Raw genomic sequence first — 57,671 nt, 5'->3', positions numbered from 1 at the left:
CTTCTTTCGCAAGCACCAGTTGTTTCGCTGTTGGCTTGAAGTTTAAAGGTTTAACCGTCAGAATACCACTGCTGGTATGTACAGTATCACCCGGCTTAACACTTAAAATTCGTGGGGCCTTGTAGTTTTCTTCCGGAGAGTGACCTTCATGATCTTCATGCTCTTCTTTCTCTGCCGGAGCGCTGGTGATGTGGGTGTAAATATCAGTGGTCAGGTAGTGCTTCGTATCCGGCGAAGCGATCAATCCCATCGTCTCATTTGATTGTACGTGCGGGTTTAAGTCGAAGTCTTCTTTAATCGCTCCGGATTTCGAATCTATAACTTTGAAGTTTAATTTATAATAGGTGTTTGGCGCAATGGTCGTATCGTTTACATAAGTAACCGTGTATTTACCCATGGTTTTTGGCTCGTTCTTATAAAGCACCATGTTTTCTCCAGGCTTTTCTGCTTTTTCAAAATCCTTTACAGGGATGAAATTACTCGCGTTTAGGGAAATTGGCTGGCTCGTTGCCGCAGCAACCAATGCACCTACAAGCAACAATGCAAATCCCATGTGGGCAACAGCAGCACCGACCAGTTTACCTTTTCCACCAAAGCCTTGTACCAGCACCTTCGCATTCGCCATTATGGCAAACACACAGCTAAAGGTTAATAGCATGTACATCAGGTTGGTGTAAATGTGCGTGATGTATACAAATACAGCGGTGATGACGATTGCAAATACAACACTACCAACAAGATTACTGTAGAACTTCCTTGCATTGGTGCGCTTGTATTTAAGGAACTGTGAGAATCCTGAAATTGCGGTTACCAAAATGGCAAAAGGTGCCTGCCACTGGTTGTAATACTTAATTGGATCTATTGGAGGCGCGAAGTTGGTACCGAACACTGCATTAAATACAGGTACTGATGTAGTAAAGATCACCTGAATACAGGCAACAGTAACTACTAGCGAACCAATAAACATCCAGAATTCTCTGGAATAAGTTTCCTCATCTTTATTGGTGATCGGTAATTCCTTCCATCTTATAACTAAGAAGACTATTGGGATGATTAAGAACACCACGTTATATAAGATCAGGTGGCCAAACATACCCAGATCGGTAAAGGAGTGTACAGACGTATCTCCCAGAATACCGCTTCGTGTTAGGAATGAAGCATATAGTACCAGTATGAAGCTCAATACGATTAACAAATATGCCGTAAAGAAAGCATGTCCTGTGTTTTTAAAAGCGATGAGTACATGGACACCGGCGATAAGCATCAGCCATGGAATGATGGAAGCATTTTCCACTGGATCCCATGCCCAGAATCCGCCAAAGTTCAGCGCCTCGTAGGCCCAGAAACTACCCATGATGATACCAGCGCCTAAAACCATTACAGCAAAAAGCGCCCAAGGCAATGCAGGTTTAACCCAGTCCTTGTATCTGCGCTGCCATAAACCGGCAACAGCATACGCAAAAGGCACAACCATACTGGCAAAGCCAAGAAATAAGGTTGGTGGGTGAATAACCATCCAGTAGTTTTGAAGCAGTGGATTCAACCCGCGGCCATCCGTAATGAATTTAAGATAGTTCTTGAAGTTTTCCGGATCGGCAAAAACCACCGGCGCCATTGCTTTTAAATCAACCGCATCCCTTAAAAGAATGAATGGTGAACTACCAACGCGTGTACCAAGGATATCAACGCCAATGAGCATGGAAGTTAAAAACACCTGGGAGAACGCAACGATCGTCATTACGCCATTTTCCCAGCTCTTCGCTTTCCAGATCAGGATTAACCCCAGCAGCGACTGCCAGAAAGCCCATAACCAGAAACTACCCTCCTGACCTTCCCAGAATGCAGACACAATGTAATACACTGGCAGTGACTTGGAAGAGTGGCTATAAACATATTGGTACTCGTAATGGTGATTTAGGATCAGGTAAAACAAAGTAGATCCAATTGCCAAAACACTTACAGCGTTGGTGATAAAACCAAGGCGGCCCAGTTTGGTCCAGGAGTTATCGTCTACCTGTTTGTTGTTGGTGGCAAAGAAATAAGAGATGGTAGAAAGTAAAGAAGCGGCGAAGGCAAGAACAATAAAAAACTGACCGACTTTACCGGGGAGGAGGGTTTCTCCAATAAATTGTGTATCCATTAAGGCTTTAGTATTTAAACTATTTAGGGTTGTATGACTGATCCATCTTGCTTCACTTCAACAAGATCATCATTATATTTAGATGGACATTTCATCAGGATTTTGGAAGCATAGAAGGTGTCCTTCTCCATTTGCCCGATGAGGACTAGTTTTTCAGAACGTTCAAAGTCCTGCGGCTTAGTGCCATTATAAACCACTTTATTTACAGCACCTTTTTCATCTTTCATATAGAAAGCAAAATGATTGGCGTCTTTCTCGGCATCATAATACATGCCTTTCTCTTTTTCCCAATATCCCATTACATGGAATTCCCGGGACTCTTTAGATGCTTCCTGAAATGTAGAGTAGTTGCTTGTATCAGCATTTAAACTCACCAAGAAACATACACACAAAGCAATTGTTATTAAACCTATAATTGCACTTTTCTTCATGGTATAAATAAGATTTAAAGGGAATCACAAAGATAAAAATTAAACCCACCTATTAGGATGCAGGCCGCTCCTATTCAAGTTCTTGACGTTATATTGATAGTTCTCTGACAAAGGAATCCGCTTTTCAGAAGCATTCCGCAAACCGTAAAACCTATTCCACATAGTCGTTTTTTATCCATTGAGACATAGCTTTCTGCACCTTCAGCACCTTTGGCTTCGACACTTTACGGATGTAAAGATCCCATCCATTTCGTTTATAGTAATCCTGATGTTCAATCTCCGCAGGATAGAACGTCTTTATCTCCCGCAGTTCCGTAACGGGGATACCTTTGTAAACTCCGGATTGCTGAAGCGCATCCATCGCCTTAACCAGCTCCCGGTATTCCCCATTATTCCGGTAAAAGGCAATGGAACGGTAATCGGTACCGACATCCGGACCTTGCCGGTTCAGCTGCGTCGGATCGTGTGCGTAAAAGAAGGCTTGTGTGAGCTGTGCAAAGCTGATGACCTTTGGATCGTAGTAAATCTGTACGGCTTCCGCATGACCTGTTGTGCCAGACAGCACCGTATTGTAGTCGGGGTCAGCCGTTTCACCACCTGCATACCCACTAATTACCTTATGAACCCCCTTGAGCTGTATAAAGCACTCCTGCGTAGCCCAGAAGCAGCCACCGGCAAAAATCGCTACTCGCTCATCCGCCGCTGGCGCAGGCAGCACAGCAAAGCCGTTCGAGTCCTGAATGTCCTGCAGTTTCGTCTTTGAACAGCCGGCAAGCAGTCCCGAAAGTAACAGGCAATAAACGAAGTATATGTATTTAGTTGACAGCATCTGATGTATATACGTTCCTAAGGCTGAAAACGTATGTTTCTGATCTTCAACGTAAAGTCATATAAATCAAAAAGCCGCAGAAAGGTTTAACTTCTGCGGCTTTCCAAATTCATTATGATGATTATGGCCAAATACCAAGGTTCATGTAAGAAACAGCGATTTTGTCAATTGAGCCAACAAAAGCAGCCATTCTCAAGGTGTCTACACCTGGTTTAGCTTTCAATGTTTCTCTGATTTCATGGTAAGAGTGAATCATGGTGTCTTCAAGTCCTGAATTTACAAGTTCCATCTCAGAAGCACCTTTTACCAACATCGATCGGTGTTCCGCAGGGATGCTTTTACCAGTCAAACTCTCTAGCGTGTTGATCAGGTTGGCATTCGAGTTCTCTGCGTAACGGTTCTCCATACGTCCAAAAGCAACGTGCGAAAGGTTTTTCAACCACTCAAAATAAGAAACGGTTACACCACCAGCATTACAGTACATATCTGGAATAATGATACCACCCATAGCAGTGAAGATTTCTTCTGCACCTGGTGTAGTAGGTCCGTTTGCACCTTCAGCGATGATTTTAGCCTGAATATTTCTGATGTTCGCTTCTGTAATCTGGTTCTCAAGCGCTGCTGGAACAAGAATGTCGCATGGCTGCTCCAATCCTTCCATAGAGTTTTTAAACTCTGTAGCACCTTTAAAGCCAAGGATTGAACCCGTTAATTTACGGTGAGCAAAAACCTCATCGATGTTGAGTCCTTTCTCATTGTAGATCGCACCTTCAAATTCACAAAGGCCTACAATGGTAGCACCCATTTCAGAAAGGAACTTCGCAGAGTGGTAACCTACGTTACCTAAACCTTGAACGATAACGCGTTTATCGCCTAAACCAGCTTTTAAGCCAATTTTAGCCATATCCTCGCCTACGCTCACACATTCTCTGATCGCGAAAGCAACACCACGACCGGTCGCTTCTTTACGACCACGGATACCGTGTAATGCAATTGGCTTTCCAGTTACGCAACCCAGGGCATCTAGTGAACCCGGGTTCATAGTCATATAAGTATCGGCGATCCAGCTCATTTCACGCTCACCTGTTCCATAATCCGGAGCAGGTACGTCAATACCAGGACCAATAAAGTTCTTTTTAATCAATTCTGTGGTGTAGCGACGGGTTATGTTTTCAAGCTCACCTACGGTATAGTTTTTCGGATTAATCCGAATACCACCTTTAGCACCGCCAAATGGAACGTTTACAATGGCACACTTGTAAGTCATCAATGCAGCTAAAGCCATCACCTCATCCTCATTCACCATTTCACTGTAACGGATACCACCTTTAGTTGGACTCATGTGGTGAGAGTGTTCCACACGCCAGGCATCAATAACTTCAAAACCATTTCCTCTTCTAATTGGGAATTGGAAACGATATACACTGTTGCAAGCTTTAATTTGAGTCAATAGACCTTCCGGATGGGAGGTGAATTTTGCGGCGTTGTCAAAATTCGCACATACGTCTGTAAAGAAGTTTGTTTCGTTTGCTAGATTAGCCATTATTTGTTTTTTATGTTTTTCGTTAGTTTACCTAATTAAGGGTGCAAAATTGCATTAAAAAATATCATTAATGCAAATGGCCAACAACTTAGTGTATGCGTCACACCTAAGGTTTAAGTCGGCAAAAACAAGGATTAAAGGGAATAGAATTAGTTTTTCGGATCAGAATATTTTTCTAACTTTTTTAATCTTCTATCAATAGAAAATAGAAATAGGATTAATCCGAGCAGAATTATGGCCGCACAGGCTACTACAACATAGATTTTGCCCGATGCATAAACGCTTTGTTCGATAGAAGGAGAAGCATTTTGCGCGAAGATCTGAAGGCTGATAGCCAGTAATAACAGCGTACTGAAGAATTTTTTCATGATTATAGCGTCGTATATTTATCCAAGGCGCGTACCCGGAATTTAAGGGTGTAAATCCAATACCCAATCAGGATCCAACCAAGACAGGCCGGGTAGAAAACCATTCGCATGCGACTATCCAGGTCATAAGAGTTGAAGCCTGGATTTCCACCATTACCCGGATGCAGCGAGTCGGACAACCTAGGCAGTACAAAAAGCAGCACCACCATCATTGGAAAGGCGAATATATTATAGATGGCCGAGATCTTCGCCCGTTTTTGTTCTTCATCAATTGCATTCCGGAGCACCAGATATGCAAAATAAAGCAGCAATGCAATTGCCGCAAAGTTTTGCTTGACGTCAAAACTCCAGGCCTGGCCCCAGGTGAACTTCGCCCAAACGGCACCGGTTACAATCCCCAGCACACCAAAAACAACACCGACATTCACGCTTTCCACAGCCTTCAGGTCGTGAGTAGCGTTATTAGTTAGCAGGTATTTTATGCTGTGGAACACTGAAATCGCAAACAGGATGATCATGCTGAACCACATGGGTACATGAAAATACAAGTTCCTGATGCTTTCATGGAGAATCGGCAACTTAGGTACACTATGTAAGAAACCCGCTATGGTTGCATACATAACCAATAAAGCACCCAGAATTTTCCACCAGTTTTTATACATTGATCTTTAATTTAATCGCGCCAAAGGTAAGGAAATAACAATAAAGAAACCGCGAAGACCAGGACATTAATAACCAGCAACATCCCGATTTCATCTAAGCTCACGCTACGATCAAGGCCGTCTATGGCATTCTTGGTAAGTTTTATCAGTACAATCAGCACCGGAATGATCACCGGAAAACTGAGGATCGCCATGAGCATCCCGCCGTTCCCCGCCTTTGAAGATATCGCAGAGATCATCGTGAAGATACTCGAGAAACTCAGACTTCCAAGTATCGTTGCAACGAGGTACAATCCAAGATCTGCAGGTACAATACCAAATACCATGATGTAAAAGCCCAACGCTATGACCGTGAGCAACATCATCAGCAAAATGTTGTAAATCGTTTTTGAGATAATTAGCGCATGCGGACTGGCGATGGTGTAGATATACAGCTGCCTACCTTTACTTTCCTGAAGGAAACTTTTGGAAACAGCATTAATCGAGGCAAAGAGCATGATGATCCAAAACAAGGCATTCCAGGTAACTGGATTTGCGCTTACGCGTGATAAAAAGCACACAAAGATGGTGGAGACGACATACAACAGAACGCCATTTAAGGCATACTTTGACCGCCATTCCAACAGCAACTCCTTCTTCACTAAAAACTTTACCTGATTAAGCAGCGTCATACCTCAATAATCTAAATTGAACCGGTACTGGTTGGCTGCAAAATAACCTTATCCCTGCTAACAGTTGTTAAGGCTAAGGCGCCTGCAACAATTACAAACCAGCCCCACTTGTATTTCACTAATCCTGAAGCAAAGTTTACAGCCTTTTTAAAATGAAGAAAGCTGAAAGCATCATGTGACTTGAAGTAAACACCAGCCAGCGTTACCAGCACAAGTGCAATGGCAATCCACCCGCAGCTGCGAATGACTTTCGTCTTTCCCAAAAGTGATGCAATCATGGCGATTACCACAACCACGTAAAATACTGTGGCGATAGATACATCCAGATCGAAATAATTCCAGTTCCCAAGAACCGGAACCCGTATCAGCGGACATAAACCGCCTACGGCCAGAATTGCAGCGCCAATAACGCCCTGAACTTTCATACTAGCTTTGTGTGTTGATACCCATTTTATCTGCGAAGTGTGCACAGTAGTCGCGCAAATCTTCAACGATCAATTTCTCACCTGTTGCTTTCAGGAATGTGTCGCCCATAGTTTGAAGGGTTTCATAGAAGAATCTCTTCATCTCATCAACCGGCATATCCTTTGTCCAAAGATCAATACGTAAAGAATTCTTATAGTTATGATCCCATAGTGCCAGCATCATCGATTTAACGGCCATTTGTTCTTTATTCTCCGCATCTGTAGATTCCCACATCAGGTTCTCAGGTACGTTATTATCATCTAATTCTACGGTAATTTTAATTTCAGCTGTTTTCATTGATTATATAATTGTCGGGCAATCTCTATCCGCTGCCCATGTTAATAATTTTCTAATTAGCTACTCAGTACACTCAACTTCAAAATAAAGACGAAGACCAGGGTGAAAATGATAAAAGCACATTCTATCACCCAAAGGTTGCGGGTAGAAGGAATGAATTTGCGGAAGATTTGATCTGAAAGGAAGGATATCACAACAGCTAAAAAGCACACCGCCAGCCAAAGGCCATTTACCTGATGATCTATACCATTGGTAACTTCTGCCTTGTTAAAAATCAGCAAGCCGGCCATCACCAGACTGATTGCCGAAACAATGTTGAGGGGTGTCAGTTTAAGCTTCAAGGGCACTATCTTTTAGTTGTTTTCTTACGCTTCCATGCAGGTGTTTTATCCGTTTTCTTCTTCACTTCAAATACCCTTTTCTTTTCGTGGAAGGCACCTTTAAAATCAGGATCATCCTTGCGCTTTTGTGCATCTATCTCACGGGCCATCGCCTGGCGTTCCTCGTATGGCGTCTCTTCTATAAACACCTCTGCTGGTATTGGCATCACCGGAATCGTCTGGCGGATCAGCTTTTCAATCTGCTTGATGTAGTATTTTTCAGATTCAGTATAAAAGGTCAAGGCCTCACCTGTGGCAAGTGCCCTACCCGTACGCCCAATCCGGTGTACATAATCTTCAATGATGATCGGCACGTCGAAGTTGATGACATGGCTTACGTCAGACACGTCTATCCCTCTTGAGGCCACATCTGTAGCAACCAGCACCCGGATGCTTCCCTCTTTGAATGCATTAATGGAATTAATTCTGGTATTCTGCCCTTTGTTCGCGTGAATTACGCGCACGTTCTCCGCACCGAAACGACGGCTGATGAAAGCGAAGATGGAGTCTGCAACAACCTTCGTTTTACAGAAGATGATCAATCGCTTTACGGCGTCATCATTCTTTAACAGGTGTTGGAGTAAGTTTATCTTGGCTTTAAAGTTTGGAACTTCGTAAAAGGTCTGCGTAATGGTTGAAGCTGGTGTCGCACGTTCAGCGGCTTCAATGACGGTCGGGTTCTTCAGAAAATCGCCGGCAATCTTTTGTACAAGGTCGCTCATCGTTGCTGAGAAAAGCAGGTTCTGGCGTTTCCTTGGTACAATTTCCAGAATCCGGTGAATGGAACCGATAAAGCCCATATCCATCATCTTGTCTGCCTCATCCAGCACCAGGAAGCGCAAGCTTTGAGTATTGATGTGCCCGGCAAGATAAATATCCAGGAAACGACCCGGTGTTGCAATGATGATGTCCACCCCTGCTTTAACTTGCTCGATCTGGGTCTTAGGACCGATACCGCCGTAAACGACCACAGAACGCAGGTCTGTATATTTCGCAAACATCTTCACGTGGTCAGCAATCTGCATTGCCAGTTCCCTTGTAGGCGAAAGAATCAAGGCACGTGGATTTTCACCCTGTGCGTATTTCAGTTGCATAAGCATCGGCAGCAGATAAGCAGCAGTTTTACCCGTGCCTGTTTCAGCAATACCGAAGATATCCTGTCCGGATAAAACCGGAGCAATAGCCTGTTCTTGAATCGGCGTAGCTACGGTAAAACCGGCATCTTCTACAGCATTTAAAATCTGTCGGTTGAGTTTAAACTCTTCGAATTTTTTGGACATTCCGCAAATATAGGCATTAAAACAGGTGTGCAGTACTTTGCACCAACTATTATGCATTTTGACGCCCTAAAGACGCAGCTTGTTGCTAAGCCTTTTTCTCCAGGAAAGGAAGGCCCAGGAGCATGGTTTCTTCAGCGGAATGCGCAAAGTCCTGTATTTTGTTTATCGTCTGGTCTATTGCCAGATGCTGGTTATAATAATCCAGAACTTCTGATTTCATTTGCTGCACTTGTGCCTCATCCATTGTTAATGCCGTTTGAATCGCTTCATCCAAAGAGGCAAAATCCCTATAGCTGATGCAGTTCTTCAGGTGTTCTAAAGGTGGATAAAACAGCGCGTCATACTGTAGAATCGGGATGGTACCCACGGCCATGGCTTCAATCGCGTTGTGCGACCAAGGCATCCTTACACCTGGTAAGCATAGGTAAAAATCGCCTTTACTTAATATGGTTAACCAGTCTTCATCCGGTGTCCTGGCTTCGCTGATGATGAACTGCTGCTCCGCAGGCTTCAGCTCCAACCGCCGGTATAGATCTTCCTTAGTTGTGGAGCGCACAATCCTGGGATCAGATGCATGCCCGGATAAGATGTGATCCAGTGCCTCCACCCTTGAAATCGTACCCGGAAATCGTTCCTTTAGCAGCGGCTTACTATAGAGCTTTCGATCGAAATTACCCGAAAATATAATCCTGGTGGTTCTTTGCTGCTCCTGAAATTTATCAAAGTATGATGGTTTGAGATGTTCCTGATAAAACCTGGGATGTAAAGGATATGGCAGCGGATAAACCGCAGCCTGCTGTGATGCGTGATTACCATAAACTAAACTCAATACCTTTTTCTTGCGCTTTTGTACTTGAAAAGAGATGGAGTCGGGCTTCAGCCCTGTACTGCGGACCAGTTTAAAGCCCTGGTTGCTTAACATGCGCTTATAAGGCGTCTTCCCTGCAAAGAAATCAGGATCAACTTTCACAATCAACTGAAAACCAGAAAACTTTAACAACTGGCAAATCACGAAAGCATATCGTCCCATATCCTTGTTCAGCAGACTGCCCGATAGATTTACCACGGCGGTCTGCCCATGCGGATCATGAATCTCATGATGTTTGGTGTAGTAGAAGTATTTTAGAAGCTTTCTAATCTTTTTTGAGAGGTTTTTAAGTTTTCTATCAATGTACATTCTTTGCTTTAATTTGTCCACCGTGGTCATAAGGTAGAAATATTCTTTTGAATTCGACCAGCAGCGTACGCTGTTACCAACAGTACACAATCCGTGTCCTGGGATGCAACCTGCGGGCATCAGGCCGGAAAAGGTTTGCCTGCAATAACATAAACGATGATCATCCAAAAAATGATACAAACGGGCGTGGTCAAGTGGTCATAAAATTGTGCAGCAATTTGAGTAGCCCCAATTTCCTGCTTTTTGCCGCCTGCATGAACAATTCCCGAAAATTTATGGAGGCTTACGCAGAAACTCTTAAGTTTGGTCCAATGAACACCATCCTCCTTAAAAGCGCAACCCTGGTAAATGAGAACCAGATTTACGTATCCGATGTCCTGATAAAAGCTGGAAGAATAGATAAGATTGCACCCAACATTGAATATGCTGGTGCGATGGAAATAAATGCAGAGGGGCTTCACCTGCTTCCAGGTATGATAGATGATCAGGTCCACTTCCGGGAGCCTGGATTAACGCATAAGGCGGATATCTTTTCGGAAAGCATGGCTGCAGTTGCGGGTGGCATTACTTCCTTCATGGAAATGCCAAATACGGTTCCAAACACCCTTACGCAGTCGCTACTAACAGATAAGTACAACATCGCTGCAGAGGTGTCCCTCGCGAATTATTCCTTCTATATGGGCGCATCGAACAATAACCTGGAGGAGGTACTTAAAACGGATCCAAAAAACGTATGCGGTATTAAAGTTTTTATGGGTTCGAGTACCGGAAATATGCTCGTCGATAATGAACAGGTACTAGAGAACATATTCCGCGAAGCCCCAATTCTTGTGGCAACGCACTGCGAAGATGAAGCAACCATCCAACGTAACCTTGCCGAATATAAGGCACAATATGGCGATGCACTTACTATCGACATGCATCCTAAAATCAGAAGCGCAGAAGCTTGTTACCTTTCCTCAGCTTTAGCGGTTTCACTGGCGAAGAAATTTAACACCAGACTGCATATATTACACATCTCCACTGCTGCTGAAGTCTCCCTTTTTGACAACATAACCCCACTAAAAGATAAAAGAATAACCGCGGAAGCCTGTGTGCATCACCTCTGGTTCGATGACCGTGATTATGCTGAAAAAGGGAACTGGATTAAATGGAACCCGGCCATCAAAACAGAAGCCGATAAAAATGGTGTGCTTGCCGGATTGCTGAACGACCATATCGATGTGATCGCGACCGACCATGCGCCACACACCATAGCCGAAAAGGAACAGCCTTATGCTGCTGCACCTTCAGGCGGGCCCCTGGTACAGCATGCACTTCCAGCTTTGCTGGAGCTTTATCATCAAGGCAAAATCACTTTAGAGAAAATTGTCGAAAAGACCGCACACAACGTTGCCACATGCTTTAACGTTAATGAAAGAGGGTTTATCCGTGAAGGCTATTGGGCTGATCTGGTTCTTGTAAACCTAAACGATCCTTTTAAAGTTACACGTCAGAATGTGCTCTATAAATGTGGTTGGTCACCTTTTGAAGGTCAGACTTTCCGCTCAGAAATCGTGCATACGTTCATCTCTGGAAAACTGGCCTACTCCAAAGGGAAGTTCACCACGAATGAAACGGGCATGCGATTGGATTTCAAACGCTAATTTACCTTAGAAACATTGGCACACAGAAGCATGGCTCCGCAAAATGGAAGGCTTAAGAAGCAGTTGCTGATTAGTGGCGCCCTCGCAGCATTGATCTATTTCCTGGGCCTAAACTCCTGGCTTGTTGAACGGCTGTACAGTGATCAATTCTACAAGGTCGTTTCCAATGTTCAGCGACTCCTAAGCAGCATTTTTCCATTTTCACTGGGCGATGTGCTCTATGTGCTGCTCATCCTTTTTGTGCTGTTCCGAATAATCATTTACTACAGAAAGCTTAAAGCGTCAGGATTCAGCAGGCAAAGCTTGCTTGCTGCACCCTTAGGATTATTGAACTTCGGTTTGGTCCTATATATTGCTTTTAAGCTGTTATGGGGATTGAATTATTCACGGCCTTCCATTGCTGCACAGCTCAAGATTGGAAACGAAAAGTACACGCCGGCCCAGCTCGGCAGCTTGGCCAAATACCTGATAAAGCAAATCAACGCGGTGCAGCTAGAGCGGCTAAAGCAGCAAAATCCTGCATCGCAAACCTACACCGCATCAGAATTGGAGGCCCAGGCGGCGGCAGCTTACCAGGAAATGCAGGCTAAACATCCTTTCTTCAGCTACCGTCATCCGGCATTGAAAAAGGTGCTTAACACCTGGCTCATAACAAAGATCGGCTTGGAAGGCTACTACAACCCCCTTTCTGGTGAAGCCAATGTCAACATGAGAATTCCGGCACACGGACTGCCCTTTGTTGCCTGTCATGAAATTGCACATCAGCTGGGCGTCGGTCGTGAAGATGAAGCGAACCTGGTGGGCTATCTGGTTGCTGCGAATAGTAGGGATCTGAATTTCCGCTACTCGGCACTATACAGCGTGCTGCGCAACGTGCTGTTTGAACTCCGTGTAAAATCGCCAGAGGCCTATGAGCCGCTTGCAGCACTGATCAATGCGGAAACAAAGATTGATTTCCAGCGTGACAGAGCCTTCTGGTTGAAACACAACAGCGACATGTACGCGTACATGGATGTCGCGCTAGACAGTTTTCTAAAGCTGAATAACCAGCAAAAAGGGATCGACAGCTATCAGGATATTGTAATCTGGGTTTACAACCTTCACAAGAAAGCGCTATAGTACCGGCAATCCATCTGCCCTGGAGCGGATGACCATCATGATTCTCGCAATACTTGCGGCACGCAGCTTTGCATTCTCAGTCACCTCCCCTGCAAACAAAGCATCAAGTGTTTCATTGAACAAATGTAACCAACGATCGAAATGACGTTGCTCAACCGGCAGCTTCATGTGTTTGGGCATTGGATCATCCTTATACTTCCGCGTGTACAACAAGATGGTAGACCAAAAATCAACCATCCTAAGCAGGTGTGGCGCCCAGTTATCCTTAATGATTGGTTCGAATATTGGTCCTAAAAGTTTATCCGCACGTACCTTTGCATAGAACGTATGCACCAAGGTCGTCACGTCCTCTTCATTTACGATGTCTGTTTTGTCCACTTCCATAATCCTGCGCTTTTCTCAAAGCTATAACCTTCGTGCTACAATTGTGTCATCAGCAGCTATAATTGCGGTAAGATCATCACACATGCTTGCTTGAACGACAGCTTCGTCTAAAATAGGCTCTTAAGTGCATCCAGCTGTCTAAAACATTACAGCGGTAAAACAAATAAAGCCTAAAACATTTCTAAATTTGCAATTATGGCAAAGATATCCATTAACCTGGCTACAGGTTCTTTACAAAAGGAAGAGATTATTGTTGGTATTGACTTGGGTACAACCAACAGTCTGGTTGCATTTATAAATCCAGAGCAGAATCCACAAGTCATCAACGACACAGGTAAGGGTTTATTGGTACCATCTATTGTGCATTTCAATGGACTCGGCGATGCTGTTGTGGGTAACGATGCCAAATCTTTCCTGATCAGCGATCCCAGCAACACCATATTTTCTGTAAAGCGATTGCTTGGTCGTTCTTACAAGGATGTTGCAGATTATAAAGATACTTTCTCCTATAAAATTATAGACGACGATACAGAATCACTGGTAAAGATTCAGGCTGGCGACAAATTCTATACGCCGATTGAACTATCCGGTCTGATTTTAAAAGAGCTAAAAGACAGAGCAGAACACGCGCTGAAAACGCCGGTGAACCGCGCTGTAATTACCGTTCCAGCTTACTTCAACGACAGTCAACGTCAGGCTACCCGTGATGCGGGAAGGCTTGCCGGACTTGATGTATTAAGGATTGTTAACGAGCCTACCGCAGCGAGTTTAGCTTACGGCATTGGCCTTGATCCTACCCAAACTAAAACCATCGCGGTATACGACCTTGGTGGCGGAACTTTCGACGTTTCCATTCTGGCCATACAGAACGGGATTTTTGAAGTACTGGCTACAAATGGTAATACTTTCCTTGGTGGTGACGACTTTGACCGTGCGATTGTCCACTACTGGATTGAGCAGAACAAAATTAACCCCGAAGTACTCGCGGCAGATGCCGGATTAATGCAAACGCTACGCCTGAAAGCAGAAGCGGCAAAGGTGGCGCTAAGCACCCAGAACATTTACAACGAAAAACTTGAGACCAGCAACCCTGCCCTCGGCGAGGTTTGGTGCAGCATAACACGCATTAAATTTGAAGAACTGATCGCTTCAAAAGTGCAGGAAACCATTGACGCTTGTCAAAACGCACTTACTGATGCGAAACTGAGCATCTCTGATATAGATGAAGTGGTAATGGTTGGCGGATCAACCCGCACGCCATACGTTAAACAACAGGTTGCTACTTTCTTCGGCTTAACCCCACATGACCAGATCAATCCGGACGAGGTGGTGGCACTCGGTGCAGCCATTCAAGCGGATATCCTCGCTGGTAACCGCTCTGATATCCTTCTGCTTGATGTTACCCCTTTGTCACTAGGTATCGAAACCATGGGCGGACTTATGGATGTAATCATCCCGAGAAACTCGAAAGTGCCAACCAAAGCCGGCCGACAGTACACCACTTCACTTGATGGTCAGGTGAACATGAAGATTTCCGTATTCCAGGGTGAGCGTGACCTCGTATCTGAAAACCGGAAACTTGCGGAGTTCGACCTAAAAGGCATTCCTTCTATGCCTGCCGGTTTCCCTAAAGTAGACATTAACTTCATGCTTAATGCAGACGGAATTCTAACGGTGCAGGCCATTGAACTACGCTCTGGTGTGAAGCAGGAAATCGACATTACCCCATCATATGGGCTATCTGACGAGACAGTAGAGCAAATGCTGATCGATTCCATTACGCATGCTAAAAGTGATGTGGAACAGCGCATGCTGATTGAAGCAAGAAGTGAAGGTGAACAGCTGGTATATACTGCCGAACGCTTTATTGAGAAAAACGGATTCGTACTCACTGATGTGGAGAAAACAGAAACGCTTCAATATATTGCTGCGCTCAAAGACGCTCTTGCAACAGCTGAAAAGGACAACATCCTGAAAAAAGCGGATGAGCTGAATGAATTTACCCGCCCCTTTGCAGAGCGCCTGATGGACATTGCTGTTTCACAAGCAATGAAAGGTAAATCAATCGACTAAGAGCTTAATGTAATAAGATAAGTTTCCGTTTGTAGGATTTATTATAGCTCTACAAGCAGACTGACATACACTGGCGTAAATGAAACAAGCTTTTATTTACGCCATTTTTTTGATCTGCTGGTTCAGCCTGAGCAGCTGGGGCTTCTATGCACACATGCAGATCAACCAACTGGCCGTTTACACCTTAACACCTGAACTCGGGCGGTTCTTCAAGCGTAACATCAGGTACATTACTGAACATGCTGTTGATCCCGATAAGCGTCGTTATGCCGATACTCTAGAAGCCCCCCGGCATTACCTGGATGTGGAAGTGTACGAAAGTAATATCGACAGCATACCCCTTAAATGGGACGACGCCCTTCAAAAGTATGGACGCTCAAAATTACAGTCGAGTGGTACCCTACCCTGGCAGATTCAGATCAGCTACTACAAACTGGTTAATGCCTTTAAAGCCCGAGATTCCATTAAAATCTTATTGTATGCAGCTTACCTCGGGCACTACCTTGGCGATGCACACGTGCCCCTGCACACCACTGAAAACCACAATGGACAATTAACAAATCAGGCGGGTATTCATGCTTTCTGGGAAAGTCGCCTGCCCGAGCTGTTTGCAAAAGATTTCAACTTCGTAGTTGGCCGTGCCAGCTATATCGAGCAACCATTCATGGCGGCATGGAAGATTGTTAAACATACACATGGGCTTGTTGACAGCACCCTGCTTTTAGAAAAAGCACTGCGAACAGAATTCCCTGCCTTCAAACGATATAGCTATTCGAAACGTAAAGGCCAGGTGCTGAAGCAATACTCGGAAAGTTATTCCCGGGCGTATAGCCTTAAATTAAACCACATGGTGGAGAAACAGATGCGATCTTCTATTAAGGCCATAGGCGATTTCTGGTATTCCGCATGGATAGATGCAGGTCAACCCAAGATGGAAAATCTGATCAAGGTGGCGGACTCCGAATTGGAACAACAACGCGAAGAACGGCTAAACAATAAATATGAAGGTGGAAAGATTATCGGAAGAGAGAACTAAACTTCCGTTACTTTCTTCTTGCTGAACTTAGATTTTAAAGCCGCAAACACTGCAGGGAAGAAAGTAACAACTGCAATCACAAGAATTACAATGTCAAAGTTCTGTTTCACCACAGGGATCTGGCCTAAAAGATAACCCGCGAAAAGTAAACTTCCGATCCAGGTTACGCCACCGATGACGTTGTACATGGTAAATCTACCGAAAGGCATTTTAGCAACACCTGCCACGAAAGGCGCGATTGTACGGAAAATGGGTAAGAAACGACTGAAGATGATTGCTTTACCACCATGCTTCTCAAAAAACTCATGAGACTGGTAGTAATATTCTAATTTCAGAATTTTATTTTCAGCTTTGAAGACTTTCATGCCGAGCATGCTACCCAGCTTATAGTTAAGGGTATTTCCAGCAATTGCCGCAATGATTAACAGCACCAACATCACCCAAATGCTTAAACCAGTTTTATCACCTGCGATTAACGTTCCCATTGCGAACAACAAGGAATCTCCAGGTAAGAATGGGGTTACCACAAATCCGGTTTCTGCAAAAATGATCAGAAACAAAATCAAATATGTCCAGGTCTGGTACTCGCTAATAATGATTTCGAGGTGCTTATCTATATGCAGCAGGAAATCGACAAATTGTGCTAAAAATTCCAAAATAATCTTTTTTGTCAAAAATATAAATTTACAGTTGATTTCCGTGGAAACTCCATATTTAATATTGAATCTTACTTTGCTCTAACAAACCGCAACTGGATGTTCCTGATATTAAGTCAGAAAGACCAGGGAATAGATCATGGGATAACAGGGCCCCGACAGGGGGTCAACAGGGTCCCCACAGGGGGTTAACAGCGCCCCAGCCTAGTCAAGCCCCTGTGGCCCCCTGGTACACTGCTTGCGGAACATTTGTATGCCCTGTTTCATTTGCCTCAGCATCTACATTATGGCCAAAATCTCGGGCATAAAAAAACCCGGCGTAATAGCCGGGCTCCATTATATCGTGTAAAAAGACCTTAGTTGTAGTTGTTCAGCATTACAGGCATCACAAGCATCAACACGTCTTCATTTTCGTCATTGGTTTGCGGGATTAACAATCCTGCACGGTTTGGTGTAGACAATTCCAGCGTTACTTCTTCACCTGAAAGGTTGCCTAACATTTCGATCAGGAACCTTGCGTTAAAGCCGATTTCCAAATCCTCCCCTTCATATTGACAGCTTAAACGCTCATGCGCTTCATTTGCGAAATCCAGATCTTCCGAGGAAATGTTAAGTTCGCTTCCATTGATCTTTAAGCGAACCTGATGCGTAGTCTTGTTTGCGAAGATTACAACCCGTCTTAGCGTGTTTAAGAACAACGCGCGGTCGATCACCAACTTGTTCGGGTTATTAGCCGGGATAACGGCCTCGTAATCCGGATAGCGCTCGTCAATCAGACGACAAACCAGGTTGATGTTCTCAAAGTTGAAGAAAGCGCTGGTCGCGTTGTAATCTACTGAAACACTAACATCGGTATTTGGTAATGCTGCTTTTAACAAGGTTAAAGCTTTCTTAGGTAAGATAAAGGAAGCCGTTTTATCTGCCTTGCTGTCTTTACGACGGTATCTTACCAGTTTATGTGCGTCTGTAGCGACAAAAGTGATGTGCTGATCAGAGAGCTGACAGAACACGCCGGTCATTGCTGGGCGAAGTTCATCGTTGCTAACTGCGAATATGGTTTTGGTAATGGCTTCAGTTAATACAGAAGCAGGAAGCTCTACAGAAGATGCATTCTCTACAACAGGAATTTTAGGGAAGTCATCGCCATTTTCGCCGCTAAGCTTATACTTTCCGTCGCCTGCACTGATCTCAATAATGAAGGAATTGTCATCGATATTGAACGCGATCGGCTGATCTGGAAGGGTCTTTAAAGTGTCTAACAAGATCTTTGCTGGAATAGCAACTTTTCCGCCTTCTTTAGCTTCAACAGGCAGTGAAGTGGTCATACTGGTTTGTAAATCAGTTGCCGAGATTGTCAGGTTGCCATCGCTGATTTCAAAAAGGAAGTTCTCCAAAATTGGCAAAACAGTACTGCTGCTGGAGGCACCATTTACTGTCTGTAAATGTTTAAGTAGAGTAGATGTGGATACAATAAATCTCATAGTATGATCTTGTAAATCTCAAAAATATACAATTTTACCTTGTATACTTATATTTGCGATAATAATATTGAAAAATGCCGAATAACAGTAGGAAACCTATCGGAAGCAATGCATTCATTATCTGCCAGGTTAACTTTTCGGTTCTGACTTTCGTTTTATCGAGTAATCTCACCTTGATATCTTTGTTTCTCAGGGCAATTAAATTGTCTTCACTGGATAGATAATCTGCAATGTTCAGTAGCAAGGCTTTATTGCCGAAATTCTGCTGCGTGAAGCGGTCAAAACCCAATGGAAATACAGAATTGTCCGTCGCACTAACCTGATTTTTAAAGATATCACCATCACCAATGACGATCATCCGGGTTGGCTTACTTTTCTCAAAGTTTCCGTAGGATGTTGTGATGCCTTCAGGTAGTGTCCGGTTGTAGAACACCGAAGGGAAACTGCCTTCCATAAGCACCCCGACCGGTTTCGACGTGCTTGCATAATCCCGTGGATCCGGTTGCTCAGCAGCCATTTGCAGGGACAATAGTTTTGGTGCGTTATGGAGTTTGTTATAAGGTGAGGTTGATAAGATCGTTGTTTTATTTACCCCTTTCACGCCTATTGTATCTATGGTGCTTACAAACTCTGCACGTACGCCATCGATGTTCTTCACCAATGCCGAAGTGGTATCAGGCAGTAAAATAGGATAATATAGCCATGGGGCAAGTTGAATCTGGTTTTGGTTACCATCGCCCATGGCAAGCGGGATTTCTGCGCAGTTCGCATCCGCGACCAGGTTATAGTTGATTCTCGCACCATAGATGAACAACATGTCGTCGAGATTTAGTGCTTTATTAAAGGCAAGTTGTTCCGTCTTTCCACGAAGACTATCCAGGTCTGCACTAACCTGATCTATACTCCAGACCAGGCTACCGCCCTTCATAACAAAGTAGTCGAGCTTGTATTTTTCCGCCTCCGTAAAGGCACGCTGTGGCTTGGTTACAAACAATATCTTCAAGCGGTCGAGCCCGGCTTTATCAATAACTGCAAGATCCACCCTACCCGCTTCGTAAGTGGTAGAGAGTGACTTCAGGGCATCACTCAGCTGCAAATCTGAAAGTTCGCCATTACCTTCTGTGAAGCCAATTCTCGGGTTCTCCCCGGTAATTACTTTTTTAATCGCTGATGTGAAGGTATATTCCAGGTTCTGTATGGAACTGTTGATGTTATCTTCATAACTGCCTGCTGCGTCCATGTTCTGCAGAAGCTTTATTGGCAGCTGTCGGCCCTCGGAGGAAACTAATGCCATCGGGAAGATGGTTTTCTGCGCAAAGCCGTTGTCGTTTTTGATATTTAATGTAGTGGGTTCTATACCAACACTGTAGAGTCTGTTGATGACCGTGTCTTGTTCGTTTAAGGGTAATCCTGATATCGGATCCGCAAAAACAACATTTATCCGCACGTTCGCTAAGGCTTTATAATCGTTAAGCAGATCTGCAGTCGCCAGCTTTAAACGTCTGAAAGCTGCAGGTAAATCCCCATCCAGGAACACGGTAACATTAATCTCTTGTTTGGCCTGCTGGATAATAGCCTCCGTTTTTGGGTTCAGCGTGTATCTCTTTTCCCTGGTGAAGTCGATACGGGTATAAGCATATTGTGCAAGCACATTGACCAGAACAAGCAGCACAATTCCGGCTAGTAGTTTAGCCAGGCGACTTTTAAAGATTACCATTTCCGACCTCCGATCGTAAAGTGTGTCAACAGTAAAAAGAAGAAAACAAGGGTCAGGAAATAAACGGCATCTCGTGTGTCGAGCACGCCTCTACTAATAGATTGATAATGCTCATTTACACTCAGGAACATGAATAAGTCCTGCAAGCCTGTTAATAAGGCCATCTTCGCCATGGCGTCAAATCCATTGTACATGATGAAACAAAGAAAAACGGCAACAGCAAAGGCGATGACCTGGTTTTTGGTGATGGAAGAAGCAAAGATGCCGATTGCGGTGAAAGCTGCGCCAAGCAGTAGCAGGCCAATGTAGGAGCCGATGATGGCGCCTGTATCAACGTTACCCGCCGGCATGGCCAGCTTGGATATCGTATATCCGTATATTAAGGTTGGCACCAGGGAAAAAACCACCAGCACCAGACAAGCGAAGTATTTAGCCCCAATGATTTGCCATGATGTTAATGGTCGAGTCGCGAGTAGAATGTAGGTCCCTTCTCTCCTTTCTTCTGCAAAGGAGCGCATGCAGATGGCTGGAATCAGGAACATAAATAAGAATGGTGCGAGGCTGAAGAAGCCCGTAAGTTCTGCATAGCCATAATCCAGAATAGAAGTATCCGGAAAAAACCAGAGCAGTAATCCTGCTGCAAGCAAAAATATGCCGATGGTGATGTAAGCCATCAGGGAATTTAGCAGACTGAATAATTCTCTTTTAAATACTGCGTACATGCAATTGTGTCGTTGCCGAAGTTAGAAATTAATTATCAGGATGTGAGCTTTCTAAAAATATCCTCCAGGGAGTTGCTCTGGTGTGCGGCTTTTAGCGCTTCAATGGTTGCATTGGCAACAATCCTGCCTTTATGGATGATGATGACTTCATCACATACGGCTTCTACTTCCTGCATGATGTGCGTGGAGAGGATCACCGTTTTATCCTTGCCGAGTGTTCTGATCAATGCCCGGATTTCACTAAGCTGATTGGGATCCAGACCAGAGGTTGGCTCATCCAGGATCAATACCTTTGGATCATGAATAATGGCCTGTGCTAAACCAACCCTTTGTTTGTAGCCCTTGGAAAGCATGGAGATCTTTTTGAATTGTTCCAGATCAAGGCCCACGGCTTTGATCGTCTCCTTAACCTTGAGCTCCGGATCTTTCAATCCATAGGTGTTGGCAACAAACAGCAGGAATTCCTTAACATACATATCCGCATATAAAGGTGTTTGTTCCGGCAGATAGCCCATGATGCGCTTCACCTCGAGTGGCTGCTGTTGTACATCCAGGCCACAAAGCATGGCCTGACCGGATGTTGGTTCCAGATACCCGGCGAGCATCTTCATGGTTGTAGACTTACCAGCACCATTTGGTCCCAGAAAACCGATAATCCGCCCACTGCTTGCAGCAAAGCTGATGTTATCTACGGATTTCTGCTCACCGTAATGTTTTGATAAAGATTGGACCTTTATACTCACCTATTTTACTTTTAAATATTTGGTGCTTAACTTTTTGTCTGCACGGTACTGATCGAGTTCCCTGCCCGACTGCAGAATTTCATCTGTTGACAGGATATCCGCACCATCTGTAATAAGCTTATAGTAAACCTGTCTTCCGGGGTTTGCCGCAGCACTGCGGTCTAAGTTGCCCATGGTTCCTAGAATGCAGCTGATCCCTTTGCTATGCAAATACTTGTATACGTCCTTGTCTGGCGCACTTACACCTACAAACGCTACAATGCGATTATTCGGCACACCCATACCATTTAAACGCTCCAAATCGGCTTTACTACGCACCGATGCGGAGATCATCAGATCGGGTGCTAGCTTATGCACCTCTGCTGCCTGATTTGCATTATACGTGATGATGATGGAATTACTTTCAGACTTGGTCCTCCGTACGGCATCAATAATTTTGGTATAGGGTACTCCTTTTTTAATATCTATGGTAAAAATTACTTTGTTTTTCCCCCAGGCAAGTACTTCGGAAAGTGTTGGAATCTTAAAGTCGGTAACCGTACCTTCGTCATCCTTCAAACGAACTTGCTGAAGTTCCGCATAGGTGTAATTACCGATCGGTCCTGTGCCGGTGGTGGTGCGGTCGAGTTTATCATCATGCATGATCACCAGTGCAGAGTCTTTACTCAATGCAACATCAAACTCCACCACTACCGGTTGGTAGCTGATGGCATTTTCGAAAGTTTCTATACAGTTTTCAGGAAAACCTTTCATTGGTCCACCCCTATGCACACTTATTAAAGGGTAAGTCCCCTTTTTGGCATTTAGAAAATCACGAAGTTCTTTGGTATTATTGAAAGAGAGTTGATGTTTTTGCTGAGCACCTGCAGAAAGAGAAAGCAAGCAGGCTGCGATCACCAAAAGATTGAATCGTTTCATGTCCAAAAGTAACCCCAACTTTCTATATTTGCAATATTATGGCTAAAACTAATCACGACGAACAATTTAAGAATGTAATATCACATGCCAAGGAGTACGGTTTTGTATTTCAAAGCAGCGAGATTTATGATGGGCTTAGTGCCGTATATGATTACGGACAACTGGGTGCTGAATTAAAGAACAACATTAAAACGTATTGGTGGAAAGCCATGGTGCAGATGCATGAAAATATTGTGGGTATTGACTCGGCAATCTTTATGCATCCAAAGGTATGGAAAGCGAGCGGCCATGTGGATGGTTTCAATGATCCCATGATCGACAATAAAGACTCTAAAAAGAGATACCGTGCAGATCAGTTGCTGGAAGATAAGATCACCAGATATGAGAAAGACGGCAAAACAGATAAGGCAGCAAAACTGCAGGCGGACATGGATGCCGCTTTGGCATCAGATAATCTGGAGCAGTTGAAGGTGTTAATTGAAGAACATGAAATTGCATGTCCGGTAAGTGGCACCAGAAACTGGACGGAAGTGCGTCAGTTTAACCTGATGTTCAGCACGCAATTCGGCGCTATGGCGGAAGGTTCGGACGAAGTTTACCTACGTCCGGAGACGGCACAAGGGATCTTCGTGAACTTCCTTAACGTTCAAAAGACCGGCCGCATGAAGATTCCATTTGGAATTGCACAGATCGGTAAAGCATTCAGGAACGAAGTAATAGCTCGCCAGTTCATCATGCGTATGCGTGAGTTTGAACAGATGGAGATGCAATTCTTTGTTCGCCCGGGTGAGGATAAAAAATGGTTTGAATACTGGAAAGATGCACGTCTGAAGTGGCACCTTGCCTTGGGCTCGGATGAGGCACAATACCGCTACCACGATCATGCGAAGCTTGCACACTACGCAAATGCCGCAACTGATATTGAATTTGAATTCCCTTTTGGTTTCAAAGAAGTGGAAGGTATCCACAGCCGCACAGACTTTGATTTGACCCAGCACCAGGAGTTCTCGGGCAAGAAAATGCAGTACTTCGACAACGATCTGAACGAAGAAGGCAAACCTTATGGTAACTATGTACCATACGTTATTGAGACCTCTATTGGTCTTGACCGTATGTTCTTGCTAACCTTGATTAATGCCTTGGAAGAACAGGATCTGAGTGAAGGTGATAAAAAAGATAGCCGTACTTTATTACGCCTGCATCCATGCTTGGCACCCGTGAAAGTGGCCATTTTCCCGTTGACTAAAAAAGATGGTTTACCGGATAAAGCACGGGAAATCATGAACAGCCTGAAGTTCGATTTCAACTGCATTTATGAAGAGAAAGATGCAATCGGAAAACGTTACCGCAGACAAGATGCAATCGGTACGCCATTCTGCTTAACCGTAGATCACCAGACACTGGAAGATAATACGGTTACCATCCGTCATCGTGATACGATGGAGCAACAACGTATAGAAATCAAAGATCTTCAGGAAATCATTTCCAATAAAGTAAGCTGGAAGAATCTTTTAAGATAATTAGCAAAGCCCTGGCAAACCCCGCCAGGGCTTTTTTGTTATACGCTTTAAATCTTCAGATGATTGCTAAGCTGATCAGGTTTATTTTCTTCGGCAATTACTTCATTGGACTGCTTGCGATCGCCTTAACTCTTGAGGCTACCTTGCAGCTGCGTGTTCCATTTAACACCTTTACATACTACATCCTTATTTTTTGTGCACCTGTGGTCTATTATACCCACGCGTATATGGGTGCAACACGATACAGCCGTTCATCCAACCCCAGGGTCGCCTGGTTCATCAAACATCAGCAACTTCTGCGCTGGAGCCAGCGAATACTGTCAGCAACAGCGGTCTGTACTTTTCTTTTTCTTTTTATAAAGCATTTCAGCTCCATCTTGCATTTGCCCTGGTTTTACTGGGCAGGCGTGACGTTTATCCTAGTGGTTGCCATTCTTTACTATGGATTGCTTCCAGCATATTTTTTCAACCTTAATCTGCGGAATACGGGCTGGCTGAAACCTTTTATCATCGGGTTTATCTGGGCTTGCACCGCGAATGTTATTCCGCTGGTGGTACTGAAGATTGAAACCGGTATGGAATTCCCGCTAAGTGAATTCTGGCTTTGGTTGTTTGTGAAGAACTGGATGTTCTGTACGGTAAACGCCATTATGTTCGATATCAAGGACTATGAAATAGATGCGAATAAGGAACTGAAGACCTTCGTGGTTCAATTTGGGATTCACAAGACCATTTTCTTTATACTCCTACCCTTACTGATCATCGGCATGTTTAGCTTACTGGCTTTTACCAGTTATGAACACCTTCCAGTGAAGCAGGTTACGCTGAATTTTATACCATTTGCACTTACCCTACTCGTTGCCTTCTCATTGAACCTTAAGAAACCCATATTATACTACCTCGTGGTTATTGATGGGCTAATCTTGTTTAAAGCCACCTGTGGCATCGCCGGAGCCTTACTATGAGCAGGAACAACTATGACCGGATTGCTGGTGCGTACGACTTTTTAAGTCGGCTGATCTTTCAAAGTGCACAGGTAAATGCCCAGATTGAACAGCTGAAGTACCTTAAAGCAGCATCCTCAATATTGATTGTAGGTGGTGGTACGGGTTGGATACTGGAAGAGCTTGCAAAAGCACAACCCAGTGGATTGCAGATTACCTATGTAGAACTTTCAGAACAGATGCTGAAGCTGGCACAACAACGAAATGTTGGCGCTAACCAGGTGCACTTTGTGCACAGTAGCATAACGGAGTACAGCAGCAAGCAGCAATTTGATGTTATACATACTGCATTTCTTTTCGATAATTTCAAGGATAGCGATGCTTCATCCGTATTCAAGGCGCTTAATAAACAACTAAAAGCTGGTGGCCTTTGGTTTTATACGGACTTTAAAGTAGATGCTGGTGGTAACAGCTGGTGGAAGACTGCCTTATTGGGGTTGATGTATGCCTTTTTCAGGAGGATTGCAGCGGTAGAAGCGAAAGATTTGCCAGGGATGGAAGGACGATTTGCTCGTGGCGGATTGCACATTATTGAACAAAAAAGGTATTACAAGGGCTTCATTGAATCGATAATTTTTCAAAAATCCATGAAAATCCCTACCTTCATCGAAAATTTAGAATCATGAGCAACACAGATTTAGCCTTACTTTTTGGAATTTGCAGTATCATCATTTTTATCACTGCGTTATATTTAACATTCGTAAAGAATAGAGTACGCTAGTTACCAAGGTATTAATGGAAGAAACCAGACCGATAGTGCTGCTCAATGCTGAAGAGCAGCGTGTGCTGGGTGCCCTGCTGGAAAAGAGCAGGACGACACCGGATTATTATCCGATGACCATTAATTCCCTCACCGCAGCCTGCAATCAGAAAACGTCCAGAAATCCCGTTGTAAACTATAGCGAGGAAACGGTTACCCTTACGCTGAATGCGTTGAAGATTAAAGGACTTGCAAGCACCGTTACCGCAGCTGGCAGCAGAGCGGTGAAATGGAAACATAATCTTGCCATTTATTATCCCCTGCTTCCTGCTGACTTGTCTATATTATGCCTGCTTTTGCTGCGTGGGCCACTTACACCAGGTGAAATCAATACCAGCGCCGGCCGGCTATATGAATTTGAAACCATTGAAGCCGTTCAGGAAAATCTTCAGCGCCTGGCAAGTTCGGAGCCTGCCTTTGTAAAACAACTTCAGAAAAGACCCGGGCAAAAGGAAGCCAGGTATATGCAGGTTTTTGGCGGCTCAACAGCCGAGGAACCAATGGAAGCATCTAACGATTTCGATGGGGCCCTGAACACCGAACTGGAAGAACGGGTCGCCAGATTAGAAGCTGAAGTAAAGGAACTCAAGGCAATTCTCGACCAACTTCTTTAAAGCAATTATAAACTTTATGGCTTTGTTTGCGTCTTAAATGTACAGGCAGTGTATTAAACGCTGCTGATTTACGTTTAGGGAACATGAAATCTATTCTTTTCGCGCTTTTACTTTCCATATCCATTTCCGCCGGGGCTGCTATCCACAAAGATTCGGTCACAACCTATATACTTGAGGACAAAGACCTTGAAAAACAAGCCGCCAGTAAATGGACGCCCGCAGAACTTGAGCGTGCAAACACCGCAAAGAACGTAAAGTATCTAAATGCAGAAGAAAAGAAGATCATCTTCTATATGAACCTTGCCAGAATGGATGGTAAGCGCTTTTTCGACACCTATTTTCAACAATATATTGATGAACACAATCTTCGCATGAAGCAATACAGCAACTACCGCGAAGTTCGTGTAAGTCGCAACGACCCTTATTACCGCGGACTCGAGCAGGACTTGCGGGATGTTAAGGACCTTGGCTTATTGTACCCCGACGAAACGTTGACGTACGTAGCGCAGCAACATGGGAAAGACATGAACAAGCGGAACCTTGCGGGTCACAACTCTTCTGACGGCAGAACAATGGTAGACCGGATTCAGAAGTACTATCCTAACCGTGGCATGGCAGAAAATCTGGCTTTCGGCTTTTCTTCCGGACTGGCAAATGTAAGTTTATTGTTATTGGACAAAGGGGTCGCTGATCTTGGTCACCGTAAGAACATCCTGAATAAGACACTAGGGATCAACATTGTAGGTGTGAGTATTCAGCCACACCCGCATTACAAGTACTCTGCTACCATCGACTTTGTTGCCATCCCAAACCTGAAGATTCCACAATAAATCTGTCGTGGAGTTTTGAAATTGGTAGCCATTAGCTACTTTCGTGCAGAAACAAATTATGCGTAAAGCGATCCTGAGCCTGATAGACTTCTTTTATCCCCCATTTTCCCGATGGATTTCACAGCATACATTCAGGTATCTGGCTACAGGTGGAACCACCTTTGCCGCAGGGATTGTCATTTATTACGTTGCCTATAACTTTGTACTTAAGCAGCAAGACATTCGCTTAGGCAGCCTGCTAGTTACCGCCCCAATTGCTGCACTGGCGATTGAATCCATCATTACCTTTTTAATCGGCTTTCTACTTAACAAGTATTTGGTATTTACGCAGTCGAACTTAAAAGGCAGGGTTCAGCTATTTCGCTATGGCTCGGTTGTGGTGACGAACATCATGCTGAATTATGCATTTATCAAGGTTATGGTTGAAGCATTTGCGTTCTATCCCACCATTGCCAAGTTTTTGACCTCCATAATTCTGGCGGTTTTCAGTTACTTCTCTCAAAAACATTTTTCGTTCCGCGTAAAGAAATAAAACCGGTACAGACATTTGATTTTTTTCCTTGTGTTCCTTTGATTAAGCGACTATATTGGGCTTAACACCAATTTAATGTACAGTGATGAGCGATTTTAATGACTTCAACAATCCGCAGGTAAGGAACTTACCAAGGCATTTAAGACAGTTTATTGTAGAGCAGCATTACGAGAAATATACCCCGATAGATCAGGCGGTATGGCGCTACGTAATGCGTAAGAACTACAGTTACTTAAAAGATGTTGCTTATTATCCATATATAAAAGGTCTTCAACGTGCTGGTCTGAGTATCGAGTTTATTCCGGACATGCAAACCATGAATGACAACCTCGCCAAATTGGGCTGGGGTGCGGTAAATGTTGACGGGTTTATTCCGCCAGCAGCATTTATGGAATATCAGGCATACCGGGTGCTGGTTATTGCAGCCGACATCAGACAACTAAATCACATTGAATATACACCTGCTCCTGATATTATTCATGAGTCGGCAGGCCATGCACCCATCATCGCAGATGCGGCCTACAACAGCTACCTCAGCTATTTTGGTTCCATTGGCGCGAAGGCAATGTTTTCTGCTAAGGACTTTGAACTGTATGAAGCCATTCGCCACCTCTCCATCTTAAAAGAGGCGCTGAACGTTGATGAAGCAGAAATACTTGCTGCAGAGCAACATTTGAATACGGTTGCGGAAAACATGGGTGCACCATCAGAGATGGCCCTGCTTGGCAGGTTGCACTGGTGGACCGTAGAATATGGGCTGATTGGAACGCTGGAAGATCCAAAGATCTATGGTGCCGGCCTGTTATCGTCCATTGGCGAAAGTGCCAGTTGTATGTCTGATGAGGTTAAAAAGATATGGTACAGCATAGATACCGTGAACTACCAGTACGACATTACGAAAACGCAGCCGCAGCTGTTTGTTACCGAGAGCTTCCAAAATCTGATTGACGTCCTGGAACAATATGCAGACACCATGGCTTTCCGTCGTGGTGGTGCGGAGAGTGTACAAAAGGCGATTGACTGTAAGAACCCCGCGACTGCGGTTTACAGCTCCGGGCTACAGGTAACGGGTACATTTACAGAAATGAAGACCGATGAAAGTGCGGCTTTAACTTTTATCAAAACCACAGGCCCCTCTGCATTAGCCTTTGAAAACAAACAACTCGAGGGGCATGGTAAGCACTACCATAAAGATGGTTTCTCCTCTCCTGTTGGCAGGTTAAAAGGTGCTGCTAAGTCCTTAGAAGATTACAGCACTGAAGAGCTGATTGCGGCTGGCATCGTGGTGGGTCAGCAATGTACACTTGAATTTGACAGTGGTATTCAGCTGCGTGCGGAGGTTTCCAACATCATCAAAAAAGGCGATAAACTGTTGTTAATCAGCTTCAAAGATTGCACGTTAACTGAAGTAACGCGAACAGTCCTTTTTCAACCTGAATGGGGCATGTATGATATGGCTATAGGTGATCGTATTGTTTCCGTGTTTAATGGTGCGGCTGACAAAGATGCCTATGAAGAGATTACCTATGTTAGCCAAAAGCAGACGCACCAGATTCAGTATGATGCGCCGATGCAGCAACTACACCAGCTGTATCAGGATGTTAGAACCATACGCGAGACGGATAAAGGGCATGAGGGTCTTGAAGCAATCTTCAACAACTTAAAAACTGCGTATTCCGACGACTGGTTGTGTGGCCTGGAGATTTTGGAGATCCTGGATCACAAGCAAACCAACCCTGAACTGGAAGCATTGGTAAGGGCATGGCTGGTTGAAAAGGCTGAAAATGAACCTGAACATAGAAAACTAATTGTAGACGGCTTGCATGTTATTGCAAATCCGGTTACGCAACTGATTATACAAGAATAAAGAATGAATATAATTTTAACTGGTGCAAGCAGCGGAATTGGCTTTGAAGCAGCACTTGAACTTTCCCTGAATTCGGAAAACAAAATCGTGTGTATTGCACGATCAGCGGAAAAGCTGCGTAAGCTGCTGGAAATTGGCCGCAGCATTAATCCCGACTGTACCATTTACCCTGTGGAGTTTGATATTGTAATGGACGATTACGCCGCACTGATGCCTTTTCTGAAGGAACGTCTGGGGCATGTGGACATCCTGATTAATAATGCAGGCGCACTGATCAATAAACCTTTTCTGGAAACGACAGCGAACGACCTTGCAGATATGTACCAAAGCAATGTGCTGGGGCATTTTAATATGATTAAAAATGTGCTACCCCTGATGCCGGCCGGTGGTCACATTGTAAACATCGGAAGTATGGGTGGCTACCAGGGCAGCGTGAAATTTCCTGGACTTGCCGCGTATTCTGCTAGTAAATCAGCTTTACATACCCTTACAGAGTGCCTGGCTTTTGAGTTGGCTGATACCGGCATCAAGATTAACTGTCTGGCTTTAGGATCTGCGCAAACGGAGATGCTTGAAGCTGCATTTCCGGGTTATGAATCTCCGGTGATGGCTTTTGAGATGGGCAAATATGTAGCTGATTTTGCAAGAACAGGGCACAAATTTTTCAATGGAAAGGTGTTGCCCGTCGCGGTAACAACACCTTAACACAATATTTTAGTCGAGTAATACAACTTTTAAGGCATCAGCAATCCTGCCCTGCCTTAAAAGTTCCTTGGCGAGCGCATGCAGCTCCCGGGTTCGGGTACCCGAATCCCCGATAGTTGCATCAAGAACTTCCTTTACAGCGCCATCCATTCGCATGTCGTCAATCTCAGCTGCTGCAGGCAAAGCCTCTACGTTGCCAAGCATCCCCAGGTCGTTTCCGGTTAACTCCATGGAATAACGCACAGTTTCTGGCAGCGCATCTACACCAATACCAAGCGTGGTAAGTGGCTTGGCCACCTTAAAAAGATTGTCCGGTGTTACCCTGCAATACCAATCCCCGCCAAGTCTGGCCACGAGGTCCATCTTTTGCTGATCAATTTTACCAGTTTCATCGAGTACCTCCTCTTTGATGTGAATCAACTTCACTTCAGCAAGAATTAAATTACCTGCCCCGGCCTGGTCCCCCAATGGGATTACCTGGGTAACCAAACATTCCATCTGCACAGGCGCTTCAAGCACCCGGGGCGGTTTCACCAGCTGTGAAGCCTGCATGGTAAATCCGGATTTCTCAAACTCATTTATGCCCCGGCCATATTCCGTGCTGGATAAACTCATTTGCTGCACCATATCATAGTTTACAATATTGATGACGCATTCTGGAACTTCCAGTATATTCTCCAGGGTATGTTTAGTGGTATTATCACGTACGCGCCTGGCGGGAGAAAAAACACATACCGGTGGGTTGGTACTGAACATATTGAAGAAGCTGAAGGGACTTAGGTTGACGTTCCCCTGGGCATCTACAGTTGAGGCGAAACAGATCGGTCGCGGCGCAATCGCATACTGCATATAGTTTTGCAATTGCGCCGGACTTAATTCAGATACGTTTATTGTCAGCATTATTTTTTAAGGGCAAGAATAGAAAAATCGGTGTCCGCTTTGCGGATGGTGTTGCTCAGCATGCCGAGACCGGTGATTTTCATTTCCACAATATCGCCATCCTGCAGCCATTGTGGCTTGTATTCTGGGTTGTTTAATAAGCCTGTCCCGTTTAATTCCAAGAAGCAGCCGGTTCCTACAGTTCCAGATCCGATTACATCTCCTGGAAGTACATCTACGCCATAAGCACAACGCTCAATGATTTCTGCGAAGGTCCAATCCATATCTGCCATATTCCCCTTCGATACTTCTACCCCATTTACCGTACAAGTCATTTCAAGATTATATGCGTTACCAACATGCCCTGGTTTAGCGGATGTTTTATATTGTTCAAGTTCATCAGGTGTAACGAGCCAAGGGCCGATTACTGTAGAGAAATCCTTCCCTTTGGCCGGGCCAAGGTTGAGTAACATCTCTTCCATCTGCAGCGTACGGGCACTCATATCGTTCATGATCATGAAGCCGGCAATGTAATTATCTGCCTCTGCTGCTTTGATGTTCCTGCCTTTGGTTCCAATGACCACCGCAACTTCCAGTTCAAAGTCTAACTTCTGCAAATGATCTGGCATACACTCGATTTCTCCAGGCCCCTGAATGGCATTATGGTTGGTAAAATAGAAGATCGGATATTGGTCGAACTCTGCGATCATTTCCACTTTACGATTCCGGCGTGCTGCTGCTACATGTTGACGGAAGGCATAGCCGTCCCTGCATGATGTTGGATGCGGAACAGGTGCAAGCAATTCATAAAAAACCTCTTGTTTGGCTTCAATTTCATTTGCTTTAATCTGCTGATCAACCTTTTTGGCACGTTCCATCATGACTTCACCTTCCGCTAGAAAGGCATTCATCTCATCTGGTATCTGCTTATCGCAGGAATTCAGGTTATAGATATGTCCGTTCACGTAAACGCCAAGGTGTTCGCGGTCTTCCGTTTTGTAAGAAACAAGCTTCATATGCTATGATTTAAGGGTTATAGAATTTGATAAAGCTAAGCAGATGTTCTTAAATTTAAAGTATTAAAGCATTTTATATCTTTTGGAGGGGTTTTCAAGAAATTATTCATCAGTTTTGAATAACAATACATACTTTAGCAAAGCAGATGAGTAAACGACTACATAACATTAAGCAGATTGCACGCCAGGTACTGGCAGGCTTCCGCTATGCTATGCTTTCAAAGCTGATCTTTGCACAATACTCCATCTAGGCATTTCTCTGCTTATACCTAACGGCATTCTAAAGTCGTTATACCCTTTTCTAACCAAAATCAGTATTATGCCCATTTACCACACCTTAGGAACAATTCCGCATAAAAGACATACCGTTTTTCGAAAGCCAAATGGCGAACTGTATGCAGAAGAGCTGGTCTCTACAGAAGGATTTTCCAGCTTATACTCCCTGGTATACCACTGTCACCCACCAACAATTGTAAAATCACTTGGTGAACCCTATTCCGTAGAGCCGAAAATTGCCAGAGAGAAACACCTCAAACATACCAGCCTGATTGGCTTTAACATCAAACCTGAAGACGACTATCTGCAAAGCAGAAAAGCGGTTCTGGTTAATAGCGATCTCCACATCGTGCTTGCAGCACCGCGAAAGTCCATGACGGATTACTTTTATAAGAATAGTCAGGCAGACGAAGTGGTGTTCATTCATGAAGGTCGGGGTACTTTAAAGACCGGCTTTGGAAAAATTAAGTTTGAATACGGTGATTACCTGGTCATTCCACGAGGCACCATACATCAGTTTGAATTTGAAACTGAAAATAACAGGCTTTTTATTGTCGAAAGTTTCAGTCCAATTCGCAGTCCGAAACGTTACCGCAACGAATATGGCCAGCTGATGGAGCATTCACCATATTGTGAGAGAGACATCAAACGACCGGCAGATATGGAGACTTTCGATGAGTTTGGTGACTTCAAGGTCCTTATAAAAAAGCAAGGTTTAATGTATCCTTACACCTATGGCACACATCCATTTGACTTTGTTGGCTGGGACGGATTTCACTATCCATGGGCCTTTTCAATCCATGATTTCGAGCCGATAACCGGCCGTTTACATCAGCCACCACCGGTACATCAAACTTTCGAGGGGCACAACTTCGTGATCTGTTCATTTGTACCGAGGAAATACGACTATCATCCTTTGTCTATCCCGGCACCATACAATCATAGCAATGTAGACAGTGATGAGGTGTTGTACTATGTTGACGGTGATTTTATGAGCCGCAAAAGCGTAGAGAAAGGTCAAATTACACTCCATCCTGGCGGAATTCCCCATGGGCCACACCCTGGGACGGTGGAGAAATCCATCGGTAAGGAGAAAACTGAGGAGTTAGCGGTTATGATAGATCCTTTCAGACCATTGATGCTCACCGAAGATGCGGTGAATATTGAAGATGAAAGCTATCACAAAAGCTGGCAAATCAACGTAGAATAGATTAACGAACACAACAAATATTTAATAGCTATGTCAACACAAACATTTGCAGAAAAGATTGCCAAGGCTCAGGACTTCCTGCCGATTCACGGAACAGACTACGTAGAGCTGTACGTAGGGAATGCGAAGCAAGCTGCACATTATTATAAAACTGCTTTCGGTTTCCAGTCTGTGGCTTACGCCGGCCCTGAGACCGGGGTGAAAGAATATGCATCGTATGTTTTGCAACAGGGTAAGATCCGCCTGGTGCTTACAACCGCTTTAAAGTCGGACCACAAAATTGCTGAACATGTTAGAAAACATGGCGATGGCGTAAAGGTGCTGGCACTTTGGGTTGAAGATGCATACAGCGCTTTTGAAGAAACGACAAAACGTGGTGCAAAGCCTTATATGGAGCCAGTGACCATTCAAGATGAGTTTGGAACGGTGAAGATGTCGGGCATTTACACTTACGGAGAAACTGTACACATGTTTGTTGAGCGTAAAGCGTACACCGGCCCTTTTATGCCAGGCTACCGCGCATGGACAAGCGACTACAACCCGGAAGAAGCTGGTTTGCTATACATTGATCATTGTGTCGGAAACGTAGGTTGGAACAGGATGAACGAAACGGTGCAGTGGTATGAAGATGTTATGGGCTTCGTAAACATCCTTTCTTTTGATGATAAGCAAATCAATACGGAGTATTCTGCATTGATGAGTAAGGTGATGAGTAACGGAAATGGATTCTCCAAATTTCCGATCAATGAGCCAGCGGAAGGGAAAAAGAAATCACAGATTGAAGAGTACCTGGAGTTCTATGAAGGTGAAGGTGTTCAGCACATTGCGGTAGCAACTGCAAATATTCTGGAGACGGTAAAAACATTGAAGTCCAGAGGTGTAGAATTTCTTGGTGCACCACCAGAGGCATACTATGAGATGATGCATAACCGGGTTGGTGAAATTGATGAAGAAGTGGCGCAACTTAAAGCCTTGGGGATCCTGGTGGATCGCGATGAGGAAGGTTACCTGCTTCAGATCTTCACCAAACCTGTTGAAGACAGACCTACTTTATTTTTCGAGATTATTCAACGTAAGGGCGCACAATCTTTTGGTGCAGGTAATTTCAAAGCATTGTTTGAGTCGCTTGAACGCGAACAGGAACTTAGGGGAAATTTATAATATTCTCAAGCATAAAAAAGCCGCTGCATGAATGCAGCGGCTTTTTTATGCTTTAAACTTAATTAGCATCCGGATGAAGTGGATATTCCATCTTCACATTTGCACGTGCATATACGCCGGGCTCCAGTGGAATGTCAATGAACCCCTGCTTCCGGTAGATGGCAATGGCGGTTTCCAAAACACTTGTTGTATATAGCAATAAGCGGTTCGCGTTGATGGACTTCGCGAGCTCAATGGCAGCGGCGCAGAGCTTTTTGCCAACACCCAGGCCTTTATAGGTCGTGTCTACACACATCTTAGTCATCTCGTAAACACCAGGTTCAATAACTTTTAGCGCGACGGTACCAATGATTTTGCCCTCGTACCGCGCCAGCAATATCATACCGCCAGGTTTTAGAATTGCTTCCTCAGGTTGTTCAAGCACGTAACGGTCTATGGGCTCGATTGTAAAATATGCTTCAAGCCAGGCCTTATTCAGGCGTTCAAAATCAGGCTGATAAACAGACTGATATTCTATGATTTCAACTTCATTCATGATCAATGTTGCCCTACTTTTTGGGACTTATTTTATCGTTTTTTATAGGAGAATAGTCGTTTTTCAAAGTGCCATTTACACGCAAATCCTCGAAGAAGGCCTTGATACCAGTACCCGAGAATAGATCGTCTGTATTTTGAACGTGGAAGTGCAAGTGCGGCTCTGAGGAGTGTCCGGAATTGCCGCATAAGCCCAGTAATGTACCTGCTTTTACCTGCATACCTTTTTTGACTTTGATGGAGTTTTGTTTAAAATGTGCGAAGAAAAGAAACTCGTTATTTGCTGTTTTAAGCACGACGGTATTGCCCGTGATATCAAGCTTGTTCATCTCTCCGGGCTTGTTGTCGGCAACACCATCTATGACGTCCACAACTTCCGCGTCGCATGGTGCATACAACGGTTTTCCAAAAGCGTAATAATGTTCGTTGCTGGTGCCTGTAGATTTGAAGGATTTTCCGAGTTTATCGGTAATCACCATATCAAAAGCATTCTTTTGTGCTGGATCCTCAACATGGTAGTTTAAGGCCTTAGTATCACCACCCCAGAAAACGGTCCACTCATCTTTAAAAGGCAGTGCTAATTTCGTAACCGTTCTTGCCGGCTTAACCGCACTTTCGTCCTCGTAAGGCTTAACAAAGAAGCCATTGATCTTGTGTGCTGCATCCAGCGCAATGTTAACAGCGAAAGTGCCCCGGTCGAATCTTGTTTTGTAGGAGGCATAAGGACCTTCATACTTTTTAAATTCCATCGCTATTATCGTACCTGCCTGCGCCTTTAGCGCACCTAAAAATTCATTTGCTTTGTCTTTCGGTAAAGCTGCCTGCATGTCTGCAGAGAACATGAGGTAGATGCTGTCGATCTTGTTCCCATTGTGGTAAGTTTTGAATTTAGCTGCACTGTATTGGTTTTCGATCTTCTCCGTCTGGCTGAAGGCCGGAGGGCAAACAAGAAGTAAAATCGGCAGCAGGAGGTACACTCCTGCCAGGAACATTCTGGTTCTTTTCATATCTAGAATTTAATAAAAGCAATAATCGGTAATATTCTGAAGAATAAGACAAACTGAAAACCGCTTAGCGGGGTTTTGAATTAATTCTTTACATTCGACAACCAATCTGGCCTTTATAGATGACCTTTACCTTCGTAAAAACATTTTTATTGCAATTCAGAGCTGCGTTTGCTTTGCTTCAGAAGAACGATCCGCTGCGACTTGCCGGTGCAACCGCATTCTTTGCGAACTTTGCAATTCCTCCGATACTAATTATCCTCATCCGACTGTTTGGATTCTTCATGGATCGTAAGACTTTTGCCAGGAGGCTGTTCGAAAGATTAGAGAATATCCTGGACAAGAGCAGTATAGACCAGATTCGGAACACCCTGGAGAATATTAGGGCTGTGGATCAGAATTGGATTGCAACAATGATCAGTTTCGTATTTTTCCTCTTTGTTGCGACGACACTCTTTAGCGTCATCAAGGGTTCAATGGACCAGATCTGGACAATTGGGATCAAGCCACATTCTAGTTTCATGTTTAAATTGAAACTCCGGGCCAGGTCGATGGTGATCATCGTCCTTGCAGGTTTCTTATTCACAGTTGGGCTGGTCACAGACGGAATACAGGCATTTATAGGTTCTTATCTGAATAACTCATCACCGAACTTTGGTCGCTTCCTGATCGCGGTGTTGAATCAACTGGTGTTTATCGCGATTGTGTCTACATGGTTTACGGTGCTTTTCCGCTTTTTAACCAATGGTCGTCCGACCTGGAAAGATGCCATGATCGGTGGATTGCTGACCGGGGTACTTTTTACCTTAGGTAAGTACATACTCCGGATTATGCTTCCGCTTAGTAACATTGGCAGCATCTATGGTACTTCTGGTTCCGTGATTCTGATTATGCTTTTTATCTTCTACTCCTCTATGATATTCTACTTCGGGGCATGTTTTGTACGTATTCTGAGTATAGCACACGAGTCTCCCATCCGTCCAATCAAGGGCGCATTCATTTACGAGCTCAAAGAGATTGAAAAATTGAATTCGTAGATGCGAGCTTAAGGGCACAAAAAAAGAGGCAACGTTTGTTGCCTCTTTTTTTATGGTTATGGTTTGCGATTAAAATAATCTATAGGACAATCCAAGGGTGAAAAGACTTAGCTTACTGTCTTGATATCCTTCTTTCGCCACATCAGTTAAGCCCAGTTCGTAACGAAGATCGGCGCCTAATTTGCCGATGTCAAGGCCTAGCCCAAACTGCCATGCAAAGTTCTGATCCTTGAAGTTTCCTTTGAATATCTTGCTGGTTGCCTGATTTGCAGACTGTGATTGATCTAACACGAAGGACACCACAGGACCGGTTTGTAGACGTACACCCACACCTGCTGCGCCAATTTTAGTTCCCAATAACACTGGTACATCGATACTCGTGAAACGAACTTCATTGGTTTCTGACCCATCTGCACTTTTTAAATCTGCATTCTTTCCAGCTACATAAATCTCAGGTTGAGCATGGATCCCTCCCGCGCCAAACCTGGAGTAAAGCCCTATGAAATACCCCGCAGTGTTTTCACTGCTGAATGTATTATTGGTACTGAAATTCGACAGGTTTGCACCCCCACGTAATCCAACTTGCACACTCGGTAATACCTGACTGAAAGCAGCAGAACTAATCCCGATTAATACTGCGAATAATAATATTTTCTTCATATATGAACGTTTTGTTTGTGTGTAAAACTAAGATAAATTTCAAACTTATACTTTAATGCGTGTTGTTGAGCACCCAGAAAAAATCGTACCAATATTGCGCCTACGGGGTTATGGTTTCTTTTTCAGTCTTATCTGGGGTTTCTTTGTTCAAGAATTTGGATTCGAAAGCTAGGAAATTCACTGCTTTCTGTTAAGTAAGCTTGGATTTAAATAACACAACTAATATCTTAGTTAATAGATACAAGCTGCTATGAAACATCTTTACTTTATTGCGTTCCTCCTCCTCCTGATTTTACCTGCGCAGGCCCAGGTTCTAAATGCTGATGATCAGGAAAGATTTGTATTATACCGCAATCTGCTATGAAAAGCTTAAAGATGTGAAACATGCACAGGCGTATATTAAAGCCACCTAGAAGCTTCTATATCACCTAATGTTTCAAGTTATTACAACTTTCTTGCTTACACACATGAAAGTGCTGGCACCTACAAGGCTGCGCAAAGTGCCTACCTTAAGGCACTTCAGTTTTCCAACAATACTGAAATCTATTATAGTCTCGGTTTGCTGAATGATCTGAAGCTGAAAAATAAAGCTGCTGCCCTAAGGTACTATCGACAATACCTGAGAAGCAGCCCTGATGAAAAGTCAGCGATGGAAAACATCAATTATGTCAAGGGCAGAATCAAAGCACTAACCAACTAAAGTTAATTTGTTAAACCAACAAGTTAGTTGTTCATTAACCACGTTACTTGTTCAACAAGCGCGCAACGTACTTTCCGATGATATCAAACTCGAGGTTGACCGTAGATCCTTCCCCGACCGTTTTCAGATTCGTGTGCTCATGTGTATAAGGAATGATGAACACTGAGAATTCATCAGCTGCAGAATTTACAACCGTTAGGCTGATTCCATTAATACAGATCGAGCCCTTTTCAACCGTAACATTTCCACCATCAGCAGCATATTTGAAGCGGTATTCCCAACTTCCTTCCAGCTCGGCTTTTTTAATACAGATTGCTGTTTGATCTACATGCCCCTGAACAATATGGCCATCGAGGCGGCCATTCATTTGCATACAACGTTCCAGGTTTACCATGGAGCCTACCTGAAGTTCGCCGAGGTTGGTTTTATTTAAAGTTTCTTCGATAGCAGTTACGGTATGCGTATCCCCATCGCTCGCAACAACCGTAAGACAGACCCCATTATGGGCAACGCTTTGATCGATTTTCAAAGCGCTGCTAATATCGGAGCTGATGGTATAATGAACATTATCCATTTCTTTAACAATGGATGTTATGGTGCCGAGTGTTTCAATTATTCCTGTGAACATCTTAGTATTTTATTCTGTTTTGTCGCCAATTGTTGGTCGACCCGGATTGCGGCTGCAAATCTGATCCGCCTTTATTATTCAATTTGTTGATTGCTACCAGGGCAGCAATCATGGCCTCGGTTTCATCTTCTGATTTATCAATCCCCGGTTTGTAGTATTTTCCTACAAAGTGGGTATCGAAATGACCTGAACGGAAGGCATCATGCAGCATCACAAACCTACCAAAGGATAGCGTGGTTTGTATCCCGGTAATCTCATATTCTGCTATGGCTCTCACCATCCGGTCTATGGCTTCTGCTCTAGTGGCACCGAAGGTGATCAGCTTTGCAATCATCGGATCATAGTAAATTGGAATATCCATGCCTTGCTCAAAGCCGTCATCTACGCGTACACCACTGCCTTTAGGCGTTTTGTAGGTCGCGAGCGTGCCGATATCTGGCAAGAAATTGTTCTCAGGATCTTCAGCGTATACCCTAAGTTCAATGGCATGGCCGTTGATTTTGAGGTCCGCTTGTTTATAGGTTAAGGACGCTCCTCTTGCGATTTTAATTTGTTCCTTAACCAGATCCAGACCGGTGATCATTTCCGTAACCGGATGTTCCACCTGAAGTCTAGTATTCATTTCCAGGAAAAAGAAGTCCAGGTTCTCATCCAGAATAAACTCCACGGTACCTGCGCCAACGTAATTCACGGAACGTGCAACATCTACTGCGCATTTACCCATGCGCTCGCGGATTTCTGGCGTAAGTACGCTTGATGGTGCTTCTTCAACAACTTTCTGGTGCCTCCTTTGGATGGAACACTCCCGCTCAAAGAGATGAACAATGTTACCATGTGTATCGCCCAAAACCTGAATTTCAATGTGTCGCGGAGAGGAAACATAACGTTCTATGAATACGGAGCCGTCGCCAAAAGCGGAGGTTGCTTCACTTACAGCAAGTCCCATTTGTTCAGTAAAATCTTCAACGTTGTTTACGATGCGCATGCCCTTTCCACCACCACCTGCGGCGGCTTTGATCAGGATTGGGAAACCAACTTCCACGGCCCTTTGCTTTGCTTCCTCAACATCCGTGATTGCCTCTTCTGTACCGGGCACCATAGGGATATCGTACTTCAACGCTGCAGCCTTTGCGGATAGCTTGTTGCCCATGATCTCCATGGCTTCCGGCGTTGGGCCAATAAATGTTATGCCTGCGGCAACAACCTGCCTTGCAAACGCTGCATTCTCGGAAAGAAATCCGTATCCGGGATGCACGGCATCAGCACCGCTGCGTTTACACGCTTCTATGATCTTTTCACCGACAAGGTACGACTGGTTGGATGCTGCTGGACCAATGCAAAAAGCTTCATCTGCATATTGTACATGGAGCGCAGTGCGGTCAGCCTCGGAATAAACAGCTACTGTAGCGATCCCCATCTCTTTTGCAGAGCGCATAATTCGCAATGCAATTTCACCCCTATTGGCAATCAGGATTTTTTTCATGAACAAGTTTTTTGGTTATGGGTACAAATGTAACAGGATTTCGATTGCACGATCTACCATCTCGGTGGAAATATCAAGATGCGTAACAAACCTGATCGTATCTCTGTTCGTAGTGTTGCATAAAATGCCTTTTTCCGTTAACTTCCTAACGACCTCCACAGCCTCATACTTGGGCTTCACCTGAAATATGATGATGTTGGTCTCAACGGGCATTACGGCATTTACCCAGCTTAGTTCCGATAAGGTCTTTGCAATAACCTTTGCATGAGCATGGTCGGTTTTCAGCCTTTCCACATGATGATCTAGTGCATAGATGCCCGCTGCAGCTAAAAAGCCCGCCTGACGCATTCCGCCACCTAAAACCTTACGTATTTTCCGGGCTTTCTTTATGGTTTCTTTGGATGCCAACAACACAGAACCCACTGGAGCACCCAGTCCTTTAGAGAGACAAATGGAAATTCCATCGAAATACTGGCCGTAATCTTTTGCTTTATCGCCCGTGGCAATTAAAGCATTAAACAAGCGTGCGCCGTCGAGATGTAATTTCAATCCTTTTATACTGCATAGCGTATGTATCGGCGCAATCTGATCTAGTTTGTAACAGGCTCCACCACCTTTATTTACGGTATTTTCTAGCACTACAAGGCTTGAATTTGGGTAATGGATGTTCTCCTCGTTAATTTCAGGCTCGATCAGTTCCGTAGTTAAGATCCCACGTTCACCATGCAAGAGGCGCACAGATGCAAGGGAATTGTATGCGATTCCACCACCTTCATAGCGGTATACATGGGCAGTCTGGTCGCAAATCACCTCATCCATCGGGTTGGTAAAGCATTTAATCGCAATCTGGTTGGTCATGGTGCCCGAAGGGCAGTATAAAGCAGCATCCATATTAAACATGCGGCATAACTTTGCTTCCAGCGCATTAACGGTCTCATCTTCTTCGAAAACGTCGTCACCAACCTTTGCCTGCATCATGGCTTCCCGCATCTCTGCTGTAGGCCTGGTTACTGTATCGCTTCTAAAATCTATTTTATTTATCATCTTATCAGGTTTAATACAAATATTAACATTGTGAAACGCCATTGCATGAAGCAATTAAAATTTTACACGACCTGCGCTAGCGAATGTCCATCGCAGACATAAAATCGGGGTTCACAATTTGATTTTCTTTTACTTACCTAAAGCAAATCTGAAATTTAATAATCGCCACGAAGTGTTCAAAAGGGTAACAAAATATATCTCAATCGACCGTTAAAATTTGGAAATGACAATAACAAACGTAATTTTAGGGCCGAACCGTCGATTATTTAATATCTCCTGGTACTTCCTTAACCAAATAGTAACCTGAAATTAACCTAATGTCAAACGCTTAGAAACAGTGAAAAAATAAATTATGAAAAAAACTAATCTCAACGAATTAAGAATTTCTACATTTATCCCGAAAAATTTAAATTAACATGATAGTTATTGCAGATGGAGGTTCCACCAAAACCAATTGGTGTTTAATTAACGAAGCTGGAAGAAAGATACTTTTCAATACTGAAGGATATAATCCATATTTCTCAAATACAGAATATATTGTTGGTTCATTAAAAGTAGGCTTACCAGATCATTTAGAAACAGAGAAGCTTACTGAAGTTTACTATTATGGTGCTGGATGTTCGACTGACACGAACAAAAAGATTGTAGCAGACGCCATGCAACAAATCTTCCCGAATGCGGAAATCAACATTGGCCACGACTTACTTGCATCTTGCAGAGCATTACTTGGAGATGAAGAAGGTTTTGCCGCAATCCTTGGTACCGGCACAAACACTTGTCTTTATGACGGTAAAGACATTTCTTTAAACATCGACTCACTTGGTTATTTCCTGGGTGATGAAGGTAGTGGTTGCTATATCGGCAAGCGCATTCTTGCTGACTACATGAAAGGCTACATGCCTAAAGGTTTGAGAGAAGCATTCTATGATAATTTTGCATTAACCAACGAAGATATATTCGACAACATCTACAACAAACCCCTTCCCAACCGTTTCTGTGCAAGCTTCAGTAAATTCCTTTATGACTTTAAGGACAGCTATGAAGAATACACATTTAATACCGTGAGCTATGCATTCAGTGCATTCTTTGAAAACCTTGTTATTCACTATCCAAACTACAAAGACTACAAGTTAAACGTAATTGGTTCAGTGGGCTACAGCTTCAGAGATATCCTGAGCGTTGTTGCAGACAAATACGAAATGGGCATTGGTAAAATCATCCGTTCACCTATAGATGACCTTGTAGACTACCATTTAAGAACTTCTAAAATGACAAAGTAATTGGGAAATCCCAATACCAAAGCATAATAAAAACGCCGGCATCTATAAAATGACCGGCGTTTTTCGTTTAAGGTTTCTTATGGATCGGAACCTTCTAGAAAGAGATTTCTTTACCAAATAATTTGGCGTATTTTCGTTTATCAAAACGGTATAATGTCGCTGCGCGGAACGACACTCCTTTTTGTTTTTCATCCAGGTCCCTCAGTACACCGAAGCTTAACATCTTCTTTCTGAAGTTTCGCTTATCTAGTTTTTTACCCAGAATCAGCTCATATACATTTTGTAATTGCGTCAGGGTGAACTTTTCAGGAAGTAACTCAAATGCAATTGGCTGATGTTTGATACGCCTTTTGATCTTCTCCAAACCCTTGTCGAAAATCTGCTGATGGTCGAACGCAAGCTTAGGGAGATCTTTAACATTAACCCAGTGCGCCTGTTTTGCATAGGTGCTAATAGGCTTAAGCGCCTTATCACCACCTAAGCGCAATAAAGCATAATAAGCAATACTAACCACACGCCCTTGTGGGTGACGATCAGGATCGCCGAAAGTGTAATACTGCTCCATGTATATATCTCCAAGTCCGGTCAACTCGTTAAGAATGCGAGAGGCGGACTGATCTAAACTTTCATTTGCCCTAACGAGATTTCCAGGCAGTGCCCACCAATCTTTGAATGGCTCTTCATTTCGCTCAATAAGGAGGATTTTCAGCTCCCCACCGTCAAAACCGAAAATCACGCAATCGATCGAAAAGGTAGAATTAAATTGGGGTAGTTCTTCTTTCAAAATAAGTTTGTTTGATTTAAACCCGAAACAGCGAGATAATAATCGATGTCCCAAATTATTTGAGTTTGTTAATATCTAAAATTAATTAATTGCGTTATTACCCAGGGTTAGTGTAAATAACACAGTAAATGTAAATATATTTTGCGCTTCGCAGAACAAAAATTCTCGCCCTAAATTCTGTTAATTCCCACTCTTTTCCATTTTTTCCGATATTTTTCTCATCTTGCCCGTGTTAAAATTACTCAAAAGATAATTAGTAGTGTATTATTGGAATGCACCTACCTAACTCAAACGATTTATTCTTAAAGTCTTAGTTCAAGGTATTGTAAAAAAAACAAGATAAATTACTTAGTGTAGGAAATACACGTTATATTCGTTTAATTAACATATGAACCAAAATATAAATAATATTGCCGTATTAACCTCCGGAGGAGATGCTCCTGGTATGAATGCCTGCATTAGAGCAGTTGTTCGTACTGGTATATATAACGGAGCTAACATGTTTGGTGTTAAACAGGGCTACCAGGGACTTATTGATGATAACATCATTCCCATGGACGCCCGTTCCGTCAGCAATATCATCCATTTAGGTGGCACGATTCTAAAAACAGCACGTTGTAAACCTTTCATGACTGAAGAAGGGATGCAAACGGCATATAATCACTTAAAAGCACGTAACATTGATGGCCTTGTGGTTATTGGTGGTGACGGAACCTTTACAGGCGCGAAGATTTTCTCTGAGAAATTCGGCGTAAAAGTAATGGGTGTACCTGGTACGATTGACAATGATCTTTTTGGATCGGATTTCACCCTTGGGTATGACACTGCAATGAACACCGTGATCGAGGCAATCGACAAAATACGGGACACTGCAGATGCACATGATCGACTTTTCTTTATAGAAGTCATGGGTCGCGATTCCGGATGTATTGCCCTGAGAAGTGGCGTAGCTTCCGGCGCTGAAGCCGTGCTTTTGCCAGAGAAACAGACCAGCATAGACGAGCTCGTAAACCAGCTTGAAATTGGTGCACTTACTAAAAAATCTTCCAGTATCGTAATTGTAGCTGAAGGTCATAAAGCCGGTGGTGCATACGATATCGCAAAAAAGGTAAAAGAGCGTTTCAATCACTATGACACTAAAGTCACCATCCTTGGTCACTTGCAACGTGGTGGTAGTCCAAGCAGTGCAGACAGAATTCTGGGTAGCCGTTTAGGCTTTGCCGCTGTAAATGAGCTTTTCAAAGGTACAACTGCAGCAATGGTAGGCCTTCGCGGAAACGACGTAAAGGTGACAAGCCTGGAAGAAGCGCTCACCAAACATTCCTTCAAACTGGAGGATGACCTGTTGGAAATGACTAAGGTATTATCGATCTAATATGGTAGCAGTTGTTTACAGTGGCTCGAAAGCTGCACATTGGAAAATTGCCCGCGAGGGTAAAACAGTGGCAGAATGTACGATGCCTGGTATCAACCCATGCCATAACAATGAAAAAACCATCCTTGACGCGCTGAACAAAAAGACCATTCTTATTAACAATGCAGAGCGAATCAAGAAGATCTATGTGTTTTCTTCAGGTGCCAGTAGTGAAGCCCGTAGTAAGGAACTCGCGCTGATCTTGTCCAAGTTTTTCAAGTTTAGTGAAATATCCGTCAAAGACGATCTTTACGGCGCGGCAGTAGCAGCCTGTTATAACAACACCGGAATTGTCGCTGTACTTGGAAGTGGATCTAATTGTGCATATTTTAATGGCACAATTCCAAAACAAAACAATTTTGGATTGGGTTTTATTCTTGGTGATGAAGGGTCTTCAATTCACTTGGGTAAAATGCTGCTTAAAAGGTTTATTCAAGGGAAATTACCTAAAGATTTACATAGGGCCTTTACACAAAAAGCAAACCTGGACAGACCATTGATCCTGGAAAGAATATATAGAAAGCCCATGCCCGAGCAGTTTTTAAGCTCATTCTTTGACTTTTTTGTAGAACACAGGGCGCACCCTGCGATTCAGGAAATTATTGATCAAGGTTTTGATCAGTTTATACAAACTTACCTCCTGCCTACAATTAAGGAATACCCGGAACAAGAAATACATTTTGTTGGTAGTGTTGCCGGGCAGTTTGAAGAACGCCTGATCACCATGGCAGAGAAGCATGGTATCAACATCACCACAATTATAAAAGAACCTATATATAATTTATTAAACTATTATTCAAATTAGTACAATGAGCAAAATTGGAATAAACGGCTTTGGTCGTATCGGCAGACTGGTTTTCAGAGCTGCACTTAAAAGAGGATTAGATGTTGTTGCTATAAACGATCTTGTAGAACCAACTTACATGGCTTACATGTTGAAGTACGATTCAACGCATGGCCGCTTCAATGGAACAATCGAAGTTGAAAACGGAAACTTAGTTGTTAATGGTAAAACCATTCGTATAACTGCAGAGAAAGACCCAGCAAACCTTAAATGGGATGAAGTTGGTGTAGACGTTGTTATCGAATCTACAGGTTTATTCTTAACTGAAGCAGACGCTAAGAAACACATCCAGGCTGGTGCTAAGAAAGTTGTTTTATCTGCTCCAGCGAAAGACGATTCTATCCCAACTTACGTAATGGGTGTTAACCACGAGAAATTAACCGCTGATCAAACCATCGTTTCAAACGCATCTTGTACTACAAACTGCCTTGCGCCTATCGCAAAAGTTTTAAACGATAAGTTTGGAATCGTTGAAGGTTTAATGAGCACTGTACACGCTGTAACTGCAACCCAGAAAACAGTTGATGGACCTTCTGCAAAAGACTGGAGAGGTGGCCGTGGTGCATACTCTAACATCATCCCTTCTGCAACTGGCGCAGCTAAAGCAGTAACTAAAGTTATTCCTGAGCTTAAAGGTAAACTTACCGGTATGGCTTTCCGTGTACCTGTTGCGGACGTATCCGTTGTTGACTTAACCGTACGTTTAGAGAAATCAGCAACTTACGAAGAAATTAAAGCAGCAATGAAAGAAGCATCTGAAGGTTACCTTAAAGGTGTTTTAGGTTATACTGAAGATCAGGTTGTTTCTTCTGATTTTATCGGTGATGAGCACGCTTCAATTTTTGATGCTGATGCAGGTATCGCGTTGAACGGAAACTTCGTTAAAGTTGTTTCATGGTATGATAACGAAATGGGCTATTCAGCTGCCTTGGCTAAATTTGTTGAGCACTACGCTACAATCTAAGCTAAAACATAAATCAAAAAGGGGATGTTCTTATCGGACATCCCCTTTTTTTATTTCGTTTGTTTGAGTACAACAGCGGTTAGTGGTGGAAGATCTACATAGATCGAATATGGCCTCCCATAACACACATCAGCTTCTGGCAGGTAGGGCGCGGAGCTTGTTCTGCCTTCGCCGAAAAAGTCCTGGTGATCTGTATTAAACACCTCTTTCCATTTGTATTTCGAAGGGACGCCGATCTTATAATGATTTCGTGCCACTGGCGTAAGATTCAGTAAGACAATTAAAGTATCCCGATCCTTTTTACCCTTACGCATATATATGTATACAGAATGCTGTACATCATCTGCGTTGATCCACTCAAAGCTATCGTAGGAAAAACCATTCACATATAGCGCAGGTTCAGATTTGTAGAACGAATTTAACGCTTTAACCATAAGCTGCATGCCGGCATGGGATTCGTACTGCAGTAAATGCCAGTCCAGCGACTTCTTGAAATTCCATTCACTATTTTGTGCAAACTCATTACCCATAAACAGCAATTTCGTGCCCGGCTGCGTAAACATATAGGTATATAACACCCTTAAATTTGCGAATTTCTCCCACTCATTCCCAGGCATTTTATAGATCATGGACGACTTGCCATGTACCACTTCATCATGTGAAAATGGCAACATAAATCGCTCTGTGAAGGCGTAGGTGATAGAAAAAGTAAGTTTATGATGATGATGACTTCTATTTATCGGATCAAGCTTGAAATACTTCAGGGTGTCATTCATCCAGCCCATCATCCATTTCATGCCAAAACCAAGACCATTATCCGCAACGGGCCACGTTACACCGGGATAAGTACTACTCTCCTCTGCAATGGTTTGTACGCCTTCAAAGTTGAGATATATGGCCTCATTCATGTCCTGCAAAAACTGGATTGCACCAAGGTTTTCCGCCCCACCATGGATGTTTGTGCCCGCATCTTCTGCTTTCCTGGAAAAAGTGTAGTACAGCATTGAAGCGACCGCATCCACCCGCAACCCGTCGGCATGAAAGTGATCTATCCAGAACATCGCATTGCTGATCAGGAAGGAACGCACTTCGTTGCGATCGTAGTTGAAGATATATGATTTCCAATCCGGATGAAATCCCTTGCGCATATCTGCATGTTCATACAGGTGTGTGCCATCAAACTTGTAAAGTCCATGAGCATCACCAGGAAAATGCGAGGGTACCCAGTCCATAATCACCGCAATATTCGCTTTGTGCAGGGCGTCTATTAAATACATCAGCTCCTCAGGTGTGCCATGCAAGGAACTTGCGGCATAATAACCAGTGATCTGGTAGCCCCAGGAAGGGAAGTACGGGTATTCCATTACTGGCATCACCTCTACATGCGTAAAGCCCATTTCCAGCACATAATCGACCAAGGTATCTGCAACCTCCTTATAGGTCAGAATTCTCGAGGGTTCCGCAGGATCTCTCTTCCAGGATCCCAGATGCACTTCATACACCGAAATCGGCTGATCCAGCGCGTTCAACTTAGGCCGCTTCTTTAGCCAGCTTTTATCTTTCCACTTGTACTTGAGGTCCCAAACCACTGAAGCGGTTCCCGGTGGAAGCTCCCAACGTCTTGCAAACGGATCACCTTTCTCCAGCCAGATACCCTCAAAGCTGTGAATGGCATATTTGTATAAATCGCCATGACTTACCCCCGGGATAAAACCTTCCCAAATACCGGAAGCATCCCAGCGCTTGTAAAGCTGGTGACTGCTTTTATTCCACGCGTTAAATTCACCAGTTACATTTACTTCCTTGGCATTCGGTGCCCATACGGCGAAGTAGGTCCCACTGGTCCCATTTAGTGTTAGCACATGGGATCCAAGCTTCTCATAAAGGCGAAAGTGTTTACCCGATATGAACAGGGATACATCAAAATCTGTGAGTAAGCTGTGGAACCAGACCTTTTTGTCTCCATCTCGAGCGCTTGCAGGGAACTTATTTGAAGAAGCTTTTTTGATTTCTGAACTGTCCATTATGTGTAGATTATAAGTTCCGGTATTACATCCAAAGAAAGTGTAAAATCCCTAAAACTTACCTAAAGATCAACATTAAATCGGCACAGATGGTTTTTGTCTAATAATTAAAAGCAAAAGAGCCCGGAACAAGTTCCAGGCTCTTTAATACCACAAACGAATTGTTACGGGTTAAAAGTAATTGAGGTATAATAGATTGCGCCAACCATTGGGTTTCCAAAAGAAGTGCTATAATATTTATTAAGTAGGTTTGAACCACCGAATTTAAGCGTAGAATTTATCGACGGCACTTTCAGGCTGATCTGTCCATCCAGGGTTCCAAATGCAGGCACGTCGCCGGAGCCGAAAGTTGAATTCCAGGTGAACTTTTCTTGCCATCTGTATTGCAGATTGAAGCCCACGTTCTTCACGATCTCCCGATTTCCAAATCCGAAATTATACCTGACCTCAGGGGTATTAAAAGTATTGATGAAGTTTGTAGGTATATCGCTGATCTTGTTGTAAGAAACATTTCCACTAAGGTTGTACTTACCGAACACATAATCCAGTCCGAAGGCACCACCGTAAGTTTTTACGTCATCTGTTAAGTTTACAGGAACATTAAATTTAACTGCTGTCGCCAAAGGATTCTGGTATATCTCTACAGCACTGATGAAATCACTGTAAATGCTGTAATAGCCATACATATCGATCAGTAATTTAGATCCAAGAAGCCCTTTATAGCCCAACTCATAGGATTGTACACTTTCCGGACGAACGCCGCGTGCATCGAAAGTATAGGTTTGAAGCACTGCAGGATTAGGTGCTCCCGAAGCAGCTGAAGCTAAAAACGCGCGGTAACTGTCTGATGTAACTGCAGGATTGGTAACCAGTCCATACTTGCTCAGCAACTCAGGCAAGCCACCGATCAAACGTGTCGCGCCGCCACCTACGGCAAGGTCAATGTACTGATCTTGTGTAGTTGGATTCCGATAGCCGGTCTGATACGAAGCACGAATGTTATTGTTCGGCGCTACAGTTAACACACCGGTAACCCTTGGTGTAAAACGGCCTTCAAAGTTCTGACTCTTATCATAACGTCCTGCAAAAGTCAGCTTTAGCTTATCATTGAACATCCGCTTACCAATCTGTCCAAATGCACCATATTCTTCAATCGTGATATCACGTGTGGCATCGTCGAAGATGGTTCCATCCGAGTGCAGGAAGTAATTTCTGTAAGAAGCACCCACTTGAAACTCCACCACGTTATTAAATAGATTGGAGAAGTTGTACATACCCTCATAATGGTATAAGTTGGTTTTGTCATTAAACTTAGCACCATTTTGCGGCCCGATCGAACGTTGCGTAATGGCGATTTTCGCACTTTCGAACCCTGGCGTACCAGGAATTAATCGACCCGCATCCGCTTGTGACCGTGCAAATTGTTGTGCCGCAGCATCTGGCTGTCCCGCCGCAACTGCACCAATGTAATTGCCAATATATTGCGGGAACCACGTTGTTGATGGTTTCCACGCTTCATTGATAAACGTTCCAAGAATGGTAGCGTTGTAGGCGTCGCCTGATCTTTCCTGCGTGGTATAAGCACGTAAAAAGAAGTCAGATCCTTTAAGCTCCAGCTTGAACTGCCCGATAGAAAAGTTCCGGAGTGAATAGCGGTCAGTACCGGTGTACACCGAGGTTCCTGTTCCCCAATTCACCTGCCCGATTGCTTCTAGCTTATCGTTAAATCTATAGTGCAAGGAAGTTGTCGTCTTCAAAGACTTGGTGTCATAATCTACCAGGTCCTGTTCCGCATACCCTGTTCTGGATACCGCCTGATTTGGAATCAAATTATTCCCCAAACCAACATAGAACGGCAAATAGTTCTGAACCGCTGGACGTAATGCCGCTGGTAACCCCGCGATAAATCTCGCCTGATCCGCTGGCGTCGCTCTTGGTGTCAATTGCTGATCCATTAAGTTCTTTATGTTCAGCGTACCACCTGTTGCTTGCAAGATACCCGCGATCGTCTGATTTTGAACACTCTGCGCCACGTTGATCATGTTCTGACTGATCTCATCACCATAAATGTTAACCCCGTCATAATTCGGGTCCGTGTTCCGGTCACCACCCTTCAGTTGCCTTGCGGTTCTGTCGAAGTTCCGGGTATCGGTCGCACCCCAGTCTTTAGCCTGCAGAAAAGAAAAAGTGGTCTTAATACCAAACTTGTTGTTCCAGGCTTTTGCCAGACGCACATCCATCTGATTAAACTGCTGTGTGCCGGTATTATCATCATTCACATGGTTGATACCTGTTTTGAACGCAAAACTTGCACCCTGATAGTCATACGGGTTCTTTGAAGTCATCAATAAAGTACCATTGATACCACCTGCGCCATACAATGCAGAAGCCGCACCAGGCAAAAGTTCCACATTATCCACGTCCAGCTCGGAAAGGCCCACGATGTTACCAACACTAAAGTTCAGCCCCGGAGCCTGGTTGTCCATCCCGTCAACGAACTGGTTGAACCTCGTATTACCGTTGGAATTGAAACCTCTGGTGTTCACGGATTTGAAAGTCAAACTTTGTGCACTCATCTCCACCCCTTTCAGGTTCGCAAGTGCATCATAGAATGTAGGCGCTGGTAAATCCCGTACTGATGCCGCACTGATGCGCTCAATGGAAACAGGAGACTCCAAAATGCGTTCCGGTGTTCTTGAAGCGGAGATGACAACTTCCTGTCCAAGGAAGGTCGACTCCTCCAGTTCAACGCTCAGGTTTGTTGCTGCGCCGTTTACCTGGCGCTCCACCGTACCATAACCTACGTAGGAAAACACCAATGTCGCGGATGCGCTACTGGTCGTAAGTGAAAACTGGCCATTCTGATTTGATGCTGTGCCGGTTGTTGTACCTTTTACGTTGATGCTAACGCCGGCAAGGGGTGCCCTGGTCGACTTGTCTGTTACCGTACCGCTTATAACAATGTTCTGGGCCTTCGCAAGCATAGCTGTGCCAAGGACCATCATAAGCATACAGAGTGCTCTGGTAAGTTTCTTCGTCATACAATAAGTTTATTTGGTTTGTGTACTTAAATATAAAAAACTTTTACTCAAAACAAATAAATTTCCAAACGGATAACCGCCTGTATAACTGCACTAAAAGCTGATGTGAAGCAGAAATATTAGCATTTATGGTTCAAGAATCAACATCCATTCGCCTTTCGGCGAACAATGATTTAATTTTCAGGAAATATAATCCGGTTGCACTTTGTAATCTACAGTCATTATTATAAATTGGCCCGAACCAAGTATTCCCATCATTTTATCAGCTTAATGATTCAGCAAATGAACAAAGTTAAAGCGTTTCTCTGCCTAGCGGTACCTGTTTTATTGATTTACGGCTTCAACACCAAATTCGGAGATCTCCCACCCATTCTTAAATTCCTCAACCCTTACGACGGATTCTGGCAAAATGCAGAAAGCATCAAGATAAAGCCTGAGCAGAAAATCGTCTTGAAGAATACCAATGCAGATGTTGAGATCATCTTCGATGATCGCATGATTCCACACGTTTTCGCCAGTAACGACTATGACCTGTATTATGCTCAGGGGTACGTCACCGCAATGCACCGTCTTTGGCAAATGGATTTTCAAACCCGGTACGCTGCTGGTCGTTTGTCAGAAGTAGTGGGCAAGAAAGCCATAGAACTTGACCGCTACCAGCGCCGACTGGGTATGGTCTATGGTGCAGAAAACTCCCTTAGCGGGATGATGGAAGATCCTACATCCAAAAAGATGGTACTCGCATATACGGCGGGTATCAATGCCTACATTCACAGCCTTAGTCAGAAAGACTTACCCATTGAATATAAGATCCTCGACTTTAAACCTGAAGATTGGACACCCCTGAAATGCGCTTTGTTATTAAAGCAAATGTCAGCGGTACTGGCTATGGGTTCAGACGAGTTCTATATGACCAACATTCTGAACAAGTTCGGTCCGGAAGTGACTGCAAACCTGTTCCCGGACTACCCACTTAAAGAAGACCCAATTATACCTAAAGGTACGACCTGGGATTTCGAACCGCTACCGGTGCCGCTGCCCCCTGGAACCTTCAATCAAATGGCAAACAGCAGCATCAAAACCACCCGTCGCGTGGAGGGCATCGGCAGCAACAACTGGGCAGTGTCCGGCGAAAAGACGCAAAGTGGTAAACCCATTCTCGCAAACGACCCGCATTTAAACCTTACGCTGCCTTCCATCTGGTACCAGATCCAACTTCATGCCCCAGGTGTGAATGTCTACGGCGTCTCTCTTCCTGGTGCCCCAGGTGTGATCATCGGCTTTAATCAGCGCATCGCATGGGGGGTAACAAATGTTGCTGCCGATATACTTGATTATTATCAAATCAAGTTCAAGGATGATAGCCATAAACAATACTGGTACAACAATGGCTGGAAAAATACCAGCAGCCGGGTCGAAAAGATTCAAATCAGAGGTGAACAAACCTTAGCAGATACCGTCGTTTACACGCACCATGGGCCGGTTGTATACTTTCAAAAACCAGATCTAAGTCTTGCCAAGCCCGTGCCAGTAGGTAACGCATTGCGCTGGATCGCACATGATCAGTCGAACGAACTGATGACCTTTTATCGTCTGAACCGTGGCGCAAACTATGCGGACTACCGTAAGGCACTAACCTTCTACACGGCACCTGCACAGAACTTCATATTCGCTTCTGCAGATAATGACATAGCAATCACTGCCAATGGCAAATTCCCTTTGAAGTATAAAAACCAGGGTAAGTTCATTCTCGACGGCAGTGACCAACAGAACGACTGGCAAGGCTGGATTCCTGCAGCACAAAATCCAACGGTCAAAAACCCACCGCGACATTTTGTAAGCTCCGCAAATCAATCGTCAACCGATCCGAGTTATCCTTATTACATCAACTGGGAATTCGCACCCTATGAACGTGGAAAGCGGATTAACGATAAACTCAGCATGATGAAGAACATCACTGCAGATAGCATGCGCGTTATGCAAAGTGACGCTTACGGTGTTTTTCCGGAAAATGTGTTGCCAACTTTGTTGCCGCTACTCGACCGCGGTAATTTAAACGCCACCCAAAAAGAAGCCTTCCAAACGGTTCAAAAGTGGAACTACCACTATAACGCAACTGAAATTGCACCAGGGATATTTGATCTGTGGATGGATCAACTCAATAAATTAATCTGGGATGATGAATTCGAAGTTGACAAAGTGCCGATGCGTAAGCCTTCCAGAGATCGTACCGTACAGATGATTACCAAAGAACCAGATGCTAAATGGTTCGATAACGTAAACACACCGGAGCAGGAAACCTTGAAAGCACTTGCCAACGCTTCTTTTAAGTTCGCTTGCGACAGTCTGGAGCGTAAGTTTGGTGTTATCGGAAAACATTGGTCCTGGGCAAATGTAAAACGTAGCCATGTGCCCCATCTTGCAGCAATCCCAGGCTTTGGCTCAAAAACCCTGATGATTGGCGGATCCAAGAGCACCATCAATGCCCTTAGCGAATCCAATGGCCCATCATGGCGGATGGTTGTAGAACTTGGAGACACCCCAAAAGGGCATGGTGTATTCCCAGGAGGGCAATCTGGTAATCCTGGAAGTCCTTTTTACGACAACATGATCAACACCTGGGCAGAAGGCAAACTATACGATCTCTTTCTGCTGAAAACTGTTAATGATGCTTCAGTAAAACCACTCACCCGATTAAAAATCTCGAAAAAATAACATGGTCTTTTTAATTATTCTAATCGTTTCGCTCCTGTTGCAATTTTTTCTTCCCTGGTGGATTATCGTCATTGTGGCCTTCCTTACCTGCGCCATCCTTGGGAAAACAGCTAAAATCGCCCTATGGGCACCATTCTTTGCGATCTTAATACTCTGGACCGGGATGGCCTTGTTTAAAAGCATCCCAAATGATCACATGCTTGCAAAACGCGTCGCAGAGATGCTGGGCGTTAACAGCTGGCCTTTGGTGTTGCTGATCTCCGCTATGCTTGGTGCATTTGTAGCTGCAGTGAGTGGATTTTGTGGCTACCACTTCCGTAAAGCCATGATCAAGCCCAAAACCAATACGCAAACTGCATAATCTTCTGTATTTTTGTGCCGTGGAGAACATAGAAGAACGCATTTTCAACATCAGCACGCCGGAAGCATTTGAAGATACCGCATTGAGGGTTTTTAAACATCAGGCGGCGAATTGCCAGGTTTACAACCTTTATTTACATCACCTTAAAGTAGATCCTGCTGCTGTGACGCAAGTGTCGCAAATACCATATTTACCAATCGCATTCTTTAAAAGTCACGAAGTAAAAAGCAGCACAGCCAGTACCGAGATGACCTTCTTTAGCTCTGGAACAACAGGACAAATCCAGAGCCGGCACTTAGTGACAGATCTTAAGGTATACGAAGAAAGCTTCGGTCGCGCTTTTGAGATGTTCTACGGCAAACCAGAAGATGCCTGCGTCCTGGCACTGCTCCCCTCTTATCAGGAACGGGAGGGCTCATCTTTAATCTACATGGTAGATGCATTAATCGCCCAAAGTAAACATCCGAAAAGTGGCTATTTCCTGCATAACAATCAGGCACTATACGAAACACTGCTACAGCTAAAATCCCAGGGGCAACGCACCATACTCATCGGTGTCACCTATGCCTTGCTAGATTTCATTGAAGAATTCAATTTGGATTTTCCAGCGTTGATCATCATGGAAACAGGTGGCATGAAAGGTAAACGTAAGGAAATGGTGCGTGAAGAGCTTCATGAGTTACTTACCGTAGGCTTCGGTGTTCCGGCCATCCATAGCGAATACGGAATGACAGAACTCCTGTCACAAGCCTACTCCTATGGTGAAGGTATCTTCAACTGTCCTCCTTGGATGCGCATTGTGCTTCGCGATACCAACGATCCGCTTAGCCTGCTACAAAATAAAACAACTGGTGGCATCAACGTTATTGACCTCGCCAACATCAACTCCTGTAGCTTCATCGCTACGCAGGATCTGGGTAAAGTGCATCCAGATGGTTCCTTTGAGGTACTCGGCCGCTTCGACAATGCCGACATTCGCGGCTGTAATTTACTCGTACAATAAAAATCAGTGCCCGTTCCGCAACGAAGTTTCAAAATCATATGTATAAAAAAAGCCGCAGTAGATTAACACTGCGGCTTTCTTGTAATAAGGAATATGTTAATCCTGCACCGTTATCAGGAAGTAGTTTTTCTTGCCTTTTTGAACGATGATGTATTTTCCATTCAACAAATCGGCTGTGCTATACTGCTGACCTGCATCTGCGGGCTTTGCTTTATTAATACTCAATCCACCGCCCTGAATCGTTTTCTTCACTTCTCCTTTCGATGGGAAAATATTGGTCTGCTCTGCTAATAAGGTACCAACATCCAAACCTTGTTCCAGTGCAGCTTTAGCTATATGGAACTGCGGAACGCCGTCAAAAATCTCCAACACCTGCACATCATTCAGGGTAGCGAAGAAGTCCAGAGAGCCATTGCCAAACAAAAACCCTGATGTCTTAATTGCCGTTTCAAGCGCAGCCTCAGAGTGTGTACGCACGGTAATATCTTCCGCTAAGGCCTTCTGAAGAATTCTTAAATGTGGCGCCTGGTCGTGCTCCTTCTCTAACTGCTCAATCTCTTCTTTAGTCTTCAAGGTGAATATTCTGATCCATTTTTTCACATCTTCATCAGACGCATTTAACCAGAACTGGTAAAAACGGTAAGGAGATGTTTTCTCCGGGTCTAACCATACCGCGCCACTCTCCGTTTTACCAAACTTAGTACCGTCGGCTTTTTTAATCAACTGCGTTGTAAGTGCATACGCCGTACCATTGTCTTTACGACGAATGAATTCCGTACCTGTAACGATATTGCCCCATTGGTCAGATCCACCCATCTGCAATATACAATCATGATGCTTCCACAAATAGTAAAAATCATAACCCTGTATCAACTGGTAGCTGAACTCAGTAAAGGATAGACCCGCACCTGCCTCACCATTCAAGCGCTTTTTAACGCTGTCTTTGGCCATCATGTAGTTCACCGTAATGTGTTTACCAACATCGCGAATGAAATCCAGAAAGCTGAAATTCTTGAACCAGTCGGCATTATTAACCATT

General features: G+C 44.0%; 54 protein-coding genes (2 of these 54 running past the window's edge). 23 read left to right on the top strand and 31 right to left on the bottom strand.

Annotated elements, in window-relative coordinates:
* The 12 genes from IEW69_RS01270 to IEW69_RS01215 form a co-directional block, all read right to left on the bottom strand.
* Positions 1-2,140, bottom strand: partial view of a heme lyase CcmF/NrfE family subunit gene (locus tag IEW69_RS01270; protein ID WP_188625005.1) — the 5' portion only. The gene continues 329 nt to the left of window position 1, outside the view; the window shows 2,140 of its 2,469 coding nt (coding positions 1-2,140); it begins with the start codon at positions 2,138-2,140; its stop codon lies beyond the left edge, outside the window.
* A gap of 23 nt (positions 2,141-2,163) precedes the next feature.
* On the bottom strand, positions 2,164-2,571 hold the full coding sequence (locus tag IEW69_RS01265; RefSeq protein ID WP_188625004.1) for a cytochrome c maturation protein CcmE domain-containing protein: 408 nt from the start codon (positions 2,569-2,571) through the stop codon (positions 2,164-2,166).
* A 151-nt stretch (positions 2,572-2,722) separates the two neighbouring features.
* The gene (gene msrA / locus IEW69_RS01260; protein ID WP_188625003.1) at positions 2,723-3,400 is read right to left on the bottom strand and encodes a peptide-methionine (S)-S-oxide reductase MsrA; all 678 of its coding nucleotides are present in this window, start codon (positions 3,398-3,400) and stop codon (positions 2,723-2,725) included.
* Between the two features lie 121 nt (positions 3,401-3,521).
* A complete protein-coding gene (locus IEW69_RS01255; protein ID WP_188625002.1) occupies positions 3,522-4,943 on the bottom strand; it encodes a Glu/Leu/Phe/Val family dehydrogenase in 1,422 nt (473 codons plus the stop codon).
* A gap of 149 nt (positions 4,944-5,092) precedes the next feature.
* Complete coding sequence (locus tag IEW69_RS01250) at positions 5,093-5,311, bottom strand: CcmD family protein (RefSeq protein ID WP_188625001.1); 219 nt, start codon at positions 5,309-5,311, stop codon at positions 5,093-5,095.
* A 2-nt stretch (positions 5,312-5,313) separates the two neighbouring features.
* The gene (gene ccsA / locus IEW69_RS01245; protein WP_188625000.1) at positions 5,314-5,973 is read right to left on the bottom strand and encodes a cytochrome c biogenesis protein CcsA; all 660 of its coding nucleotides are present in this window, start codon (positions 5,971-5,973) and stop codon (positions 5,314-5,316) included.
* Between the two features lie 11 nt (positions 5,974-5,984).
* On the bottom strand, positions 5,985-6,644 hold the full coding sequence (locus tag IEW69_RS01240) for a heme exporter protein CcmB (RefSeq protein WP_188624999.1): 660 nt from the start codon (positions 6,642-6,644) through the stop codon (positions 5,985-5,987).
* 11 nt (positions 6,645-6,655) lie between these two features.
* A complete protein-coding gene (locus IEW69_RS01235) occupies positions 6,656-7,069 on the bottom strand; it encodes a hypothetical protein (protein WP_188624998.1) in 414 nt (137 codons plus the stop codon).
* A gap of 1 nt (position 7,070) precedes the next feature.
* Positions 7,071-7,406: a gliding motility protein GldC gene (gene gldC, locus IEW69_RS01230; RefSeq protein ID WP_188624997.1), complete on the bottom strand. Its 336-nt coding sequence runs from the start codon at positions 7,404-7,406 to the stop codon at positions 7,071-7,073.
* Between the two features lie 56 nt (positions 7,407-7,462).
* Positions 7,463-7,747, bottom strand: coding sequence for a hypothetical protein (locus tag IEW69_RS01225; RefSeq protein ID WP_188624996.1), 285 nt, complete (start codon positions 7,745-7,747; stop codon positions 7,463-7,465).
* Positions 7,748-7,752: 5 nt separating this feature from the next.
* Positions 7,753-9,066, bottom strand: a complete 1,314-nt coding sequence (locus IEW69_RS01220) for a DEAD/DEAH box helicase (protein WP_188624995.1) — start codon at positions 9,064-9,066, stop codon at positions 7,753-7,755.
* A gap of 85 nt (positions 9,067-9,151) precedes the next feature.
* Entirely contained in the window at positions 9,152-10,243 is a 1,092-nt protein-coding gene (locus IEW69_RS01215) for a hypothetical protein (RefSeq protein ID WP_188624994.1), read from the bottom strand.
* A 311-nt stretch (positions 10,244-10,554) separates the two neighbouring features.
* Here IEW69_RS01215 and IEW69_RS01210 point away from each other — a divergent pair, with 311 nt between their 5' ends.
* Positions 10,555-11,889: a dihydroorotase gene (locus IEW69_RS01210; RefSeq protein WP_188624993.1), complete on the top strand. Its 1,335-nt coding sequence runs from the start codon at positions 10,555-10,557 to the stop codon at positions 11,887-11,889.
* A gap of 30 nt (positions 11,890-11,919) precedes the next feature.
* Positions 11,920-13,008, top strand: coding sequence for a DUF3810 domain-containing protein (locus IEW69_RS01205; RefSeq protein ID WP_188624992.1), 1,089 nt, complete (start codon positions 11,920-11,922; stop codon positions 13,006-13,008).
* Here IEW69_RS01205 and IEW69_RS01200 read toward each other — a convergent pair.
* Positions 13,003-13,392, bottom strand: a complete 390-nt coding sequence (locus IEW69_RS01200) for a group III truncated hemoglobin (RefSeq protein WP_188624991.1) — start codon at positions 13,390-13,392, stop codon at positions 13,003-13,005. The two genes, IEW69_RS01205 and IEW69_RS01200, sit on opposite strands and share 6 nt — an antisense overlap.
* Before the next feature lie 195 nt (positions 13,393-13,587).
* On the opposite strand from IEW69_RS01200, the gene dnaK reads away from it, so the two are divergent.
* Both dnaK and IEW69_RS01190 read left to right on the top strand, forming a co-directional pair.
* On the top strand, positions 13,588-15,465 hold the full coding sequence (gene dnaK / locus IEW69_RS01195; protein ID WP_188624990.1) for a molecular chaperone DnaK: 1,878 nt from the start codon (positions 13,588-13,590) through the stop codon (positions 15,463-15,465).
* Between the two features lie 79 nt (positions 15,466-15,544).
* The gene (locus IEW69_RS01190; RefSeq protein ID WP_188624989.1) at positions 15,545-16,501 is read left to right on the top strand and encodes a zinc dependent phospholipase C family protein; all 957 of its coding nucleotides are present in this window, start codon (positions 15,545-15,547) and stop codon (positions 16,499-16,501) included.
* Here IEW69_RS01190 and IEW69_RS01185 read toward each other — a convergent pair.
* From IEW69_RS01185 to IEW69_RS01160, 6 genes are all read right to left on the bottom strand, one after another.
* Positions 16,498-17,157 (bottom strand): DedA family protein, encoded by a 660-nt coding sequence (locus IEW69_RS01185; protein WP_188624988.1) that lies wholly within the window; start codon positions 17,155-17,157, stop codon positions 16,498-16,500. The two genes, IEW69_RS01190 and IEW69_RS01185, sit on opposite strands and share 4 nt — an antisense overlap.
* Before the next feature lie 356 nt (positions 17,158-17,513).
* Positions 17,514-18,638: a DNA polymerase III subunit beta gene (gene dnaN / locus IEW69_RS01180; protein ID WP_188624987.1), complete on the bottom strand. Its 1,125-nt coding sequence runs from the start codon at positions 18,636-18,638 to the stop codon at positions 17,514-17,516.
* Positions 18,639-18,672: 34 nt separating this feature from the next.
* Entirely contained in the window at positions 18,673-20,355 is a 1,683-nt protein-coding gene (gene gldG, locus IEW69_RS01175) for a gliding motility-associated ABC transporter substrate-binding protein GldG (protein WP_188624986.1), read from the bottom strand.
* Positions 20,349-21,077 carry a gliding motility-associated ABC transporter permease subunit GldF gene (gene gldF, locus IEW69_RS01170; RefSeq protein ID WP_188624985.1) on the bottom strand — a complete coding sequence of 243 codons (729 nt, stop codon included), beginning with the start codon at positions 21,075-21,077 and terminating at the stop codon, positions 20,349-20,351. Before gldF ends, gldG begins: the two co-directional genes overlap by 7 nt.
* 35 nt (positions 21,078-21,112) lie before the next feature.
* Entirely contained in the window at positions 21,113-21,820 is a 708-nt protein-coding gene (locus IEW69_RS01165) for an ATP-binding cassette domain-containing protein (RefSeq protein ID WP_188624984.1), read from the bottom strand.
* Positions 21,821-22,738, bottom strand: coding sequence for a glycerophosphodiester phosphodiesterase family protein (locus tag IEW69_RS01160; RefSeq protein WP_188624983.1), 918 nt, complete (start codon positions 22,736-22,738; stop codon positions 21,821-21,823).
* 38 nt (positions 22,739-22,776) lie between these two features.
* Between IEW69_RS01160 and IEW69_RS01155 the strand changes: the two genes are divergently transcribed.
* The 8 genes from IEW69_RS01155 to IEW69_RS01120 all read left to right on the top strand — a co-directional run bounded on the left by IEW69_RS01155 (position 22,777) and on the right by IEW69_RS01120 (position 30,570).
* Positions 22,777-24,258, top strand: coding sequence for a glycine--tRNA ligase (locus IEW69_RS01155; protein ID WP_188624982.1), 1,482 nt, complete (start codon positions 22,777-22,779; stop codon positions 24,256-24,258).
* Between the two features lie 59 nt (positions 24,259-24,317).
* A complete protein-coding gene (locus IEW69_RS01150; RefSeq protein ID WP_188624981.1) occupies positions 24,318-25,223 on the top strand; it encodes a UbiA prenyltransferase family protein in 906 nt (301 codons plus the stop codon).
* Entirely contained in the window at positions 25,220-25,888 is a 669-nt protein-coding gene (locus IEW69_RS01145; protein ID WP_188624980.1) for a class I SAM-dependent methyltransferase, read from the top strand. Before IEW69_RS01150 ends, IEW69_RS01145 begins: the two co-directional genes overlap by 4 nt.
* A 109-nt stretch (positions 25,889-25,997) precedes the next feature.
* On the top strand, positions 25,998-26,636 hold the full coding sequence (locus IEW69_RS01140; RefSeq protein WP_188624979.1) for a YceH family protein: 639 nt from the start codon (positions 25,998-26,000) through the stop codon (positions 26,634-26,636).
* Positions 26,637-26,719: 83 nt separating this feature from the next.
* A complete protein-coding gene (locus IEW69_RS01135) occupies positions 26,720-27,466 on the top strand; it encodes a CAP domain-containing protein (protein ID WP_188624978.1) in 747 nt (248 codons plus the stop codon).
* Between the two features lie 58 nt (positions 27,467-27,524).
* Positions 27,525-27,998 carry a GtrA family protein gene (locus IEW69_RS01130; protein ID WP_188624977.1) on the top strand — a complete coding sequence of 158 codons (474 nt, stop codon included), beginning with the start codon at positions 27,525-27,527 and terminating at the stop codon, positions 27,996-27,998.
* Between the two features lie 85 nt (positions 27,999-28,083).
* On the top strand, positions 28,084-29,865 hold the full coding sequence (locus IEW69_RS01125; protein WP_188624976.1) for an aromatic amino acid hydroxylase: 1,782 nt from the start codon (positions 28,084-28,086) through the stop codon (positions 29,863-29,865).
* Positions 29,866-29,868: 3 nt separating this feature from the next.
* A complete protein-coding gene (locus IEW69_RS01120; protein WP_188624975.1) occupies positions 29,869-30,570 on the top strand; it encodes an SDR family oxidoreductase in 702 nt (233 codons plus the stop codon).
* A gap of 9 nt (positions 30,571-30,579) precedes the next feature.
* Here IEW69_RS01120 and IEW69_RS01115 read toward each other — a convergent pair whose 3' ends face one another.
* Together IEW69_RS01115 and IEW69_RS01110 are read right to left on the bottom strand one after the other, a co-directional pair.
* Entirely contained in the window at positions 30,580-31,470 is an 891-nt protein-coding gene (locus tag IEW69_RS01115) for a flavin reductase family protein (protein ID WP_188624974.1), read from the bottom strand.
* The gene (locus tag IEW69_RS01110) at positions 31,470-32,465 is read right to left on the bottom strand and encodes a fumarylacetoacetate hydrolase family protein (RefSeq protein WP_188624973.1); all 996 of its coding nucleotides are present in this window, start codon (positions 32,463-32,465) and stop codon (positions 31,470-31,472) included. The genes IEW69_RS01115 and IEW69_RS01110 overlap by 1 nt, the downstream gene beginning before the upstream one ends.
* A 319-nt stretch (positions 32,466-32,784) precedes the next feature.
* Here IEW69_RS01110 and IEW69_RS01105 point away from each other — a divergent pair, with 319 nt between their 5' ends.
* Both IEW69_RS01105 and hppD read left to right on the top strand, forming a co-directional pair.
* Positions 32,785-33,951 carry a homogentisate 1,2-dioxygenase gene (locus tag IEW69_RS01105; RefSeq protein ID WP_188624972.1) on the top strand — a complete coding sequence of 389 codons (1,167 nt, stop codon included), beginning with the start codon at positions 32,785-32,787 and terminating at the stop codon, positions 33,949-33,951.
* A gap of 30 nt (positions 33,952-33,981) precedes the next feature.
* Entirely contained in the window at positions 33,982-35,112 is a 1,131-nt protein-coding gene (gene hppD / locus IEW69_RS01100; protein ID WP_188624971.1) for a 4-hydroxyphenylpyruvate dioxygenase, read from the top strand.
* 58 nt (positions 35,113-35,170) lie between these two features.
* Here hppD and IEW69_RS01095 read toward each other — a convergent pair whose 3' ends face one another.
* Together IEW69_RS01095 and IEW69_RS01090 are read right to left on the bottom strand one after the other, a co-directional pair.
* Positions 35,171-35,647: a GNAT family N-acetyltransferase gene (locus IEW69_RS01095; RefSeq protein WP_188624970.1), complete on the bottom strand. Its 477-nt coding sequence runs from the start codon at positions 35,645-35,647 to the stop codon at positions 35,171-35,173.
* A gap of 13 nt (positions 35,648-35,660) precedes the next feature.
* Positions 35,661-36,653: a peptidoglycan DD-metalloendopeptidase family protein gene (locus IEW69_RS01090; protein ID WP_188624969.1), complete on the bottom strand. Its 993-nt coding sequence runs from the start codon at positions 36,651-36,653 to the stop codon at positions 35,661-35,663.
* Between the two features lie 119 nt (positions 36,654-36,772).
* Here IEW69_RS01090 and IEW69_RS01085 point away from each other — a divergent pair, with 119 nt between their 5' ends.
* Entirely contained in the window at positions 36,773-37,687 is a 915-nt protein-coding gene (locus IEW69_RS01085; RefSeq protein WP_188624968.1) for a YihY/virulence factor BrkB family protein, read from the top strand.
* A gap of 69 nt (positions 37,688-37,756) precedes the next feature.
* On the opposite strand, the gene IEW69_RS01080 is transcribed toward IEW69_RS01085, so the two are convergent.
* The gene (locus IEW69_RS01080; RefSeq protein ID WP_188624967.1) at positions 37,757-38,347 is read right to left on the bottom strand and encodes a porin family protein; all 591 of its coding nucleotides are present in this window, start codon (positions 38,345-38,347) and stop codon (positions 37,757-37,759) included.
* 421 nt (positions 38,348-38,768) lie between these two features.
* On the opposite strand from IEW69_RS01080, the gene IEW69_RS17055 reads away from it, so the two are divergent.
* Positions 38,769-39,047 carry a hypothetical protein gene (locus tag IEW69_RS17055; protein ID WP_373284090.1) on the top strand — a complete coding sequence of 93 codons (279 nt, stop codon included), beginning with the start codon at positions 38,769-38,771 and terminating at the stop codon, positions 39,045-39,047.
* A 43-nt stretch (positions 39,048-39,090) separates the two neighbouring features.
* Here IEW69_RS17055 and IEW69_RS01065 read toward each other — a convergent pair whose 3' ends face one another.
* From IEW69_RS01065 to IEW69_RS01055, 3 genes are read right to left on the bottom strand one after another with little or no spacing between them, the layout of a single operon-like run.
* Positions 39,091-39,675, bottom strand: a complete 585-nt coding sequence (locus IEW69_RS01065; protein WP_188624965.1) for a riboflavin synthase — start codon at positions 39,673-39,675, stop codon at positions 39,091-39,093.
* Between the two features lies 1 nt (position 39,676).
* Complete coding sequence (gene accC, locus IEW69_RS01060) at positions 39,677-41,158, bottom strand: acetyl-CoA carboxylase biotin carboxylase subunit (protein WP_188624964.1); 1,482 nt, start codon at positions 41,156-41,158, stop codon at positions 39,677-39,679.
* Positions 41,159-41,173: 15 nt separating this feature from the next.
* Positions 41,174-42,202 carry a threonine aldolase family protein gene (locus IEW69_RS01055; RefSeq protein ID WP_188624963.1) on the bottom strand — a complete coding sequence of 343 codons (1,029 nt, stop codon included), beginning with the start codon at positions 42,200-42,202 and terminating at the stop codon, positions 41,174-41,176.
* A 416-nt stretch (positions 42,203-42,618) separates the two neighbouring features.
* Here IEW69_RS01055 and IEW69_RS01050 point away from each other — a divergent pair, with 416 nt between their 5' ends.
* Positions 42,619-43,482 (top strand): N-acetylglucosamine kinase, encoded by an 864-nt coding sequence (locus IEW69_RS01050; RefSeq protein WP_188624962.1) that lies wholly within the window; start codon positions 42,619-42,621, stop codon positions 43,480-43,482.
* 94 nt (positions 43,483-43,576) lie between these two features.
* Here IEW69_RS01050 and IEW69_RS01045 read toward each other — a convergent pair whose 3' ends face one another.
* Positions 43,577-44,266: an NUDIX hydrolase gene (locus tag IEW69_RS01045; RefSeq protein ID WP_188624961.1), complete on the bottom strand. Its 690-nt coding sequence runs from the start codon at positions 44,264-44,266 to the stop codon at positions 43,577-43,579.
* 388 nt (positions 44,267-44,654) lie between these two features.
* On the opposite strand from IEW69_RS01045, the gene pfkA reads away from it, so the two are divergent.
* Genes pfkA through gap form a run of 3 tightly spaced genes read left to right on the top strand, consistent with a single transcriptional unit; the run spans position 44,655 to position 47,488 of the window.
* Entirely contained in the window at positions 44,655-45,641 is a 987-nt protein-coding gene (gene pfkA, locus IEW69_RS01040; RefSeq protein WP_188624960.1) for a 6-phosphofructokinase, read from the top strand.
* A 1-nt stretch (position 45,642) separates the two neighbouring features.
* The gene (locus tag IEW69_RS01035) at positions 45,643-46,485 is read left to right on the top strand and encodes a hypothetical protein (RefSeq protein WP_188624959.1); all 843 of its coding nucleotides are present in this window, start codon (positions 45,643-45,645) and stop codon (positions 46,483-46,485) included.
* A 4-nt stretch (positions 46,486-46,489) separates the two neighbouring features.
* Entirely contained in the window at positions 46,490-47,488 is a 999-nt protein-coding gene (gap, locus tag IEW69_RS01030) for a type I glyceraldehyde-3-phosphate dehydrogenase (protein ID WP_188624958.1), read from the top strand.
* Between the two features lie 50 nt (positions 47,489-47,538).
* On the opposite strand, the gene glgB is transcribed toward gap, so the two are convergent.
* The gene (gene glgB, locus IEW69_RS01025; RefSeq protein ID WP_188624957.1) at positions 47,539-49,512 is read right to left on the bottom strand and encodes a 1,4-alpha-glucan branching protein GlgB; all 1,974 of its coding nucleotides are present in this window, start codon (positions 49,510-49,512) and stop codon (positions 47,539-47,541) included.
* A 164-nt stretch (positions 49,513-49,676) separates the two neighbouring features.
* A complete protein-coding gene (locus IEW69_RS01020) occupies positions 49,677-52,553 on the bottom strand; it encodes a TonB-dependent receptor (protein ID WP_188624956.1) in 2,877 nt (958 codons plus the stop codon).
* 282 nt (positions 52,554-52,835) lie between these two features.
* On the opposite strand from IEW69_RS01020, the gene IEW69_RS01015 reads away from it, so the two are divergent.
* The 3 genes from IEW69_RS01015 to IEW69_RS01005 are packed head-to-tail and all read left to right on the top strand — an operon-like array spanning position 52,836 to position 56,632.
* Positions 52,836-55,268 (top strand): penicillin acylase family protein, encoded by a 2,433-nt coding sequence (locus IEW69_RS01015; protein ID WP_188624955.1) that lies wholly within the window; start codon positions 52,836-52,838, stop codon positions 55,266-55,268.
* Position 55,269: 1 nt separating this feature from the next.
* On the top strand, positions 55,270-55,629 hold the full coding sequence (locus IEW69_RS01010) for a hypothetical protein (protein ID WP_188624954.1): 360 nt from the start codon (positions 55,270-55,272) through the stop codon (positions 55,627-55,629).
* A gap of 19 nt (positions 55,630-55,648) precedes the next feature.
* Positions 55,649-56,632 (top strand): LuxE/PaaK family acyltransferase, encoded by a 984-nt coding sequence (locus tag IEW69_RS01005; protein ID WP_188624953.1) that lies wholly within the window; start codon positions 55,649-55,651, stop codon positions 56,630-56,632.
* Between the two features lie 96 nt (positions 56,633-56,728).
* Here the strand turns inward: IEW69_RS01005 and tyrS are convergent, their stop codons facing one another.
* Positions 56,729-57,671 carry the 3' portion of a tyrosine--tRNA ligase gene (gene tyrS / locus IEW69_RS01000; RefSeq protein ID WP_188624952.1) on the bottom strand. The gene runs 353 nt beyond the window's last position, so the window shows 943 of its 1,296 coding nt (coding positions 354-1,296); its start codon lies off the right edge, out of view; its stop codon occupies positions 56,729-56,731.

Origin of the sequence: Pedobacter quisquiliarum (assembly GCF_014642175.1) — a bacterium.
Classification (GTDB): domain Bacteria; phylum Bacteroidota; class Bacteroidia; order Sphingobacteriales; family Sphingobacteriaceae; genus Pedobacter; species Pedobacter quisquiliarum.
This window is presented reverse-complemented; position numbering and strand designations above follow the sequence as displayed.

Excerpts from the sequence above, each read along its gene's own strand:
- IEW69_RS01120 (WP_188624975.1), top strand. The coding sequence starts at position 29,869 with ATGAATATAATTTTAACTGGTGCAAGCAGCGGAATTGGCTTTGAAGCA.
- IEW69_RS01150 (WP_188624981.1), top strand. The coding sequence starts at position 24,318 with ATGATTGCTAAGCTGATCAGGTTTATTTTCTTCGGCAATTACTTCATT.
- IEW69_RS01085 (WP_188624968.1), top strand. The coding sequence starts at position 36,773 with ATGACCTTTACCTTCGTAAAAACATTTTTATTGCAATTCAGAGCTGCG.
- IEW69_RS01050 (WP_188624962.1), top strand. The coding sequence starts at position 42,619 with ATGATAGTTATTGCAGATGGAGGTTCCACCAAAACCAATTGGTGTTTA.
- IEW69_RS01215 (WP_188624994.1), bottom strand. The coding sequence starts at position 10,243 with ATGTACATTGATAGAAAACTTAAAAACCTCTCAAAAAAGATTAGAAAG.
- IEW69_RS01015 (WP_188624955.1), top strand. The coding sequence starts at position 52,836 with ATGAACAAAGTTAAAGCGTTTCTCTGCCTAGCGGTACCTGTTTTATTG.
- pfkA (WP_188624960.1), top strand. The coding sequence starts at position 44,655 with ATGAACCAAAATATAAATAATATTGCCGTATTAACCTCCGGAGGAGAT.
- IEW69_RS01090 (WP_188624969.1), bottom strand. The coding sequence starts at position 36,653 with ATGAAAAGAACCAGAATGTTCCTGGCAGGAGTGTACCTCCTGCTGCCG.
- msrA (WP_188625003.1), bottom strand. The coding sequence starts at position 3,400 with ATGCTGTCAACTAAATACATATACTTCGTTTATTGCCTGTTACTTTCG.
- IEW69_RS01160 (WP_188624983.1), bottom strand. The coding sequence starts at position 22,738 with ATGAAACGATTCAATCTTTTGGTGATCGCAGCCTGCTTGCTTTCTCTT.
- IEW69_RS01155 (WP_188624982.1), top strand. The coding sequence starts at position 22,777 with ATGGCTAAAACTAATCACGACGAACAATTTAAGAATGTAATATCACAT.
- IEW69_RS01115 (WP_188624974.1), bottom strand. The coding sequence starts at position 31,470 with ATGCTGACAATAAACGTATCTGAATTAAGTCCGGCGCAATTGCAAAAC.
- gap (WP_188624958.1), top strand. The coding sequence starts at position 46,490 with ATGAGCAAAATTGGAATAAACGGCTTTGGTCGTATCGGCAGACTGGTT.
- glgB (WP_188624957.1), bottom strand. The coding sequence starts at position 49,512 with ATGGACAGTTCAGAAATCAAAAAAGCTTCTTCAAATAAGTTCCCTGCA.
- IEW69_RS01010 (WP_188624954.1), top strand. The coding sequence starts at position 55,270 with ATGGTCTTTTTAATTATTCTAATCGTTTCGCTCCTGTTGCAATTTTTT.
- IEW69_RS01240 (WP_188624999.1), bottom strand. The coding sequence starts at position 6,644 with ATGACGCTGCTTAATCAGGTAAAGTTTTTAGTGAAGAAGGAGTTGCTG.
- IEW69_RS01080 (WP_188624967.1), bottom strand. The coding sequence starts at position 38,347 with ATGAAGAAAATATTATTATTCGCAGTATTAATCGGGATTAGTTCTGCT.
- gldF (WP_188624985.1), bottom strand. The coding sequence starts at position 21,077 with ATGTACGCAGTATTTAAAAGAGAATTATTCAGTCTGCTAAATTCCCTG.
- IEW69_RS01200 (WP_188624991.1), bottom strand. The coding sequence starts at position 13,392 with ATGGAAGTGGACAAAACAGACATCGTAAATGAAGAGGACGTGACGACC.
- IEW69_RS01255 (WP_188625002.1), bottom strand. The coding sequence starts at position 4,943 with ATGGCTAATCTAGCAAACGAAACAAACTTCTTTACAGACGTATGTGCG.
- IEW69_RS01140 (WP_188624979.1), top strand. The coding sequence starts at position 25,998 with ATGGAAGAAACCAGACCGATAGTGCTGCTCAATGCTGAAGAGCAGCGT.
- IEW69_RS01035 (WP_188624959.1), top strand. The coding sequence starts at position 45,643 with ATGGTAGCAGTTGTTTACAGTGGCTCGAAAGCTGCACATTGGAAAATT.
- IEW69_RS01210 (WP_188624993.1), top strand. The coding sequence starts at position 10,555 with ATGAACACCATCCTCCTTAAAAGCGCAACCCTGGTAAATGAGAACCAG.
- IEW69_RS01235 (WP_188624998.1), bottom strand. The coding sequence starts at position 7,069 with ATGAAAGTTCAGGGCGTTATTGGCGCTGCAATTCTGGCCGTAGGCGGT.
- dnaN (WP_188624987.1), bottom strand. The coding sequence starts at position 18,638 with ATGAGATTTATTGTATCCACATCTACTCTACTTAAACATTTACAGACA.
- hppD (WP_188624971.1), top strand. The coding sequence starts at position 33,982 with ATGTCAACACAAACATTTGCAGAAAAGATTGCCAAGGCTCAGGACTTC.
- IEW69_RS01065 (WP_188624965.1), bottom strand. The coding sequence starts at position 39,675 with ATGTTCACAGGAATAATTGAAACACTCGGCACCATAACATCCATTGTT.
- IEW69_RS01055 (WP_188624963.1), bottom strand. The coding sequence starts at position 42,202 with ATGATAAATAAAATAGATTTTAGAAGCGATACAGTAACCAGGCCTACA.
- IEW69_RS01250 (WP_188625001.1), bottom strand. The coding sequence starts at position 5,311 with ATGAAAAAATTCTTCAGTACGCTGTTATTACTGGCTATCAGCCTTCAG.
- IEW69_RS01110 (WP_188624973.1), bottom strand. The coding sequence starts at position 32,465 with ATGAAGCTTGTTTCTTACAAAACGGAAGACCGCGAACACCTTGGCGTT.
- IEW69_RS01265 (WP_188625004.1), bottom strand. The coding sequence starts at position 2,571 with ATGAAGAAAAGTGCAATTATAGGTTTAATAACAATTGCTTTGTGTGTA.
- ccsA (WP_188625000.1), bottom strand. The coding sequence starts at position 5,973 with ATGTATAAAAACTGGTGGAAAATTCTGGGTGCTTTATTGGTTATGTAT.
- gldC (WP_188624997.1), bottom strand. The coding sequence starts at position 7,406 with ATGAAAACAGCTGAAATTAAAATTACCGTAGAATTAGATGATAATAAC.
- IEW69_RS01145 (WP_188624980.1), top strand. The coding sequence starts at position 25,220 with ATGAGCAGGAACAACTATGACCGGATTGCTGGTGCGTACGACTTTTTA.
- IEW69_RS01130 (WP_188624977.1), top strand. The coding sequence starts at position 27,525 with ATGCGTAAAGCGATCCTGAGCCTGATAGACTTCTTTTATCCCCCATTT.
- IEW69_RS01205 (WP_188624992.1), top strand. The coding sequence starts at position 11,920 with ATGGCTCCGCAAAATGGAAGGCTTAAGAAGCAGTTGCTGATTAGTGGC.
- IEW69_RS01105 (WP_188624972.1), top strand. The coding sequence starts at position 32,785 with ATGCCCATTTACCACACCTTAGGAACAATTCCGCATAAAAGACATACC.
- IEW69_RS01095 (WP_188624970.1), bottom strand. The coding sequence starts at position 35,647 with ATGAATGAAGTTGAAATCATAGAATATCAGTCTGTTTATCAGCCTGAT.
- dnaK (WP_188624990.1), top strand. The coding sequence starts at position 13,588 with ATGGCAAAGATATCCATTAACCTGGCTACAGGTTCTTTACAAAAGGAA.
- accC (WP_188624964.1), bottom strand. The coding sequence starts at position 41,158 with ATGAAAAAAATCCTGATTGCCAATAGGGGTGAAATTGCATTGCGAATT.
- gldG (WP_188624986.1), bottom strand. The coding sequence starts at position 20,355 with ATGGTAATCTTTAAAAGTCGCCTGGCTAAACTACTAGCCGGAATTGTG.
- IEW69_RS01135 (WP_188624978.1), top strand. The coding sequence starts at position 26,720 with ATGAAATCTATTCTTTTCGCGCTTTTACTTTCCATATCCATTTCCGCC.
- IEW69_RS01125 (WP_188624976.1), top strand. The coding sequence starts at position 28,084 with ATGAGCGATTTTAATGACTTCAACAATCCGCAGGTAAGGAACTTACCA.
- IEW69_RS01220 (WP_188624995.1), bottom strand. The coding sequence starts at position 9,066 with ATGTCCAAAAAATTCGAAGAGTTTAAACTCAACCGACAGATTTTAAAT.
- IEW69_RS01020 (WP_188624956.1), bottom strand. The coding sequence starts at position 52,553 with ATGACGAAGAAACTTACCAGAGCACTCTGTATGCTTATGATGGTCCTT.
- IEW69_RS01190 (WP_188624989.1), top strand. The coding sequence starts at position 15,545 with ATGAAACAAGCTTTTATTTACGCCATTTTTTTGATCTGCTGGTTCAGC.